Below are 56,220 nucleotides of genomic sequence, written 5' to 3' on the forward strand. Positions count from 1 at the left end.
ACATGATCAGTGAGAAGGGCGCCTGCTGTTCGCGACAGCGCTGACAAAGGCGCGCGGCGCGTTCGAAGAAGGCCGCGCGGTTCGCTGTGCCGGTCAGCGGATCGACCCTCGCCGCTTCCATGTAGCCCTGCACGATACGTTCCTTGCAGATCAGGACCATGCAGAACGCGGAGCCCATCACAAAGAGAGTGGTTTCGAAATGTATGATCCCGAACCAGCTCGTGAGCGCCGGCGGCTGGTTCAGGAGAGGCGAATAGGCGATCGTCTCGATGGTCGCGCCGATATAAACCAGCGCATGGACGGCCAGGAAGCCCATCAGTGGCCAGCGGGCGGCAAGCGCTTCCCTGCGCGAGCGCCAGAGTTCCCAGATCGCGGCAGGTAGATAGATCGACCAGGCGACCAGGGATGCGACAGTGGACCATCTCTGATTGTCGAGACCAAACGGAAACGCGACCATGATCAGCCATGCGGCAAATCCCGCCATCAGGATCAAGGTCGGCGTCGATGCATTGTTGAATTGCCGAGCGCCGCCCCAGAACATGGCAGGCGCGAATGTGGTGATCCCCACCCCCACGGCGGTCAAAATCGGATGTTGCATGAAAAGACCGGCGGCGATCAGCGCTATGCCGGCGGCATTGAAGCTGTTTGCCGCGCCCCACCACAGTAGCGCCTGCGACCGGTTGCTGTAAAACCATGCGCCAAACAGCAGCAGACCGGCAAAACCGGTCGCGATGATCGCGGGGATCATCAATGTGAGGGGATCGAGTTGCATGCCGATGGCCGTATCCCGTTACGCGTGGGAAATCCGCAACATCTTGTAGTGAGGCAAGGTTGCCAAGCCGTTAAGTCCGGGCCTTCAGGCCTCCTAGAGGTTCCAGACCTTGGGCATGGCGTGATCGCCGAGAAACAGCCTGATCACCGGAATCAATTGCTTGCGGAGCAGGTAACTCGATGGCGCTGCGATGCGAACGACAAGTTTGCCTTTGCCATCCTCGCCGATCCGGCTCGCGCCGCCTTCGGTATCCCGAAGCAAGGTCCGCACTGCCGTGACTTTCAGGTCGAGACTTTCGGCATCTTCGGGCGTGACGCTGACGAGCGTCGCGATCGCGCGGTTCTTTCCGAGGCGGGCGGGGCCACCCATGTCGTTTTCCGGGGCGATGACGAAGCGGAGGTCGTCGGCATGGACGAGGTCGCCGTCGCGGCGAATGCGCCAGCGGTCGTGGAAATGGCCCTCATCGACGGTCTCGCCCATCGCTTCGCGGCCGAGGACCAGAATTTCGAGCCCCAGGAAGCACGCATTGCCCGACACGTTCACATCGAGTTCGCGGCGGAAGCGACCGCGATCGAACAGGATCGTCTCCTGCGGCAGCCAGAACAGGCTGGAGCCGTCGCCGAGGCGAATGTTGGCCTGCTGCATCCCGGTTTCGCCGGTCGAACGGTAGATCCGCTCGCAGGCCTGGGTCGTGACGATCGTGTGTGTGTGGGACCCGGCGTCCAGTGACCATTTCAGCGTATCGCCGCCGGTGATGCCGCCGGATGTGTTGATCAGCACGGCTTCCAGGGCATGGCCATGCGTGCGGGGAATGCGGATCTTGGCATTGCCGGACTGGTGCAGCCTGTCGATGCGGCTGCGGCCGCCTGAATGCTTGACCGCGAGTGTGCCGGCGCCGTGGGATCGTTGCATCGTCGCCGGTGCGAAGACCGGCGTATCGGTTGCGTCCAGCATCAGCCGCCGAGGTGCTTTTCGCCGCGCTTTTTCGCAAGCGCGATCTGGTGCTGACGCTCGGCGTAGCGGGCGCGGTCTTCCTCCGAGCGCTGGTCGAAACAGTGCGGGCACGAGACACCTTCGACGAACTTCTCCGATCTCGCCTCTTCGGGTGTCAGGGGATGCCGGCAGGCGCGGCAGAGCGAATAATCACCGGGTTCGAGCCCGTGCCCGACCGCCACACGCTCGTCGAAGACGAAGCAGTCGCCATGCCAGAGGCTTTCCTCCTCGGGCACCTCTTCGAGATATTTCAGGATACCGCCCTTCAGGTGATAGACGTCGTCGAAACCGAGGGATTTGACGAAAGCGGTCGCCTTTTCGCAGCGAATGCCGCCAGTGCAGAACATGGCGACCTTCTTGCCCTTCAGCTCGTTGTCGTGGCGGCGAACCCAGTCAGGAAACTCGCGAAAGGTCTTCGTGCGCGGATCGATGGCCTTCTCGAATGTGCCGATGGCATATTCGTAGTCGTTGCGCGTATCGACCACGACAGTGTCGGGATCGGAAATCAGTTCATTCCAGTCGCGCGGCGCGACATAGGTGCCGACGATCTGTTTCGGGTCCGTGCCCGGCACGCCCATGGTGACGATTTCCTTCTTCAGGCGCACCTTGAGGCGCAGGAAGGGTTCGCTTTCCGCCCAACTCAGTTTGTATTCGAGTTCCGCGAATTCCGGCTGCTCGTGCAGGAACGCGATCAGCCTGTCGATGCCTTCACGTGGGCCGGCCACCGTGCCGTTGATACCTTCCGAGGCAAGCAACAGCGTGCCTTTCAGCCCCGCTTCGAGGCACAGGGCCTCGAGTTCGGGCTTGAAGGCTTCGTAGCGGTCGAATTTCGCGAAGTGATAAAGCGCGGCGACCGTATAGCGCGGGTTTTTGTCCATCGTTTCCGGTTAATGCCGTCGTGGCATGGAGGCAAGGGGGAGACGCCGTCACAGGGCCTCGTCTTCCTTAACGAAACGGGCAATGGAGCGGAAAAGAACCTCAAACGCGCTCTCTTGCTCCAGAATCGTATGGTTCGGACTGTCCAGCATGACGAATTCGGCATTGTTGATGCCGGCAGCCAGTTCGCGGCCCTGATCGAGCGGCTGCACGCCGTCATCGCGCGCATGGATGACGAGTGTCGGCACGGCGATCCGGTCAATCAGGTCTCCGACATCGAATTCATCGACCGCGGCGCGGATCCGTGCAGCATTGTCCGGCGAGGTCGTCAGGCGCTGCAACTCGGTCAATGACGCAATCTGCTCACGCGTACCGGCGGGAATATAGATCGAAGAGAACGCCTGGATGAAGGGAGAGCCGGGCTTGCCCCAACCGTGGCGGATCAGCGTCAGAAGCGCTTCTCCCTGTTCACGTTCTTCCCGGCTCACGCGCAGCATGCGCCCCTTCACATAGCCGCCATGCAGGATCAGGTGACTGACGCGCTCGGGGTGGCGAACGGCATAGGTGACGGCAATCGGCGCCCCCTGTGACGTGCCGTAGAGCGCGAAGCGCCCGAGCCCGGCGCTGTCTGCAACCGCTTCGAGGTCATCGACAAAGCGATCGAGCGAAAACTCGTCAATGTCCCAGTCCGACAAGCCGTTGCCACGCTGGTCATAACGGGTGACCTCGAAATCCTGACCCATTCGATCGAGGAAAGGCCGCCAAACGAGGCTGTTCCAGTCATGTTCGAGATGAGTCAGCCAATGACCCGCGCGAAGGAGCGGATAACCCGACCCGGTGGTCGCGAAAGCGATGCGCGTGCCGTCCGGAGCGCGGCAGAAGCGGATGCGCTGATTTTCGTCGGCGCGGGATGCTGCCGAATGGGGAGCCGGTTCCTCCGTGGTCTCCACCGGTGCGACAAACCGAAATCCGCGCCTCGGGACAGTCTTGATGATGGACTGTTCGCGGCCATTGTCGCCTACGGCGGCGCGCGCCGCGCTGATGCGTGCGCTGATCGCGGAATCGGACACGATGCGCCCGTTCCAGACGACGTTAATCAGATCATCCTGCGTGACAAGCGTGCCGGCGTTGCGGACCAGATGCAGCAATATGTCGAAGACCTGCGGCTCCACCGTCCTGGTGTTTCCGCCGACGACCAGCTCGTGGCTGTCCGGCCGCAGTTCGCAATCGCCAAACCGGTAGTGCATGGCCTGTCAATACCACGGGGGGAAGCGACCGGGCGACCGGAAAGGTGGGGCGAAACCAACAAACAGGAGAATCACAAGACATTGGCAAGGAAACCTTCAAGCGCGGCACGCGGCGGACGGGCAGCATCGAGATATCAGCAATCTAGAGGATCGAGACATGCCAACCCCCTATCTCCATCACGTCCATCGCCGCGCCGATGGATCGGTAGACCGCGAGAGTCATGCGGCGATAGCGACTTCGATCCGTAGGCAGGAAGTCGCGGCTTTCTGGAGCGCAATTGTCCGTGCCATAAGTAGGCTGCTCCCCATGAAGCCGGGTACCCGATCCGGGCGCATCTTTCCGATCAGCGCGCCGCGCGACCAGAAAATCTGATCCACCGGTTCCGCATCGCCCCCATTCTTTCGACCAGTAATCGAAACCCGGGGTGATGCGATGTTTTCAGCTGCGACAATCAAGGAAATCGAATCCGTAGCCCGGGCGCAGGGGATCGAGCCTGCCGCTTTGCTGGCGATTGCGGAGGTAGAATCCGGAGGGCGGGCCTTCGCAAATGTCGGCGGCAGGAAAGAGCCGCTGATCCGTTTCGAAGGGCATTATTTCGACCGGCTGGTGGCTGACGGGAAACGAAACGAAGCGCGGTCGAAGGGATTGGCATCGCCGACGATGGGCGCGGTGAAGAACCCGGCATCGCAGACAGCGCGCTGGCGTCTCCTGGAGGAGGCGATGGCGATCGATCACAAGGCAGCGCTGCAATCCGTTTCCTGGGGGATCGGCCAGGTGATGGGCTCGCACTGGAAAAGCCTCGGTTATGGCTCGGTGGAATCGCTTGTCGACGAGGCCCGGTCTGGCGTCGCGGGACAGGTCCGGCTGATGCTGCGCTTCCTGGAGAAGAACGGATTGATCGGTGTCATCGAAGCGCGGGACTGGGCGGCGTTCGCACGCGCCTATAATGGGCCGCGCTACAAGGTGCATCGCTACGACAGCCGGATCGCTTCGGCTTATGCCCGGCATGCGCGCGATGGTGAGCAAAAGGACAAGGCAAACGGGCTGCGGCGCGGTGACAGGGGCGAGGATGTTGCCGACTTGCAGCGTATGCTGACGGCGGCCGGTCATCCGCTTGCGCCGGACGGACGGTTCGGGCCGGCAACCGCCCGACGGGTCGAGGATTTCCAGGCCGAGATGGGGCTCGTCGTCGATGGCGTCGCCGGACCTCGGACGCTTGCCGCCTTGCGCGCCGCGCTTCCCGGCTCGACGATGTCGGGCAAGGCGGTCTGGCTGACGCGGCTCGTACGGAATATGCTCCCGCTGGTCGCGCGGATTGTCCGGAAACGGTCTGGACCGCGCGTCTAAACCGATTTAAAGGTTGAGCGATAATCAAAGGGGTCAGTTTCATGCCGCAGAATACCGAAGCCCTGCTTCCCATCATGACTGGTCAACCCGTGATACCGGTGATCGTGCTCGACGACGCCGGGGACGCGGTTCCGCTGGCGAAGGCGCTCGTTGCCGGCGGCTTGCCGGCAATCGAGATCACTCTGCGCACCGATGCCGCGCTCGAAAGCATCCGCCGCGTCGCGGCCGAGGTGCCGGAGGCACTCGTCGGTGCGGGGACGATCCTCAATGCGGGACAGTTCGAGGAGGCTGTCGACGCCGGCTCGAAGTTCATCGTCAGCCCGGGCCTGACTCCCGAACTCGTCGATGCGGCGCAGGGCAGTCCGGTTCCGCTTCTGCCTGGCGCGGTGACCTCGAGCGAAATCATGGCAGCGCTGGAGGACGGATACTCGCTGTTGAAGTTCTTTCCCGCCGAACAGGCGGGTGGGGCGGCCTATCTGAAATCCCTTTCCTCGCCTTTCGGCGGCGTCAATTTCTGCCCGACCGGCGGCGTGTCGGCGAAAAACGCTTCCGACTACCTGTCGTTGCCGAATGTGCTGTGCGTCGGCGGGTCCTGGGTCGCGCCCAAGGATGCCGTCGCGGCGGGCGACTGGGATCGCGTCGTCGCCCTGGCAAAGGATGCCGCCACGTTGAAATAGATGTCGGCTTCGGCCAGCCAACAAAAAACCCGGGATGGCGAACATCCCGGGTTTGTTTTTTTGTACTCGGCGAAGCCTAGAGCTTGCCGGCGCGCTGCTGCAGCATCTGGAAGGTGTCGAAGTTGTACTCCGTCAGCTGGAACCAGAGGTAACCTTCGCGGCGGTAAGCCATGTAGGAATCGAAGATTTCCTTGAACGTCGCGTTTTCCGCGGAGAGTTCGGCGTAGGTTTCCGTTGCCGCGTCGAAGCAGGCTTCGAGGATCGGCTGGCTGTAGGGACGCAGCTGCGTTCCGGAAGCCGCGAGTTCCTTGAGCGCCTTCGGGTTCAGCGTGTCGTAACGCGCCATCATCACCGTGTTCGCCAGAGCCGATGCGTTCTTGACGGTCGCCTGGTAATGTTTCGGCAGTTCGTTCCACTTTTCGAGGTTGATGAAATTGTGGACGGCAACGCCGCCTTCCCACCAGCCCGGATAGTAGTAGTAGGGCGCAACCTTGTTGAAGCCGAGCTTCTGGTCGTCATACGGGCCAACGAACTCGGCGCCGTCGATGGCACCCTTTTCAAGGGCCGGGTAGATGTCGCCGCCGGGGATGCCCTGCGGGACGACGCCGACCTTCTCGATGATCTTGCCGCCCATGCCGCCGATGCGGAACTTCAGGCCCTGAAGATCCTCGACCGTGTTGATCTCCTTGCGGAACCAACCGCCCATCTGGGCACCGGTATTGCCGGCCGGGAAGGCGATGGCGTTGTAGCCCTCGTAGAACTTGTTGAGCATGTCGATACCGCCACCCTCATACATCCAGCCATTCGTCATGCGGGCGTTGAGGCCGAACGGGATGCCGGTTCCGATACCGAAGGTCGGATCCTTGCCCCAGAAGTAGTAGGAGCAGTTGTGGGTCATTTCGACGGTTCCGTCGCTGACGGCGTCGAGCGCTTCCAGCGTGCCGACGATTTCACCGGCGGCGAAAACCTGAATGTCGAAATTGCCGTCGGTTGCTTCGCGGACGGCATCGGCGAACACTTCTGCTGCGCCGTAGATGGTGTCCAGCGCCTTCGGGAAACCCGAGGTGAGGCGCCAGGTGACTTTCGGAGTGGACTGCGCGATGGCAGGAGCCGCCAGCGCCGTAGCGGCGGCAGCGCCGGCGCCAACCGCACCGGTTTTCTTGATAAACGAACGACGATCCATAAGATCCTCCCAGATAACTTTCGGACTGAGGTCACGCATAGCGCCCGAACAGGGCAGTTTCACGGCATGACTCGGCGCGTACCTTACAGTTTTACCTTGACCTGTCCAGCGTAAGCGGGGAGGCGAAATTACGCTATTCGTCTATATTTGCCGGCGGGTTTGAAAACTGTCGAAAAGCGCCGGCGGGATGCTTAAATTACAGGCAGAATCATGCCATCGAATCTGCCCGCTCTATCGTTAGACGGGCCGATATCCCAAGGAGCCCCGACCATGCAGCCGATTGTCGCCGTTGTCGCCGACGTTCGTGATTTCGACAACTACTGCTGGCACGCCACGCCGCAGACCTATCTGGAGGCGGCAATCGCTGCGGCGGGCGTCCTGCCGCTGATCGTTCCGGCCTTCGGCGATCGCGTCGATTTTGCGGCGCTGGTCGATCGGGTGGACGGGGTCTTGCTGTCAGGCTCCAAGTCGAATGTGCATCCGCGCAATTACGGGCAGCAGGCGACACCCGATCACGAACCCTATGACGAGGAACGCGACGCGACGGCGCTGCCGCTGATCCGGGCCGCGATCGACGCTGGCGTTCCCCTGTTCGCCATCTGCCGCGGCGTCCAGGAACTCAATGTCGCGCTTGGCGGGTCGATCGCGCACGAGATCCATACCCGCGAGGACAGGGCCGACCATCGCGCGCCGGTGAGCGATGACCAGGATGTGCGGTTCGGTCTCGCGCATGGCATTGCGGTGAAGGCCGACAGCTGTCTTGCGAAGATCGTCGGGTCATCGCAGATCGAGGTGAACTCCCTTCACCGTCAGGCGATAGAGGTCCTGTCGCCGCGTCTCGCGGTGGAGGCGACCGCCGCTGACGGAACCGTGGAAGCGGTCTCGGTGAAGGATGCGAAGGGCTTCGCGGTCGGCGTGCAATGGCATCCCGAATACTGGGCGAAGTCGGACGGGCCCTCCGGTTCGCTTTTCCGCGCTTTCGGCGACGCGGCGCGCGTGCGAGCAGAGGCACGCATCGCCCGTGCATGACTTCTACGGCTGCGGCGACGTTCCGAGCTATTCGATAGACCGACGTCGCGGGCTCAAAACGCCTCGAAGGTGAGCTTCATGTCGTTCGGCGTGACCACGTTCCAGCCATAGCCGTCATTGGCGGAAAGGCGCATCAGGATCTTTCCGGTGTGGTCGGTAATGGAGACCTTGCCGCGTCCGGTATCCTGCCAGGTGCGTGCTGCGGCCACGCGGGGCATGTCGCCGCAATGGCCGGGTTCGAGGCGATGGATGTCGTAGCCCTCGGCGCGGTGCAGCGCGACGATACAGGTGTGGTTGCGGGTATGGTCGACCACCATGAAGCGGTCGGCGCGGGCCAGCGTGTCGATCGATGCGGTCGTCATGCGGTCGACGCCGGGGTCTGCGGCACCGTATCCTGTGGCGAACATGGCGAGCACGCCCATCACGGCTGCTCCGTTGATCCAATGCGTGTATGACTTCATCATTGCCCGTTACTCCCGCGAAACCGCAGGGACTATGGGCCAATCATGGTTAAGGGGGAGCTAATGACCCTTCGGCCTCGTCAATAGCGGCGATGGACCCGGTGCGCCAAGGCGGCCTTCCGGTTCTTGCGCATTTCGCGCAGGAAGACGAAAAGCCCGCTGCCCATGATGAGTACGATGCCGACGGAAACAGCTGATGCCGGGATTTCGCCCCAGATAACCCAACCCCACATGACGGCGAGCGGCAGGCCGACATATTCGAAGGGCGCGATGGTTGCCGCGTCGGCCAGCCGGTAGGCCTGCGAGAGGCAGTAGACAACGATCGCCGAGTTCAGCCCGAGGCCTGCAAACAGCCAGACATCGTGGCCCCGGGGCCAGATCCACGCCCTCATCAAAAAGCGAACGCTCTCGTTGGTCGTTCCTTCGGCGAAGCGGCCATCGCCCGCGACCAGGAAGAACGCCAGCGAAACCAGGATGAAGATCGACTGGACATAGACGCCCATCGCCGACGCCTTCGTGGACACGCCGAGCTTGCGGGTCAGGATCTGGTAGAGGGCGTAGGTGAATGCGGCCAGGACAGGCAGTAAAAGGATCAGGAATCCTGTCTGGCGTTCGCTGCCGCTTTCCCAGGGGCGCATCATGACGGTCACGCCGATGAGGCCGATGGCGACGGCACCGAGGCGATAGGGGCCGACTTTCTCGCCAAGCAACGGTATCGACAGCAGCGTGATCATCAGAGGCGCGACGAAGAACAGGGCGGTCGCCTCCGCGAGCGGCACCACGGCAAGCGCCGTGAAGAAGGCGAGGTTCGACGCGACGATGACCAGGCCGCGCATGATATGCAGGAGCGGTCTTTGGGTGCGAAGGATTGCGATGCCGCCCTCCAGTTGCGCGAGGATCAGCGAAAAGGCGATGCCGATCAGCGAGCGCGTGAACACCATCTGGTGCAGCGGGTATCCCGCCGATAACTGCTTGATAAGCATGTCGTTGACCGAGATCGCCGACACGCCAAGCAGGATGAAGGCGATACCGGCCCCCGGCCGGGCTGCCGGTACCGTTGTTGCAATCTGACTCATGAGAGCCGCTTAACACATGCGGCGGTTGTGCGATATCGGGACTGCGCGTCGGCGTGGGATGGCGATCGGTCAGCCGTTCTTCCGTTTCGCCAGGCTTGCCGACTTTGCTTCCGGCACGGCGGTCAGCGCTTCGCCTTTCGAGAACCAGGAGACAAGATTGTCGACGACGAGATCGGCCATGAGGCGGCGCGTGTGCTGCGACGCGGAGCCGACATGCGGCAACAGGCAGACATTCTTCATGGCGGCGAGTTCCGCCGGTACATGCGGCTCGTCTTCGAAGACGTCGAGGCCGGCGGCGGCGATGACACCGTCGCGCAGGGCCGCGACAAGCGCCGATTCATCGACGACCGTTCCACGGCCGATATTGACGAGCACACCGCTCGGACCGAGTGCCCGAAGGATCGCCGCGTTCACGGTGTGATGGGTTTCCGGCGTGCCCGGAACGACGCAGATCAGCGTATCGACAGCCGATGCGAGACCTTCCAGCGTCTCGTAATAGGGATAATCGACGTCCGCGGCGCGGCTGCGGTTGTGATAGCTGACCGACAGACCGAATGCCTCGACGCGCCGCGCGATTGCCTTGCCGATCCGGCCGAGGCCGTAAATGCCGACTTGTCTGTCGCGCAGCGACAGGCCGGTCAGCGGGTAGTTGCCCTCTTTTTCCCATTTGCCGTCGCGAAGCCATTTTTCGGCGAACCAGAACTCCCGCACCGTGTTGAGCAGCAGCGCCAGCGCGGTGTCGGCGACCTCCTCGTCGAGGACGGTCGGCGTGTGCGTGACGCAAACGCCCTTGTCGATGGCGTGAAGCGAAGATTCCGGATCGTAGCCGACGCCGAAATTGGCGACGATTTCCAGCGGGGGCAGGGCGTCGATCACCGGGATCCAGGACGGGCCAAGCCCGGCGGCGATGCCGCGAATGCCGGCGAGTTTCTCCGTCGGGATCCGCGCCGGATCGGGATCGTCGATCGTCACCGCGTCGAATTCCGCCTCAATGCGCGCGGCGGCGTGAGCGTTGAAATGCGACGGCATCAGAATGCGGATGGATTTGAGGTCTGCAGGCATGTCAGGCGCGTTCCTTAACGGGCGAGGTGGACTGGCGGATATGGAGTTCCGGGCGGATGAGTTCGAGCGTACCAGACTGGTCGCTGACGCCGTCGATCCGGTCGAGCAGGGCGCGCGCGGCGCGGCGGCCAACCTCGGGCTGCCCGTTCCAGACGGTTGTCAGGGCGGGCGTGGCGATAGCGGCCTCTTCCAGATCGTCATAGCCGGTCACGGAAATGTCGGTTCCCGGCGTCAGGCCGGCGCGCGCGATGCCGTTCATCAGGCCGATGGCGACGAGGTCGTTCCAGCAGACGGCGGCCGTCGGCTTGTCGGGCAGAGCCAGGAACTCGCCCGTCGCCTCGAAGCCGGCCTGCTTGGTGCGCGGCCCGGGAATGCGCCATTCCGGCTTGACCGCGAGTTCGGCTTTCTTCATCGCGGTCAGATAGCCTTGGTACCGGTCGCGTCCCGTTGAGGTGTCGTCGGTGCCGCCGATCATCGCGATGCGCTTGTGTCCGAGCGAAATCAGGTGGCGTGTCGCAAGGCCTATCCCGAAGGAATCGTCGCCCCGGAAGACCGGCAGGCTGGCCTTCGGGATGGAGCGCGCGATCAATACGACCGGAAGGCCGTTGCGCAGGACAAGGTCTATATCCTCGATCGGCGTGCCGATGGCCGGGGACATGATGACGCCGTCCGCACCGAGTTGCATCAGCGTGTCGAGGAAATCGCGCTGCTTGTCGACATTGTCGTAGTGATTGGACAGCAGGAAGGTGTGGCGGGAACGGTCGAGTTCCGTTTCGATCGACTTCAGGATCTCGCCGTAGAAAGGGTTCATGATGTCGTGCACGACGACGCCGATGATGCCCGATTTCGAGGTGCGCAGGCTGGCCGCGCGCCGATTGTAGATATAGCCCATCTGGCGCGCATGGGCCTTGATCTTCTCCTTGGTCGCCTCGGCGACCAGCGGACTGTCACGCAAGGCGAGCGACACGGTGGCTGTCGAAACGCCCAATGCCTCACCGATGGTGGAGAGCTTTATTTTTTGCGCCACCGATCCCCCCGAAATTTTTAAACAGTTTAAAATACTTTTAGAATGCGCGCGGTGCAAGCGTGAGGCGCTGCGACAAGACCGCCTTGTGGTCCCGCCGTGGTTAATCGAATCTGAATATCCCCCGTTTTGGCGCGTACCGGAGGCTCCGCGAACGGCCGCGATGGGCCGAGACCTAGGCGTTCGCGGCTTTGTCGCCCGTCTTGGTTTTTTTCTTTCCGCCGCTTTTCTTTTTCGGCTTTTCGGTGCGCGGTTCGCCGAGATTCGCCTCGATCTTCGCAAGCACCTTCGCGAGTTGCTTGCGTTCCTTCTTCTTGATGCCGTCGAAGGCGCGCATTTCGGCGTCGCGGATGGCGCGCTGCATGTGTTCGAGGACGGCGCGGCCCTCCTCCGTCAACCAGACATGGATCTGGCGGGCGTCCTTTTCGGAGGGACGGCGTTCGACGAAGCCCTGCTCGGCGAGACGGGTGACTGTCTTCGTGACGGTGGGCGGCTTGACGCCGAGGGTTGTCGCGAGCTGGCCCAGGGTCTGGCCGTCCTCGATGGAAAGCTGTTCCATGACGCTTTCCTGACCAGCGTAAAGCCCGGTGGATTGCAGCAGGCGGGCCATGTGGGTGCGGCCGACACGGGCGGCGTTCTGGAGGCTCGTCAGGAGCTTGGTGACCTCCTCTGCCTCCTTTTCGATGTAATAGCGATTCATGAACGACTAATAAGCCGACGAAAGAAATCAGGTCAAGCAAGCCGCCGGTTTTCCGGCGATCCTTCGCTAAAGAGGCGGGAAAAAGCGTTGTCCGAAGAGGTAAAAGGCAAGCGGCACCGGCGAGACGGCCAGCGCAACCGCAACGAGGAAGCCCGCCGTCGAAAATAGCCGTGACGACCCGGCGAGGAGCGCGATGCCGCCGCCGCCGCCGATAACCGAATTGCCGGGAATGTTGAGCACCACGGCGAGGGCGACATGGCGGTGACGCAAGAGAAACGGGATCGCCCGGATGGGCGCCTTTTCCATCAGCCGCGCCAGCCTGTCCTGCCGATCCATGGCGTCTATATCGTCGATGAAAAGGGCGACACGTTCGAGATGCAGGAAACGCGCAAGGCGCCCGATGGCCGCGAGCGGAACGAGACGGCCTGCGAGAAAGGCCATCGACAGGCCGACGACCGTGCACAGATAGACCAGCAGCGCGATCGAGGTGCCGTGTATGGCCATGAGCATCATGCCCATCTCGACGCCGGGTACGAAGGGAATGGCGAGCAGGATGCAATAGGCGATGACAAGCGCCGCTGTGCCCCAACGGGCGATCATGCCGCTGTTTTTCAGTTCCGCGCCGAAGATGTCGGCGAAGTAGTTGCCGGCGAGATTCGCAGCGACGAGCAGCACTATCAGCAGGACGATCCGCCGGGCGGTCTTCCATGTGAGCATGGGCGGGCTTTCGGTTTGTCGCCGGACGTGCAGGCAGACTGGCCAACGTCATAGCACGGCAGGCGCGAAAGTGCGCGCCAGGCTATCGCTTCTGCACTTGGCAGACACGCCCGCGATCTTCTAGGAATGAAGCTTCCGGTTTTCAGGTAGTTTCATGACAGTTTCAAAGCCTCTCTGGATCAAGTCGCCGCTCGCGATTCTCGCCGACGGCGACGCGTCCGGCGGGATTGTCGTGTCAGGCGGGAAAATCGTCGAACTTGTACCGGCGGGCAGGTCGCCATCGCTCGAATGCATAGCGTTCGACGCCTCGCGTCATGTCGTGCTGCCGGGGCTGATCAACACGCACCACCATTTCTACCAGACGCTGACGCGGGCGCATCCGGCCGCCATCAACAAGGAACTGTTCGACTGGCTGACGGCGCTCTACCCGATCTGGGCGAGGCTCGGGCCCGAAGGCCTGCGTCTGGCGACACGGCTGGCGCTTACCGAACTCATGCTGTCGGGCGTGACCTGTTCGTCGGATCATCACTACGTCTTTCCCGACGGTCTGGAGGATGCGCTCGACATCCAAGCGGAGGAGGCCACCGCGCTCGGCATGCGCATGGTGCTCAATCGCGGCTCGATGAATCTTTCGAAGAAGGATGGCGGGCTACCGCCGGATTCGGTGGTGCAGGACCACGATACGATCCTCGCCGATTGCGAGCGGGTGATCGGCAAATATCACGACGCCTCCGAAGGCGCGATGCTGCAGGTGGCGCTGGCGCCGTGTTCGCCCTTCTCGGTTACGCGCGAACTGATGCGCGATACGGCGACACTCGCCAACACATGCGGTTGCGCGCTGCATACGCATCTGGGCGAGACGCATGACGAGGACGAATTTTGCGTCTCGATGTTCGGCTGCCGGCCGGTCGATTATCTGGAGGATTGCGGCTGGCTGGGCGACAAGACATGGCTGGCGCATGGCATCCATTTCGGCGATGACGAGATCGTCAGGCTCGGCAAGGCGGGGGTCGGCGTTTCGCATTGCCCGACATCGAACGCGGTGCTGGCGTCGGGGTTCTGCCGGACGCGGGATCTCGAGAGTGCCGGCGTCAAGGTCGGGCTCGGCGTCGATGGCTCCGCCTCGAATGACAGTTCCAACCTGATGGAGGGCGCACGCCATGCGCTGATGCTGAACCGTCTGCGCTACGACGCGACGGTGACCCATCTCGATGTGCTGCGCTGGGCGACAGAGGGGTCGGCCGCCTGTCTCGGCCGCAGCGATATCGGCGCGATTGCCGTCGGCAAGCAGGCCGATCTGGCGATGTTCACGCTGGACGAATTGCGGTTCTCCGGCGCGCATGAGCCGCTGGCGGCGCTGGTTCTGTGCGGTGCGCATCGCGCGGATCGTGTCATGATCAAGGGCGAATGGACTGTCGAGGATGGCGCGCCGGTCGGCGTCGATGTCGAGCGGCTTCGGCACGACCATGGCGCTATCGCCAAGCTCTTCGCGGAGGCCTGATGACGACGGAAGGAGGCGCCAAGCCGAAACGGATCCGCCGGCGAGTCGACAAGCTGCCGGAACGCGCGCCTGCCGAAGCGGCGCAGTGGATCGCGGTGTTGCCGCTGGGTGCGACCGAGCAGCATGGCCCGCATCTTCCCTTCGAGACCGACAGCCTGATCGCGGAGGCCGTCGTCGAGAGGCTGATCGAGCGGCTGCCCGATTCCGCGCCAGTTGTTTTCCTGCCGGTCGAAGAGGTGGGCTATTCGCCCGAGCACATGCATGTGGCGGGCACGAAGTCGCTGGAATGGGACCAGGCGATCCGCCGCTGGGTGCGCATTGGAGAGCAGGCGCATCGTTCGGGCATCCGAAAATTCGTGATGCTGAACGCCCATGGCGGAAATTCGCCGCTGATGACCGTCGTTGCGACCGAACTCAGGGTTCGGTTCGACATGCTCGCGGTGGCGACGAGTTGGACACGGTTCGGCCTGCCCGACGGGATCATGAGCGCCGAGGCGAAGCATCTCGATATCCATGGCGGGCTGATCGAGACGTCCGTCATGCTGGCGACCCATCCGGAGAAGGTCGCCATGGACAGGGCGGGGGATTTCCCGTCACGTCAGGCCGATTTCATGCGGGATTACCACCATCTGCGCGCCTACGGCCCGCACGCCTTCGGCTGGACGATGGAAGACCTCTCGGAAATCGGAGCCGTCGGCAATTCGGGCGGCGCATCGGCGCAGATCGGCGAAAGAATCCTCGATCACGCCGTCGCGGGGCTCCTCCAGCTCCTTAAGGATATCGAGAAGCACCCGGGATTTTGATCAGCCGGCGGGCGTCACCGCGACGACGGTGAAGGTGTGCATCTTGCCGTCATGGCCGGAGATCGAGACGTATTCGCCCTTGTTGAAGCTGTGTTCGCCCAGCCGGAAGCCGGACTCCTCGTCTTCGTCGTCGTCGAAATCGTAGTCGAAGACCCACTGGCCCTTGCGGTGGCGTTCGAGATAACCGAGTTCGGTGCGCTCGCCGTCCCAGAAACGCTCGACCGTGCAGGCTTCGGGATGCTTCTTCCATTCCGCGCCATCGATCTTCATGTCGTCGCCCAGCGGCAAAACGAGATTGTAGCCACGGTTCTTGTTGCCTTCGGGAAAGCCCGGTTCGCGGGCCATTTCGAGGCGGACGGTGTAAAGCGGCATTCTGGTCTCCCGTAACGTTTTCCGAAGTGTCTGGCATTCGGACGGCGATCGCTTTGACACCGATCAAGCGGGCGATCAACCGCTATTTCCTGTCCGGTGCATGACGATTATGCGTCGTAGACCGGTAGCAGGGCGGGTCGCGATTGCCTATATGGCGAATGAAACAGACTTGGCCCAGATGAGGCAATCATGAGCGAACACTCCATTCCCGTTACCGTGCTGACGGGCTATCTCGGCTCCGGCAAAACCACGCTTCTCAACCGGATTCTCTCTGAAGACCATGGCAAGCGTTACGCCGTTATCGTCAATGAGTTCGGCGAGATCGGCATCGACAACGATTTGATCGTGGAATCCGACGAGGAAATCTACGAGATGAACAATGGCTGCGTTTGCTGCACGGTGCGCGGCGATCTCGTGCGCGTGGTCGAGGGGCTTATGCGGCGGCCGGGCCGCTTCGACGCCATCGTCGTGGAAACCACCGGCCTCGCCGATCCGGCGCCCGTGGCGCAGACCTTCTTCATGGATGACGACGTGCGCGAAAAGACCCGGCTCGACGCCGTGGTCGCGCTGGTCGATGCGAAACACCTGCCGCTCAGGCTGAAGGACAGCCGCGAGGCGGAGGACCAGATCGCGTTCGCCGATGTCGTGCTGCTCAACAAGACCGACCTGGTTTCGGAAGACGAATTGCACGCGCTGGAACACACGATCCGCGCCATCAATCCGCATGCGCGCATCCATCGCACGGAACGGTCCAATATCGGGCTGTCCGAAATCCTCGACCGCGGCGCTTTCGATCTGCAGCGCGCGCTCGAAAGCGATCCGCATTTCCTCGATCACGATCATCCGGACCATGCCTGCGGGCCGGATTGCGATCACGACCACGATCATCACCACCACGATCATGATCACGGGCACCATCACCACCACCACGGCGATGGCGAGCACCACCATCACCATGACGGCATCCATGGTACGACGATCCAGTCGGTATCGTTGCGGGGCGGCGAGGTCGATCCGCGCAAGTTCATGCCGTGGATCCAAAAGATCACCCAGCTCGACGGGCCGAATATCCTGCGCCTGAAGGGGATCATCGCGTTTCCGGACGATCCGCAGCGTTATGTCGTCCAGGGTGTGCACATGATCGTCGAGGGCGATCACGAGCGCGCGTGGAAGGAAAGCGAGAAGCGCGAAAGCCGCATCGTCTTCATCGGCCGCGAACTCGACCGCGAAAAACTGGAACGCACATTCGCGGCTTGTGCGGTGTAAGCGAAAGGCCCGGCGTTCACTCGTGCCGGGCGTCTTCTTCCAGCGCGGCAAATATCACGCGTTATCGCCTGACTTGTCCCCCGGCAGCTCGGTATCCTCGTCGAGATGATCGCGCACCCAGAGCATCTTGACGAGCACGAATATGACGACTGTCGCCGGCGCGCCGAGGATCGCGCCGGACAGGCCGAACAGCGACGTAAAGGCGAGAACGGTGAAGATTGTCACCACCGGCGGCAGGCTGACGGTGCGCTTCTGAATGAGCGGAATCAGGAGGATGGCTTCCGCCTGCTGGATCGCGAAGTAGAGAACCGCGACCCAAAGTGCCAGCCAGGGATCCTCCGAGAAGGCCACGGCGATCGCCGGGACGGCGCTTGATATGGGGCCGACATAAGGGATGAATTCCATCAGTCCTGCCAGCACACCGAGACCGAAGGGGCTCGGCACGCCGAGCAAATAGAGCCCGGCCGTGGTGATCACGCCGACGCAGACCATGGCGATCAACTGGCCGATGATCCAGAAACGCAGCGCTGTCGCGAGTTCGGTCATGACTTCGCGGCCCTTCTCGCGACGCTCCGGCGGGATGAGCTTGAGAAAGCCGTTGCGATAGAGCCCGGGATTGGCGGCCAGGAAAACGGCGCCCGAGACAACCAGGAACAGGCCGATCACGCTGGATATGACGATCGACGACGCGCCCGTCAGATTGCTGAACAGCGACCCACTGGAGAGCAGTTGCTCGCCGCGTGCCGACAGCCAATTCTCGATACCGGAGAGACCGAACGTCTTCTCGATGCTGCCAAGAACGTCCGGCATGCGGTCGGCAAGGTTCATCGCCTCCGCCACGAGCCGCGCGCCCATAAGCGCGAAAAAGGCGGAAATAACAAGGATCGATGTCAGGACGACGATCGTCAGCGAGGCGGTGTCGCCGAGCCCGGTCCATTTGCAGACGAAGCGCTTCGCCGAGGCGATGACAAGCGACAGCAGGATCGCTCCGAATACGAGAAACAGGAAGCGCTGAAGGTGCCATGCCGCGAGCACGAGCAGCGCCACCGCGAGGACGACAAGCAGAGGCTTAACGCGATCGGTCCATTGTTCTGTCGGCATGCGGTCTCCAGGCTTGCTTGGCTTTCCGGCGGGGCCCGGTGTGTCCCCGGTCTGAGGGGACAAGTCTTCAAACAAGGCAAAGGTTCCTCTTGACGCGACCGGCCAGAGGGGGGAGTTGTCCTGCGCCCGCCGGCGGATGCGCCGCTGGCCCGCATCTAAACAAGGACTTGCGCATGCCCACAGTCGCCCCCCTCGATCTCGACGGTTATTGCCTTTTTGCCGATTTCATCGACGAGACGCCGGTCTATGCGCTGGCCGACGGAACCGTTCACCGTCTCGATCATGGCCATCAGGCGGTCGAGATGCATGACGGAATCACCTGCGCGACCCGCACACTCGACGGCAAGGCGCTGATCACCGGTGGCGAGGATGGACTCGTTCGCGCGCTCAACGGCGAAGGCGTGGCCGCGGAAATCGGGACGGCGGGCAGGAAATGGATCGCGGCGGTGGCGACAGGCCCCAACGGAGCCGTCGCCTGGGCTGCCGGAAAGACCGCCTGGGCGCGGCTCAATGACGGCGCGGTCAAGGAATTCGCCGAGGAACGTTCCATCGAGGGGCTGGCATTCGCGCCCAAGGGATTGAGGCTTGCGACCGCCCGGTACAATGGCGGAACGCTTCACTGGGTGGCGACATCCGGCAAACCGGTCGATCTGGAGTGGAAAGGCGCGCACACAAGCGTGATGTTCTCGCCGGACGGCAAATATGTCGTCACGACCATGCAGGAAAATGCCCTGCATGGATGGCGGCTGGATGACATGAAGCACATGCGCATGTCGGGCTACCCGGCGAAGGTAAAGAGCTGGTCATGGTCGGCCAAGGGCAAGTGGCTCGCGACCTCGGGCGCGCCGGCAGCCATCGTCTGGCCGTTCTCCGGCAAGGACGGGCCGATGGGCAAGGCGCCGCTCGAACTGGGCACGCGCGGCGACCAGATGGTGACCGCGGTCGCCTGCCATCCGCAGGAGGATATCGTCGCCGTCGGCTATTCGGACGGGATGGTTCTGGCCGTGCGGTTCGAGGATGGCAAGGAGGTGCTGCTGCGCCGCGGCGGCAAGGGTCCGGTCTCGGCGCTTGCCTGGGACAAGGACGGTTACCGCGTCGCCTTCGGCTCCGAAGCCGGCGATTGCGGCGTCATCGATATCAGGGGTTAGAAAGAGCCGGCGGCCGGAGGTAACCGATAACCGCCCTGAGAACCCGCTCGCGGATCCGGCCGATATCCGTCTCGCCGGCCTGCGCAGCACTGTTGACGATCGCCCGGCAGATGGCCACGACATCGCGTGCCGTCGCCACATCGGCACGTGGATCGAGCCGGCGCACGATGTCACCAATCGCCGTTTCGATTGCGGCCGCCAGCGCGATTTCCTCGTCATCCAGCGCCAGCTCCGTTTCGGCGCGTTCGAGTTCCATCGCCATGGCGGGGCGCGCGAATTGGTGGCGCAGGGCGGCATCGACAAGGGCGCCGACGGCGGCAAGCGGATCGTCGCCGTCATCGGAACAGGCCTTGATGCCGTCGAGCAGCGCCGCCCGCTCGCGGCGCAGCAACTGGGCGATCACCGAGCGCTTGTCGGGGAAATACTGGTAGAGCGAGCCGATGCTCACACCGGCGCGCTCCGCGATACGGTTGGTCGTGAGTGCCGATGCGCCATCCTCCTCCAGAATGCGAGCCGCCGCCTCGACGATGGCCGCCTCGGTGGCGCGGGCGCGGGCCTGACGGGCCTGTTTTCTGGGCTGATGCGGCTTGGTCACCGGCGATTCCGATATGCGAGTTGAGAATGTGAGCAATTACTCACATTCTTCGTTTGTACTCAACCGGAGACCCTTGATGAAACTGACCGTGTTCATGCTGCTCCACGCTCTGCCCGAATGGCTCTCGCTTGAGCGGGCGGAGCGGAACGCCATCGCCGAACAGGCGCTGGCCCATGCCTTTTCCGACGAGGCAGTACGCCTCCGCTTCTTCGACGCCGAGAGTTTCGACGCGGAGGTGAGCGATGTCGCCATGATCGAAGCGGAGACGCCGGAAGCGCATTACTTCGCCATGGAGCGGCTGCGCGACACGCCGCTTCTGGCAAGGCCCTATTTTCGGGTGGTGCGTATCATACCGGCTTACGAGGAGGGATATCGTCAGTTCGAGGCCGCCGCGTGAAAAAGACGACCGAAATCGCCGCTTTCCCGGCGGAGAGCAGCGGGGTGGCTGCGCGGGGGATGTGCAAATCCCTTCCAACCCTGGTTCGAATCCGGGGCGAGGCCTCCATTCCAAGGTCAGGTCGAAGCGGCCTTAGTATGTGCTACGACGATCTGGACAGGGTATATTTGGCCAGCAACTCCGAGATCATCGGATCGGTGTGATCTTTCACGGGGGCATCGCTCTTGTCGCGATGCCGGTAAAATTCTCCGGCATCGAATGCCTCATAGACTTCGTAGAACGGATAAGGCACCTGATCCCCGGCGCTCTCGGCTAAGCCGTCGAGCACCGAATTCCAAAGCTCGTTCATGATGCTGTCGCACACCGTGTAGCTCAATTCACCGCTCTGGTACTTCCACGCCAGGTTAATGCTGATCTCGTTGTAAAAGGCCCAATTGCTCAGAGAGCCGGCCCAACGCACAATGTCGTCTTTCCGTATCTTCGAAGAATGATCCGCGCGAAACCTTTCGACAAATTCCGACAACGCATCCTGTGTCATCTGCTGGCTCGCATTTTCCGGGTGTGACCTATCAAAGGCACTCAACTGTATGCAGCGGATCGCTGCAGTATAAAAGGCGGCGCGGGAGCTTCCTCCCGCGCTTGGTCCGCGCCGCCATCGGCCCCCGCCGATAACTCCTGATTATGCCACGAGGCGCAGCTTGCTCGGTTTCGAGACCTTTTCGCCGGAGGCGACGACCATGCCGGCGGCGCCATCAAGGAAGCCCTCGACCAGTTCGATTGCCAGGAAACGGTCGCGCTCGACCGGTCCCGGCAGGGCCAGCGTGCCGGTCTTTTCCGCCGAAAAACCGAAACGCGCATAGTAGGGCGCATCGCCAACCAGCAGCACCGCGCCGTGGCCGAGGCGGGCTGCCTCCGAAAGCGCATGGCGCATCAGAAGCGAACCGGTGCCGGTACCCTTCGCGTCCGGATCGACGGCGAGCGGCCCCAGCATCAACGCGGAAACCGAGTGGCCATCGGCGTCGATGCCCGCGGAAACGTTCCACAGCCGCACGGTGCCGATCACGTTGGCCGCGTTGTCGCGCGCCACGAAAGCAAGCCCTTCGGCCGGCTTGCGGCCGGCGCGAAGTTTCTGCGAGGTCTTCTTTTTCCAGTTGGGCGACATTGCGCGCGCCAGCACGGCGTCGCGGGTTGCGACGTCGGCCGCGGATTCGAGCGCAATGGTGACGGCGTCGCCGTCATGAACCAGCGAGTTCATTGTCGTATTCCCGAAAGCGCGTGCGGTCAGATGACGTAGGAGCGCAACGGCTCGAAGCCGTTGAACGCGACGGCCGAATAGGTCGTCGTGTAGGCTCCAGTGCCTTCGATCAGAACCTCGTCGCCGATGGTCAGGGACAGCGGCAGCGGATAGGGCGTCTTTTCGTAGAGCACGTCGGCGGAGTCGCAGGTCGGTCCGGCCAGAACGCAGGGCTCCGCGGCATCGCCGTCACGCGGGGTGACGATGTTGTAGCGGATGGCTTCGTCCATGGTTTCGGCGAGGCCGCCGAACTTGCCGATGTCGAGATAGACCCAGCGCACGTTGTCGTTGTCGGACTTCTTCGACACCAGTACGACTTCCGACTTGATGACGCCCGCATTGCCGACCATGCCGCGGCCCGGCTCGATGATCGTTTCCGGGATACGGTTGCCGAAATGCTTGCGCAGCGCGTCGAAGATCGCCTGGCCGTAGGCCTTCGCCGTGGGCACGTCCTTGAGGTAACGGGTCGGGAAACCGCCGCCCATATTGACCATCTTCAGGGTGATGCCCTTTTCCGACATGCGCTCGAACACCCAGCGAGCGTCTGCCAGCGCCTTGTCCCATGCGGCGAGGTGGGTCATCTGCGAGCCGACATGGAAAGAGACGCCATAGGCGGTGAGGCCGAGGCGCGCGGCGTGTGCGAGGACATCGACGGCCATTTTCGGTGCGCAGCCGAATTTGCGCGACAGCGGCCACTCGGCGCCTTCGCCGTCGGTGAGGACGCGGCAGAAAACCTGCGCACCCGGTGCGGAACGGGCGATCTTCTCGACTTCCTCGACGCAGTCGACGGCGAAAAGACGGATGCCGAGTTCGTGGGCGCGCGCGATGTCGCGTTCCTTCTTGATGGTGTTGCCGAAGGAGATGCGTTCAGCGGTCGCACCGGCGTCGAGCGCCATCTCGATTTCGGCCACGGACGCCGTGTCGAAAGAGGAGTTGAGCGATGCGAGGAGCTTCAGGATCTCGGGCGCGGGATTGGCCTTGACGGCGTAGAAGATGCGGCTGTCCGGCAGCGCCTTGGTGAAGGCGCAATAGTTGTCGCGCACGACGTCGAGATCGACGACGAGGCAAGGGGAAGCGGGGCGGCGGGTGGCGAGGAAGTCATGGATGCGTGCGGTCGTCATGGCACTGTTCCTTCGGCGTATCCGGGCAGCGGGGGCTGCGACAACGGGTGCGGTCCCGGCATGGACAGGCGCGAATGCACCGGTCCTTTCGGAACCACGCGAAAAATCTCAGACCGGCTTGCCGGTCTTGATTGCCATTGATTGGTGGGAACGCCCGACCGCACGTTTGGCAAGGATGGTTGTGTCTCTCGCTATTCCGGCGTGTGGACCGCCGGACGAGTGATAGACCCGACCGTCGTTGCTTCAAGATGTCCTCGCTTGTCCGGTTGGCCGGGAAGCGACCGGAGGGGTTAGCTCCGGGTACCTTGCCGTGCCCCTCACCAATTCGAGGGGTCGGCGGACACCCACAGGCACGTGCGACTTTGGGTGAGGCGGATTTAATGCGAGATCATTTGCATTTCAATGAAGAAATCGGGCTTGCCGAATCTTTTTTTGCGTGCAGTTTCTGTAAACGAAAATCGCGTTCGGGTTCGAAGCCATTTGACGGTGCCAATACCCGACCCGACCCAGGAGTAGCCTTCATGGATACCTTGACGCGTATGCGCGCCTTCATCGCCGTCGTGGAAAACGAGGGCTTTTCCGCGGCCGCCCGCAAGATTGGACGGTCGAAGGCGCTGTTGTCGAAATATGTCCGCGAACTGGAGGACGAACTCGGCGCACTCCTGCTCAATCGGACTACGCGCCAGTTCTCGCTGACCGAACTCGGACATACCTATTACATCCGCGCCGTGGAGATCGTGCGCGAGATCGACACGTTGCAGGACATGGTGCGCGACAGCCGGGAAGGCGTGCGCGGCCGAATCAAGATTGCGGCGCCGCGCTCTTTCGCCGATTCGTCACTCGACCAGGCGCTGATCGATTTCGCCGCCGCCAATCCGGAAATCGGGCTCGACATTCAACTCGACGACCGTTTCGTCGATCTTGTCGAAGAAGGCTTCGACCTGGCGATTCGCGTAACCGCACTCGAGGATTCCGCGATGATTGCGCGGCGTCTTGCGCCATTTCGCCTGAAGATCGTCGCAACGCCGGAAACGATCGCCAAATACGGCGCGCCCGAAAAGCCGGAAGATCTTTCCACGCGCCCCTGTATCGTCGATACCAATGCGCGACGACGCAACAACTGGATACTCAAGGACAGTGACGGGCGCGTCGCCGGCGTTACGGTCACGGGACCGATCGAGGTCAACAGTCCTCTTTCCACCCGCGCCGCCGCGCTTTCGAATCTCGGTTTCGCGCTGTGTCCGGATTTTATCGTGAAGGACGATCTGGCCAGCGGCGCGGTCGTGGAAGTCCTGCCGGGATCGACATCGGAAGAGGCGGGAATTTACGCGGTCTATCCGCATCGGCGCTATCTTCCAGGCAAGGTGCGCGCATTGGTCGACTATCTTGCCGAGTGGTTCAAGGATTACGGTGCGGCGGCGACATAATCCCGCCGGGTTTTTGCGCTCTCGCTTTCGGGGATTTCAGGAGACATGCAGCCAGCCATGCAACGGACTTTTCTATCAGTGCTCGCCTGCGTCACCGGATGCCTGGGCGGCGCGACACATGCTTTCGCGCATCCGCATGTTTTCGCCGAGGCGCGGCTCGAGGTCGAAGTGGCGCCGGACGGGCATGTCAACGCCTTGCGGCATATCTGGCGCTTCGACGAACTGTTCTCCTCCACGGTCCTGCTCGAATTCGATGCCGATACGGACAATCGGCTGGACCCGCCGGAACTGGAAGAGGTGGCCTCCGTGGTCGCCGATTCGCTGGCCGATTTCGACTATTTCCAGTCCATCACCGTCGGCAGCAACAATATCAATGTGGAGCCGGTGAAGGACATGAAGGCGCTGTTCGAGGACGGCCAGTTGATCATGTTCTTCACGGCGGTGCCGGCCGAACGCATCGAAATAAGCTCGTCGCCGAGCTTCGGTGTGTTCGATCCGACTTTCTACACCGCTATCGATTTCTACGACGAGAACAACATGGTGTTGCAGGGCGCGCCCGCCAATTGCAGCCACAAGATGGTCGTGCCCGATCCCGATGAAGCGATCGCGCAGAACCAGGCAACGCTGACCGATGCGTTCTTCAACGATCCGACCGACATGTCCAAACTCCTGGCGACCCGGATGGAGGTGACCTGCAAATGAGACGGGTGACGGGACCGCGAATCGCAATCGGAACCGCGCTTGCGGCCCTCCTGATCGCATCGGCGGCACATGCCCAGTCGTCGCTCGGGATCGGGGCAAGCGAAGCCGTCGTTCAGCCAACAGGCGGACTCTTTGGCGGCTTTTTCCTCTGGATCAACGAGATGCAGCGGAGCTTCTATCGCGAAATGACAGATGCGCTGAAGGCGATGCGCGAGGACGGCAACGCGGCCTGGCTGCTTGTCGGCCTGTCTTTTGCATACGGCATTTTTCACGCGGCCGGGCCGGGTCACGGCAAGGCGGTGATTTCCTCCTACATGCTGGCGAACGAGACGCTATTGAGGCGCGGCGTTTTGCTCTCCTTCCTGTCGGCGATCCTGCAGGCGATTTCCGCGGTCGTGCTCGTGGGCACCGCCTATCTGGTCTTGCGTGGAACGGCGGTTTCCATGACGGACGCGACATGGTTCATGGAAACGGCAAGCTATGCGCTGATCGCCGTTTTCGGCTTCTGGCTTTTGATGACAAAGCTGCGTCGGCGCAAGGCGCCGGCATCCCTTTCGTCGGCTGCCGTTCAAGCCGCCGATCACCATAATCATGGCCATGCGCACCATCATCATGATCACCACGACCATCATCACCATGGCGACGGCGAAATCTGCGAGACTTGCGGTCATTCGCATGCGCCCGATCCGAAGATGCTGGCGGGTCCGATGAACTGGCGGTCCGCCTGGGCGGCCGTTGCGGCTGTCGGATTGCGTCCGTGTTCCGGCGCGCTGATCGTCCTGACATTCGCCCTGCTGAACGGTCTCGTGGTCGGCGGAATTCTCTCCGTCTTCGCCATGGCGGTGGGGACAGCGATCACGGTTTCGGCGTTGGCGACATTGGCGGTCACCGCGAAGAACGCGGCGCTGCGTGTTTCCGGCTCGGGTGCCATGTCGAACCGGCTGCATCGCGGAATAGAAATCGGCGGCGCGGCGCTGGTGATGGTGCTCGGCCTGATCCTTCTCGGCGGAGCGCTGGCCGCCTAGGCTAAAGCGAGCCGCCCAACTCGTCTTCCACATGCACCCTGATGATGTCGTCGAAGGTCGTTTCGGCTGTGAAGCCGAGGTCACGTGCGCGCTTCGCGTCGAACCGCTGCGGCCAGAAATCGACGATGGCCCGGGTCTCGGGGTCCGGTTCATCGCGGATCAGGGTCACGGCCTTGTCACCGGCAACACGGCGCAATGCCTCTATCTGTTCTCCGATGGAAACCGCAACGCCGGGAAGCGTCACATTGCGGCGTGCGCCGAGACGCTCGGAGGAGAGCCCCGCGGCATGCAAGAGGAAGCCGACGGCCGAACGCGGGCTGGCATGCGTATGCACCACGTCACGCGAAACCGGCAACACCGCAGGCTTTCCGGCCAGGGGTTCGCGGATGATGGAGGAAAAGAAGCCGGATGCCGCAAGGTTCGGCTTGCCGGGGCGCACGCAGATGGTCGGCAGGCGAAGCCCGATGCCATCCAGGAAGCCACGCCGCGAGTAATCGCCCAGCAGCAATTCGCCGATCAGTTTCTGCGCGCCGTAGGAGGTCAGCGGAACCTGTTGGAAGTCGTCGCCGATCGCGTCGGGAAATGGCGCGCCGAAGACCGCGATCGAGGAGGCATAGACGACGCGCGGGTAATAGTCTTCGCGCAGCCGGATCGCGTCGAACAGGGCGCGCGCGCCGTCGAGATTGGCGCGGTAACCCTTGTCGAAATCGCGTTCCGCTTCTCCCGACACGACGCCCGCGAGATGGAAGACCACGTCCGCTTCGCGCGCGGCCAATGCCTCAGTGACGCCAGGATTAGCCAGATCGCTGGTCTCGGCCGTCACGGCAAAATCCGCCGGCGGAACATCGACCGGCACGATGTCCTGGAGATGAAGGCCGCTGATTTGCCGGCCCGTGAGCTTGCCGTCTGCAATGAGGCGGGCGGTCAGCTTGCGGCCGATCATGCCTGCCGCGCCGGTGATGACGATCCTCACCTTATTCGCCCTTGCGCCGCATGCGGCCACGCAGCCAGAGGCCGACGAATGGCAGCACGAGCACGCCGACGACTATGGCGCCCGCAAGGATTCGATTTTCGCCACCGACCGCCTGCATGATGTTCGGCAGGAAGAAAATGAGCAGCGCGAAGCCTATGAAGATTGCCGCCGCTGTGGCCAGCGTCTTGCTGTCGTATTGGTTCTTGTTCTCGGACATCAGAGCGTCCATCCCCCATCGATCGGAATCGCCGTTCCGGTGGTAAAGGCCGCGGAATCGCTTGCCAGATAAACCGCCAGCGCGGCGACCTCCTCGACCCGTCCGACGCGACCTATCGGCTGGCGATCGACGAACATCTGCAGTGCCTTGTCGGCTCCGCCGACGCTCTTGCCGAGTTCATCGACACGTTCGTGCCAGGACGGGGATTCGATCGTGCCGGGGCAGATCGCGTTGCAGCGGATGTTCTGACGGATGAAATCCTGTGCAACTGATTTCGTCAGGCCAATGACTGCCGCCTTGGTCGCGCCATAGACATAGCGGTTCGGGGCGCTCTTGAGCGAGGATGCGCCGGACGACATGTTGACAATCGACCCCGACGTGCCGTTCGCGGCAGCGCGGGTCAGCATCTCCGGCAGGAAGGAGCGGATCATGCGATGCATGGATTTCACATTGAGATCGAAGGAGAAATCCCAGTCGCTCTCCTCGCAGTCGAGCACCGTCCCGTGATGGACGAAGCCGGCGACGTTGGCCAGGATATCGATTCCGCCGACCGCCGCCGCATAGGCGTTCACGGCGTCGGTGTCGGTGACGTCCAGCCGCGCCTTGGAGGCATCGAGCCCGTCAAGCTTGCCGAGATCGAGATCGGACGCATGGACCGTCGCGCCCTCGGCGGCGAACGCCTCCGCGATGGCGCGCCCGATACCCTGGCCGGCCGCCGTGACCACCGCGATCTTCCCCTGCAACTGTCCTGACATGCGATACTCCACTGTGTCCTGAATGCTCAACTCACTCGCGCGACCATGTGGATGACCGTACGCGAGCCGAGATCCTCCTCGCGCTCGATCTCGAAGCCCAGCCGCCGATACCAGTCGAGCGCGGGATTGAGCGCGTGTGTCTTCAACCGGATTTCCGGCGCCGTCAATGCATGCGCGCGATTGAAGACGCCGGCCATCATGGCACGGCCATAGCCCATGCCGGCAACGGCCGGCGTGGTGGCGATCGATTCCAGGTAGAGGTCACCCTTTTGGCGGCGGAGGATCAGCACGCCGGCGGGCTTGTCGTCTCGACTGCACATCCACACCTCGCAATTGGCGAAGATTTCGCCATAGTCCCAACCGAGCGGCATGGGGTCGTCGCCGGTGCGGTCGCGCGTTCGCGCGTAGGATGCGGCCTGGATTTCCTCGATCTGCCCCCGTTTTTCGAAGCCGATGCGTTCGAGGCGGATGCCGTTGGCGACCAGCGTGCGGGCGGTGAGTGTCGACAAGGCGGTGCGCTGCCGGCCCGAGGCATCGAAATTTTCAGCTGCGAGCCATGTCTCGAAGGCGGCCCTTGCCTGCGGCCATTCCCCGTCGAGCAGAGAGTACCACGCGGTGTCGCGGTTCTCGCCCTTGACGACGCCCGCCTGGCGGAAGAGCCCCTCATGCGTCATGGCGAAGCGCTCCGCCGCGCGTTTCGAGGGCTCGTTGCGGTCGTTGCATTTCCATTCGAAGCGACGATAGCCGAGATCGTCGAAAATATGCCGTGCGAACAGATAAAACGCCTCGGTTGAGGCAGGGGTTCGCGCCATGATGGACGACCAGAGAATATGGCCTATCTCGATGACCCCGTTGGCCTGGTCGATGCGCAGAAAAGTCTGGCGGCCGGCGACCTTGCCGGAATGCTTGTCGATCACGACGTAATAAAGTGGATCGGTGCTCTTTTCGGCCTTGTCGAGCCAGGTCTGAAAGGCCTCTCGGCTTTCGGGCGGATATTCGGGCAGCCACCGGAAACGGGCATCGGCGTCCTGCATGGTGGAGGCGGCATAAAGGCCGTCTCCGTGCCTTTGCGACGACAGGCGCTCAAGGCGCACGAAGCGGCCTTCCATGACTTCCGCATTGGGCACTGGACGTGGCGTCCAGGTCGAAAGGTCTTGCATCGAATTCGTCCTCACCGGTCCGGAATTGCGTTTCCCTACCCGAAATGCAAGAGAGCTTCATTCCGCAAATTGTAGGGGAAGCAATATGCTGCACACCGTCGCCGCCTATAACCGTATCGGAGAGGAAAATGCTTTCGCGGTGCTGGCGCGCGCGACGCAGCTTGCGGCGGAAGGCCGCGATATCATCAATCTCGGCATCGGGCAGCCGGATTTCAAAACGCCGGATCATATTGTCGAAGCCGCGGTGAAGGCGCTGCGCGACGGCCATCACGGCTACACGCCCGCCAATGGAATTCTCGAGACGCGTGAGGCAGTGGTCCGCCGTACGCTGGCGACGACCGGCATCGAGGTTTCGCCCGACAGCGTGATGATCATGCCGGGCGGAAAGCCGACCATGTATGCGGCGATCACCCTATTTGGCGAGCCGGGCGCGGAGATCCTCTATCCCGATCCCGGTTTCCCGATCTATCGCTCGATGATCGAGTTTACTGGCGCCACACCGGTTCCCGTGCCGATCCGCGAGGAAAACGGCTTCGCCTTCTCGGCGGAGGAAACACTTGGTCTCATCACGGACAAGACGCGGCTGCTGATTCTCAACTCGCCGGCCAATCCGACCGGCGGCGTGACGCCAAAATCGGAGATCGACGCGCTGGTGAAGGGGCTTGCCGCCTTCCCGGACGTGGCGATCATGTCGGACGAGATCTACGACGTGATGACCTATGACGGCGAGACGCACACGTCGTTGCTGACCTATCCGGAAATTCGCGACCGGCTGATCGTCCTCAACGGATGGTCCAAGACCTGGGCGATGACCGGCTGGAGGCTCGGCTGGTCGATCTGGCCGGACGGGCTGATCGACAAGGTGCGCAAACTGGCCGTGAATTGCTGGTCCTGCGTCAACGCGCCCTCGCAATTCGCCGGCATCGCGGCGATCGACGGACCGCAGGACGCGGTGAAAACAATGATGCAGGCTTTCGATGCACGCCGGCATATCGTCGTCGAGAAGATGAACGCGCTTCCGGGCATCAGCTGCGCAACGCCGAAAGGCGCTTTCTATGCCTTCCCGAATGTCTCCGAGACCGGACGGAAGGCGAAACCACTCGCTTCGGCACTGCTTGAGGAAGCCGGTGTGGCGCTGATCGGCGGTCCTGATTTCGGAATTCTCGGCGAGGGCTACATCCGTCTGTCCTTCGCGAATTCCGCCGAGAACATCGAGCGTGCGATCGAACGGATCGGAGACTTTCTCGCCGGCTGATCCGCTCTGCCGATTTGCCGTCTTTTCGGTGTCAAGATAGATTGTCGCCGACGATTCGCGCAGGCGGAGAAGACGGCATGGCGACACGGCGTTCCGGCAAATCCTATCACCATGGCGATCTGCGCGCGGCGCTGATCGCGGCGGCCGAGACGGAACTGATCGAAAAGGGCGTCGATGCCTTTTCATTGCGCGGCGCGGCGCGGCGGGCGGGCGTCAGCCATGCGGCGCCGGCCCATCACTTCAAAGACGCCAACGCGCTGCTCGACGCGCTGGCCGCATCCGGGTTCGAGCGGCTGACCGCAGCCATGCGCGCCGAACAGGTGGCATCGGAAGCGGACAAGACAGCGCAGCTGGTGGCGGCGGGCATCGGCTATGTGCGCTTTGCCGAGACCAATCGCGAACTGCTACAGCTGATGTTCGGCATGTCACGCCGCACCGGCGACGATCCCGATCTTGCCCGTCATTCGGAAGCGGCGTTTTCGGTGTTGGTCAATGGTGTGGGCAATGTGCGCGGACGGCAGGCTTTCGCGAGCGAGGAGGGGTGGCGCGACGTGGCCGCATGCTGGTCGATGGTTCACGGCTACGCGCAATTGGCGATCGCCGGCAAGATGGAGTTCGTCACCGGTCTCGCATTCGACGAGCAGCGTAGCTTGATCGAGGATCTGATGCGGCGGGCGATGTCCGAACGGGGCGCCTGACAACAAAGCGGGCGACCTTTTGGGAAAGATCGCCCGGCTTCTTCAGACCGCAGAGGGAGGAGCTGACGGTCTTAAATGCCACCACTGTTTCATGCTGGCACGAATCAGTTACCCAAAGGTTAACAAATTTATGACCGCAAGCAATTCTGCTTGGCACAAAAACAGGCTGTATTGCTTTTTTAGGCACTGGATTTTGATCGCCGCAGCAATGTCGGGGCAAGTTTCGCCACTACTTTAGCGCGAACGCAGTCTGCACTGGTAAAAATGCTAGTTAACTTTACGTCATCCGGCGCACAAAGGCGCCGGATGAACCGTGAGTACTATCGCGTGATGATTTCGGGGCCCATCAACGCGTAGGGCAGTGCGGTCGAGAAGATCGGAATATAGGTCACCATGACCAGGAACACGAGCAGCACTGCGACGAAGGGCGCCGCCGCGCGCACCACCTGAATAAGGCTCATGCCCGTTATTCCCGATGTGACGAACAGGTTGAGACCGATCGGCGGCGTGATCATACCGATCTCCATGTTCACCACCATGATGATACCCAGATGGATCGGATCGACGCCCAACTCCATTGCGATGGGGAACACCACCGGTGCGACGATCAGCAACAGGCCCGAGGGCTCCATGAACTGGCCGCCCAGCAGAAGCAGCAGGTTGACCGCGATCAGGAAGGTGAACCAGGTGAAGCCGGCATCCACCATCAGGCCGGTGATGGCCTGGGGAATGCGCTCGGCCGTCAGCACATGGGCGAAGAGCAGCGCATTCACGATGATGAACATCAGCATGATGATCGTCTTCGACGAGTCGATCATCACCTTACGCGTGTCCGCGTGGAAGAACGCGCCAAAAAAGTGCCGGGCGATCAGGCCCAAATTGCGCCCCCAGACCGGCAGGCCGGCGACCACGAAGCGTGGGATGTTGGCCGGGTTGGAGGCCGGATCGCGCCAGACCGAATAGGCGATGAGGACGGCAAGCGACAGCGCCAGTCCCACCCATGCGCGTCCCGAGGCGGTAACGTTCTCCCAGTCGGCGGTGACGAAGAAGGACAGCACCATCCAGACGAAGAAGAAGGCCAGCGCGTAGACCGTCGCCGAAAAGCCGACATGCGCCGGCGTGCCGCGGCTTTCCGTGTCGCCAAGCCAGCGGCGGCCCGCCATCGGGCCCATGTCGCGATAGACGAAAACCGCGATGACAAACGCATAGATGGCGGCGACCGCGGCGGCCTCGGTCGGCGTGAACACGCCGCCATAAATGCCGCCGATGATGATGACGATCAGGAACAGGCCCCAGCCGGCTTCCTTGCCGCCATTGAGAATTTCGCCGACGCCCTTCCATTCCTCCGCGGGCAGATTGCGCCGGCGGGCGATCACATAGATCGCGCCCATCAGCATCAGGCCGGCGAGAATGCCGGGTACCACGCCGGCGAGGAACATGCGGCCAACCGAGACATTGGTTGCCGCTGCGTAGACGACCATCACGATGGACGGCGGAATGAGGATGCCGAGCGTGCCGGCATTGGCGATCACGCCGGCCGCGAACTCCTTGGTATATCCGACCTGGCGCATGCCGGCGATGGCGATCGTTCCGATGGCGACGACGGTCGCCGGCGAAGAACCGGACAGGGCGGCGAACATCATGCAGGCAAGAACCGAAGCCATGGCGAGGCCGCCCCGGAAATGACCGACCGAGGCGATCGAGAACCGGATGATGCGTTTGGCGACGCCGCCCGTCGACATGAAGGCGGACGCCAGGACGAAGAAGGGAATGGCAAGCAGCGTGTAGTTCTGCGATGCGGTGAAAAGCTGCTGCGCAACCGACGACATAGAGTCATTCGAGAAGAAGGCGATGACGATGATCGACGACAGGCCGAGGGAGACCGCGACGGGAACGCCGAGGAACAGCAGGCCGAGCACGAGAGCAAAAAGGATACCGGTTTCCATAGCGCTCAGTCCTTCAAAACGTCACGGTTTTCGGCCACGAGGTCTTCCGCCTCATGGCCGGCAATGATCAATTCGCGCTCGCCGCGCGCGATGGCGACAGTCGCCTGAAGGCTGCGGAACGCGAGAAGGGCAAGCCCGATGGGCAGCATGAGATAGGCCACCCACCGCTGCACCCGTTCCTGGAGGCCGAATGTTTCCTGCATCCAGACGGGGTAGCGAAGGTCGTCGAGGCCGATGCCGGTGCCGTACATCAGCGTCCAGTAGCCAAGCGCGCCGGACTGGCGATAGCTGGTGATCTCCTTGCCGCCGAAGAACGACAGCCAGCCGGCATGGAGGAGCATCATCGCATAGAGCAGGCAGCAGATCGCTCCGAACAGGGCGGCGGCGTGAAACAGCGGTTTGGGGAAGGTCCGGATGAGGGCATCGACGCCGAGATGCATGCCCTGCTTGACGCCGTATGACATGCCGAAAAGGATCAGCCAGGCGAACAGGATGCGGGTGAGTTCCAGTGCGCCGCCCCAGCCACTGTTGAAGCCGTAACGCGCGACGACCTGGGTAAATGAGATGATGGTGATCGCTGCCAGAAGGAACGCGATGATGCTCTCCTCGAGCGTGTTTACCGCTTCAGGATATTTACGTTCAGCCAGAAACAGAATCGCGACGAGAATCACGAGCAAGACGGAAGGCCACAAGACAGCCATCGCTTCATTCCCCTCAAACAATGTGCGCCTTCATGGCGCTTTCCCCGGAAAAATGAGGGACCGGCGGTGAAACGCCGGTCCCGTTGTCAGCGGATCAGGAGCCGTTGGATGCAACGGCGGCGTCGATCAGGTCCTTGCCGATGTCGCCTTGGAACTGCTCCCAGACGGGCTTCATGGTGGAGACCCACTCGGCACGCTGTTCCGGGGACAGTTCGCGAACGGTTGCGCCGGCATCGATGATGTTCTGCCGGTTGGCGGCTTCCTTCTCGGCAACCTGCGCGTTGGCGGTGCGGGTCACGTCATCCACGATGGCGACGAACTGCTCGCGCACGTCGTCGTCGAGACCGTTCAGCCAGTCGGTCGAGGTGACGAGCAGGTAGGCGAGCAGCTGGTGATTGGTTTCCGTGATGCCGTCCTGCACCTCGAAGAACTTCTGGGTGTAGATGTTGGACCAGGAATTTTCCTGACCATCGACGACGCCCGTCTGAAGCGCGCCGTAGACTTCCTTGAAAGCCAGTTTCTGCGCCGACGCGCCCATCGCCTCGATCATGGCGACGGCCACATCCGAGGTCTGCACGCGGAACTTCAGACCGTTCGCGTCCGAGGGAACGAGCAGCGGCTTGTTTGCGGAGAACTGCTTCAGGCCCGAAGACCAGTAGCCCAGACCGGTGTAGCCGTTCGGCTCGGTGACCTTGAGTAGGTCGCGACCGGCATCGGAGTCGGCGAAGGCGGCCACGGCGCTGAGGGACGAGAACAGGAACGGAAGGTCGAAGAGCCGGTATTTCTTGGTATAGGCCTCGAACTTGGAAAGCGACGGAGCGGCAAGCTGGACGTCTCCGAGCAGCAGCGCTTCCATGACCTTGTCATCGTCATAGAGCGTCGAGTTCGCGAAGACTTCCATGCAGGCCTTGCCGTCCATTTCCTCGTTGACGCGTTCCGCGAGCATCGTCGCGGCATCGCCCTTCGGGTGGCCGGTCGCCGCGACGACGTGGCTGAACTTGATGACCATTTCGCCGTCGTCGCACTGGGCCAGAGCCTGTGTTGCGGTCAACGAGATGGCGAGCGCCGAAACAGCGCCGAGAAGCTTTTTCATGAGATTTACCTCCACTGCGGGGACCATTCCCCGGTCTCACGTCACAGGAAGGCGACCATGGCCGGCGTTTGCGGCGTTGGCTGTTCTCCTCCCTGAAAAGGCGTCGAAACCTTTCGCCGCTAAACATTGCACGCGGCGTGCCAACTGCAACAGAAGCCAAATTCCCGGGAGTTTCGGGCTTTCATCCGTTCATGATGTGTAGAATTCTACCCATCGCGGCCGCGCTGTGTATCGTAATCTATACATACCGCGCGGTGGGCTGGTGGTTATCAGCGGCGTTTTCCTGCAAGCGCGAAAAATCCCTGGCCCGATATGATTCACTCGTCCTGCAGGTCGAGTTTGCGGGTGAGCCCCACATTGCGCTCCCAGAAACGGGAATCGCGATAAACGACAGAGATGATCGAAAGGCAGTCGTTCATCCGGGCTGTAGCCGGGCGGCATTGCATCGCCTTGACGGATCTCACAATGGACGATGGATGCAATCCTGGTCAGTCATCGTCAGCGTCCGCGCCTCCGATGCCGTGCTTCTGCATCTTGTCGTACAGGCCTTTCCGCGAGATGCCGAGCGCCGCATAGACATCCTTGAGCTTGCCGCCCGCCTTGCGGATTTCCCGCTCGATCATTGCGCGTTCAAATGCGGCCATGCGTTCGGAAAGCGGACCTTCGAAATCCTCGGCGGAGGATGTGCCGCCTCCGTTGAAGCCGTTCCAGAGGCCCAGAACCCAGCGGTCGGCGATGTTGCGCAATTCGCGCACATTGCCCGGCCACGAATGGTCGAGAAGTTCCCGTTCGAGGACGGGATTGAAGTCGGGGATTTCGCGGCGATAACGCGCGCGCGCCTGACGGGCGAGATGTTCGAAAAGGAGCGGTATGTCTTCGCGGCGGTCGCGAAGCGGCGGAATCGAAAGCGAGACCACGTTCAGGCGGTAGAAGAGGTCGGCCCTGAAACGTCCGGCGTCGGCCTCGCGGCCGAGGTCGGATTTCGTGGCTGCGACGAAGCGGACATCGAGCGCGATCGACTTGTTGGAGCCGAGACGCTCGATGGATCGATCCTCGATGGCGCGCAGCAGTTTCGCCTGCAGGTCGAGCGGCATGGATTCGATCTCGTCGAGAAATACGGTCCCGCTATTCGCATGTTCGAGCTTGCCGATGCGCTGGCGCGCCGCCCCCGTAAAGGCGCCGGCCTCATGGCCGAACAATTCGCTTTCGAAGATGTCGGGTGGCAGGGCGGCGCAATTGAGGGCGACGAAGGGTCCGGAGGCGCGCGCGGAAAAGTCGTGCAGGGCGCGGGCGACGACTTCCTTGCCGGCGCCCGTTTCGCCGAGAACGACCACGTCGGCATCGGTGCCCGCGATCAGATCGATTTCGCTGCGAAGCGTCGCGATTGCCGGCGAGCGTCCGACGATGCGTTCGGCGATGCCCGATCCGGAATCGAGCTCCGAGCGCAACATGCGGTTTTCCAGAACGAGGCGGCGCTTTTCCAGCGCCCGGCGGCTGACCGCGCCAAGGTCCTGTACCCGGAAGGGTTTGGGTATGAAATCATAGGCGCCTTCGCGCATGGCATCCACGGCGATCTGGATGTCGCCATGGCCTGTCACGAGGATCACGGGGATCGCCGGATCGATCTCGAGCACCTCTGCCATGAACTGCATCCCGTCCATGCCGGGCATGCGAATGTCGCTGATGACCGCGCCGGCGAAGTCGCGGCCGATCGCATCAAGCGCATCGGCGGGGCGTTTAAAATCGGTGACAGCCAGATCGTCGAGTTCGAGACCCTGGCGCAGTGCATGGCGCAGGTCGTCATCGTCGTCGACAAGCAATATGTCCGGTTTTTGGCTTTTGCCGTTCATTCGCGCCTGATCCTCATTCGGCCGCTTCCGCCTGCCGCTCGGTTGCGGGAATGTCGATGACAAAGCAAGCGCCATGGCCTTCATCGCGCTGTTCGATGCGCACCGAGCCTCTGAGATCCCGCACTACGCTGTCGACGATGGAGAGGCCGAGACCGAGGCCGGATCCGACGGGCTTGGTCGTGAAGAAGGGTTCGAACACCTTTTCGCGCACTTCCGGATCGATACCCGGTCCGTTGTCGGCAATCTTGATCTGGACCCGATCCCCGTCGCTGCGTGCACTGATTTCGATGCGGGACCCGGCAGGCGCCGCGGCATCGTCGCCGGCCATGGCATCGACGGCGTTTCCGACGAGGTTGACCACGATCTGGGAAAGACGGACCCGACCGGTATGGGCGGTTACGCCGGGTTCGATATCGGTGACAACCGATACGCCGGCCTTCTTCGCCTTCTGGCCAACAAGGATGAGCGCTTCCGAGATGATCGTTTCCACCGGGACCGTATCGAGTGTCGTTCCGGGCTTGCGGGAGAATGTCAGCAATGTCTTCGACAGCGCATTCATGCGATCGACCATCTGGCCGATGCGCGCAAGCACGTCCGGCACGGCCGTATATTTGCCGCGCTTGATCATCTTCTCTGCGTTTGCCGCATAGGTTTTGATCGCGGCCAGCGGCTGGTTGTACTCGTGGCTGAGTGTTGCCGACATCTGGCCGATCACGGCGAGCTTCGCCGCATGTACGAGTTCGTCCTGCGTTTCGCGGAGCTGTTTCTCCGTTTGCCGGCGGGCATCGTTTTCCTGCCGCAATGCCAGGTTGACTTCGGACAGTTCGGCCGTGCGATCGCGCACGAGCCTTTCCAGCCGCATGCTCTGCGCCTTTTCGCGGCGCGCGCGCGCGCTGGCGGCTTCCTGCCGGATCGCGAAGAAGAGTGCCAACATGCCGGCGAGGATCACCGCGAGGGCCGCGATCCAGGCCGCGTTGCGCCGCGCCGTCACGACCGGGCTGGCATCGACCAGCGCATGCATGGTCCAGCCGAGGATCGGGATGGTCCGCGCCGCTTCGACGAACAGGCGGTTTCCGGTTTCCGGGATGCGGATGAAATCGCCGGACGTGTACGACAGCGGTTCAACGTCCGGCATTGCAATCGATGCCGTCCAGAGACGTGCTGCCCATTGCGGTCGGTTCGAGAGGAATACGAATTCGCGTCCGTCGGTGACGAAGATCGGATGGCTCGACAGCGACCAGTTTGCCTCGATGGCGCCAAAAGGCACCAGCACCAGGACCATGCCGATGTTTTCGTCCGGATTCTCCAGTCCGGCGATGTGGGACGCGAAGGCGTAGGCGCGAGAGCCGTCGGCGAGCCGCAGTGCCGCGCGGCCGAGACGCCGTTGGGCGACCGTTTCGGCGAGGCCCGATCTTACCACCGTGTCCGTTTCCACGAGGCCGCTTGCCGATGCGAGAACATTGCCCCGGTTGTCGGCTATGGCGATATCCCGCGCTCCGGAGGCCGCCGAGGTGCTCTTCAGCAGGACATCCAGCCTGTCCGGATCGGCTGCGGTGCCGTCCGTCAGATAGTCGCGCACATCATCGCGCCGGCTCAGCAAGGGCGGGATCAGGCGGTATTTTTCCATGACACCGCCCAGAGCCTCGATCTGAAGCGCGAGACTTTCCTCCGCAGTGGCGCTCAGCGCCGTCCGGGCGCGGGTTCCCGCCCAGTCGCGGGCCAGCCAGACCGCGAGCGCAAGACACAGCACCGTGATGCCGATCACCATGCGGGTGATCAGACGGTAGCGTTTCCTGAGTTGTGCGCCGCTCGTTGTCGCCATGGTACATTATGTACCGGTCAGTCGTGTTCCTGCACAAGTCGCCGATCGAACGAGATCGACTTGATCATCGCATAGACCGACATGCCGGGGCGCAGGCGCAGGTCGTCGACCGTCTTGCGGGTGATGCGGGATTTCAGCACCTGCAGCCCGACCATGCCGCGTATCTCGGCAAAGGCGTCGTCGCCGGAAACGACTTCCTCGATGACCATGGGCAATTGGTTGCGTACCGAGATATCGGAACGCGGCGTCAGGGAAATCGCCACGTCTCGCGCGTGGACCCGCAGGCGCAGTGCCGTTCCCGGTTGGGGCAAGTCCTCCCGGTCGGGCGGGCCGAGCAGGAACACGGTATAGCCTTCGAGGTCCACCTGCATCAGCCCGTACTCTGCCTCGTAACGGCGGAAGATGCCGCGCAACAGGACGCTGGCCTGATGGCTGCCAAGATAGGCGCCGAGATCGGAGCGCGCGAACAACGCCGCCGTATCCCCTGATACCACCACCTTGCCTTGCGACATGATCACCAGCGTATCGGCGAGGCGGGCGATCTCGTCGATCTCGTGGCTGACATAGAGAATGGGAATTCGGGTGCGCGAGCGGATACGCTCCAGATAGGGCATGATGCGCTCGCGCCGGGCGAAGTCCAGCGAGGCGAGCGGTTCGTCCATCAACAGGATCTGCGGATCGGACATCAGCGCGCGGGCGATCGCGACCCGCTTGCGTTCGCCACCCGACAGGGTCGCCGGGCGGCGGTCGAGAAGTTCTTCTATGCCGAGTAGCGCGATGATCCCGTCGAACTGCTCCTGCCCCGGCCGGGCATTGCCGCGCGCGCCGTAGGCGATGTTGCGGCGAACGGTCATGTGCGGGAAAAGACGGTCGTCCTGGAAGACGAACCCGACACGGCGCTTGCGTGCGGCGACGCGGATACGCTTTTCGGTATCCTCCACGACCTGGCCGCCAAATTCGACATGCGCCCGCTCGGGCCGCATGAGGCCGGCGACCGTGCGCAGCAATGTCGATTTGCCGGCGCCGGACTGGCCGAATATCGCGGTGATTCCCTGGCCGGCCCGGAAATCCGCCTCGAGCGCGAAGTCGCCCGCCTTCACCGCGATGTCGATGCGCAGGTCAGTCACGGCTCGACGCGCCTCCGGCTGCAAGACGCGACGACACCCATTCCGATGCGACGATGGCCCCGATGGCGAGTAGCACCGAAATACCGATCAGGCGCAGGGCCGCCATGTCGCCTGTCGGGCTTTGAAGGAAGGAATAGATCGCGAGAGACAGGGTCTGGGTCTGGCCCGGTATGTTGGAAACGAAGGTGATGGTCGCACCGAATTCACCGAGCGCCTTGGCGAAACCGAGAATGACACCGGCAAGGATACCGGGCAGGGAAAGGGGGAGAACGACCGTGGCGAGAACGCGCAGACGTCCGGCTCCCAGCGTTTTGGCGGCCTCCTCCAGTCCCGGATCGATCGCTTCGAGGGACAGGCGGATCGGGCGGACAAGGAGGGGAAAAGCCATGATCGCTGCAGCCAGGGCAGCACCGGTCCAGCGAAAGGCGAATTCGAGACCCAGGACCTCGCGCGAAAGCCAGCCGAGCGGTCCGTTGGCGCCGAAGGATACAAGAAGAACGTAGCCGGTGACGACCGGCGGGAGCACGAGCGGCAGAGTGGTAATCGCCTGCAGCAGGCTTCGGCCGCGAAACCGCCAACGGGCAAGCGCCCAGGCGACGAAGAATGCCAGCGGCAGCGCCGCGGCCATGGCGGTGGCGGCGACCTTCAGCGAAAGCAGGATGATCTGAAGCTCGCCCCCGGTCAGCATGTCATCCCTGTCCGCCGTAACCGCCGGCGAGGAAGCCGTATTTCGCTAGCACCTCCTGCCCGGGTTTGCCGTTCAGACGATCGAGGAAGGCTTTGCCGAGATTGCCACCGCCAGACAGAAGCACCGCTTCATAGGCGATCTCGGGGTGGCTCGCGGGATCGAAGCGATAGGCGATCTTGAGGTCCGGTTCCATTCGGGCATCGGTCGCATAGACGATTGCAGCGCCGACATCACCGCGCGCGGCCATGGCGAGCGCGACGCGGACATTCTCCGTGAAAGCCGCGTTCGATGAGACGTCGGCCCATATCCCGAGTGACTCGAGAGCCGCCTTTCCGTAGATGCCGGCGGGCACATGGCCGGGATCGGCCATGGCGAAGCGGGACGAAAGCAAATCCGCGATGTCGGCGCTATCCGTGGATTTCGAAACAGCGACAAGGCCGTTGCGAGCAATGATTGCGGGTTCGCTCGCGATCCTTTCGGGCGCGTTTTCCGCAAGCCACGTCACCCAGTCGCGGTTCGCGGAGATGTATAGGCCGGCCGGTGCGCCTTCGGCGATCTGGCGGGCCAGCGTCGAGGAGCCGGCGACCGAGACAGTAACCGCACATCCCGTGTCGTCCTGGAAGGCTTCCGTGAACTCGTTGATCGCGTCGGTCATCGACGCGGCCGCGAAGACGATCAGCGGAGCGTCGCCGCAATCGATATCGGCGGCGTTCGCCGGCGCGGCGGTCAGTGTCACCAGGGTGAGCAGGAATGCTGCGCCAAGGCGCAATCGGATCAAGGCGTTCAAGATGAATTTCTCCGAAATGTTTTCAGAAACATATCGGGATTCACTATGCTGTCAATCGCGTTGTTCATCGGACCCCGGCACCGTCGACAGCATGGATTTGAGTGTCTCCACCTCCGGCGCGACGGCATCTTCCGCGGCTTTGGTCATTCGGCGATAGGCCGCAAGCACGGCATCGCCGGTCGCGGTCAGTGTCGCGCCACCGCGTGCGCTTCCGCCGCGTGCCGTTTCGACGACCGGTTCGCGGAAAGCGCTGTTCATGGCTTCGACCAGCGACCAGGCACGCTTGTAGCTCATCTGCATGGCACGGCCGGCGGCGGCGATGGAGCCGGTTTCGCGAATGCCCTCGAGCAGGTCGGCCTTTCCGGGGCCGATCGCGATTTCGGCGTCAAGCGCGATGCGCAGATGCAGCGGTCGGCTTGGCGTGTGTGGCATGTCTCGATTGCCTCCGTCCGCGCCGTTCGGCGGCGCGGCGCCAGACTAGCATCGCGGGCCGCCGTAACAGAAGCGGAAACGGGTCAGGCGGTTGCGCCCTCGATGGTCGCCTCGACATGGTCGATCAGTGCGTCGGGAAGACCGAGGCGTCCCGCGAGCAGGTCGAGATAGCCGCGTTCGGCGCGGCTGTCCGGGCGGATCGTCAGGCGCGACGCGGTGTAGAGTTCCACCTTCTGGGCGTCGGTTTTCGCGGCGGCGAGAATGGTGTCGAGGTCAAGCGGGCTTGAGAGTTCGCGGTTGATGAATTCGGCGGCGTCGTGATCGAGGCCCGACATGGCCAGGCGACCTGCGATCTGTTCGCGTTCGTCATCGTCGATATGGCCGTCCGCGCGCGCGGCGGCGATCATCGCACGAATGAGCGCGAGCGCGAACTCGTCCTCGCCCTGCGGCGCGATGCCGGGATCGAAGGCCGTCTCGGAGGGCGGGGGCAAGAGAACTTCTCCTTCAGCGACGTCTTGCCGGCCCTGATCGGGGCTCTTGCCGTCCTGATAGTTCTGGTAGGCCTTGTAGGCGAGCCCCGCGACCGCGGCCAGACCGCCGAGCTTGAGTGCCGAACCGGTGATCGAGCGGCCGGTGGAGGTTCCGAGCAGGACGGCGGCGATTGCACCGGTCGCGAGCGGATTGTCCTTTGCGAGTTGGCCTGCCTGTCCGGCCTTTTCGCGAACGGAGGAATCGGTGCCGGGAACCCGGCTTTCCAAGAGATCGGTCAGAAGTTTCTTTGCGTCGAACATCGGGTGCTCCTCATGCCAGCGTCGCGCTCCGATCGCCTGTGTATCGGGCCTCGCTCCACTTGGTGTCGGCGGTCGGCAAATACAACTGCGCGATGATGGCATTGAGCGCCTCCGCGCGCTGCGCGGAGGTACCGAAAGCGGAGACGCTTACTGTGTCGAGGATCCGTCCGTCCCTGCGGGGGCAGTGTCGATCGCAGGCGGCGATCCGTCGAGGTTGAGCCCGCCCGGCAGGCCCGGGAGGCCCGTTGACGGCGCAGGCTCGCCGGATTGGCCGCCAAGTCCGGGCGGAGGACCCGACAGTCCCATGGACGGCGCGCTCCCGCCGGACTGGTCGCCGAGGCCCGAGGGCGGGGCGCCGTCGAGATTGAGACCGCCGGGCAGTCCCGGGAGGCCGCCGGAAGGCTGTCCGTTGCCATTCTGGCCCGGCAATCCCGGCAGGCTGGGGAGTCCGCTCGGCGCCTGTGGCGCTCCCATGCCTGGCAACTGGATCTGGACGTCGTCGAGGTTCATCGGCGCGACGTCATCCTTGTAGTGGGTAACGAGGCGCGGATAAAAGATCACGATCAGGATGGCGATGAACTGGATCACGATATAGGGCAGCACGCCCTTGTAGATCTGCGTCGTCTTCACGCCCTCGACCTTATGGCCCGTCACCTCGTCCTTCCACGGCCGTGTCGGGGCGATGGAGCGCAGATAGAACAGCGCGAATCCGAAGGGCGGCGTCAGGAACGACGTCTGAAGGTTGATGCCGAGAATGATACCGAGCCAGATCAGGTCGATGCCGAGCGCTTCGGCCGGACCGACCAGCAGCGGCACGACGATGAAGGCGATCTCGAAGAAATCGAGGAAACAGCCGAGAATGAAGACGATAATCGTCACGAAAACGAGGAACCCGTGTTCACCGCCCGGCAGCGCGAGCAGCAATTCCTCGATCCAGAGATGGCCGTTGATGCCGTAGAAGGTCAGGCCGAAGACGCGGGCGCCAATCAGGATGAACATCACGAAAGATGTCAGCTTGGTGGTCGAATCGAGCGCTTCCTTCAGCGTCTTGAAGCTAAGACGGCGTTTGATCACGGAGAGGACGAGCGCGCCGGTCGCGCCCATCGCGCCGCCTTCGGTCGGTGTCGCGATTCCCAGGAAGATCGTGCCAAGCACCAGGAAGATCAGCGCCAGCGGTGGAATCAGCACGATGATCACCTGCTCGGCGAGGCGGGATATGATGCCGAGCTTCATGTAGCGGTTGATCAGGCTGAAACCCAAAGCCGCCGCCGTCGCGATCGTCGCCGACCAGACGAAGCGGGTTTCGTAGCGCAGTCCGTCAAAGACAAAGTTATAGAGCAGATAGTGGATGCCGACCGTCACCGCGATCATGACCAGCAGCGATGTGACGCCGCCGCCGAGTGTCCTGAATTCCACCGGAAGCGCTGGCGCGGTTTTCGGCCGGACCAGCGTGACGAAAAAGATGTAGGCGCAATACATGGCGATGATCATGATCGCGGGCAGCAGCGCGCCGACATACATGTCGCCGACAGACCGGCCGAGCTGGTCGGACATGACGATCAGCACCAGCGATGGCGGCACGATTTGCGCCAGTGTGCCCGATGCGGCGATGGTGCCGGTGGCAAGCGACCGGTCGTAACCGTAACGCATCATGATCGGCAGAGAGATCAGGCCCATGGCGATGACGGAGGCCGCGACGACACCGGTGGTCGCGCCGAGCAGGGCGCCGACGATAATCACCGCATAGGCGAGGCCGCCGCGCACCGGACCGAACAACTGCCCGATCGTGTCGAGCAGATCCTCGGCCATGCGCGATCGCTCGAGAATGAGCCCCATGAAGGTAAAGAAGGGGATCGCCAGCAACGTGTCGTTGCGCATGACGTCGAATATGCGGTTCGCGTTGGCCTGCAGCAGGTTCGGGAACAGGCGAATCTGGTCCGGCGCGAAGACCGAGAGTTCGACACCGAGAAAGAAGAATATCAGGCCGCCGGCGGCGAGCGTGAAGGCGACGGGGTAGCCGAGCAGAAGAAGCGCCATCACGGAGGTGAACATGATCGGCGCGAGATTGTGAGCGATGATCTCGATCATACCTTCCTCCTTTCATCCAGATCGGCGGCGGATTCGAGCTCCTCGACCGTCGGCGGCAGGTCATGTTTCTCGTTAGGCTCGTCGATCAGCCCCTGGATCACGGCGATGCGCTTGATGATTTCCGAGAAAGCCTGTGCGGTCAGCAGTGCGAAACCGAAGAAGACCATGGATTTGGCGGGCCAGAGCACGAGGCCGCCGGCATTCACCGAGACTTCGCCCGAGGCCATGGATTTCAGCATGAACGGCCAGCCCAGCCAGATCATGATCAGGCAGAAGGGCAAGAGGAAGAAGATGTGGCCGAGCAGGTCGATCCAGTCGCGAACCTTCTTGGAGAAGTTCGACATCACGATGTCGATGCGCACATGCTCGTTGCGCTGCAACGTGTAGGCGGCGGCGAGCATGAACACCGTGCCGTACAGATACCATTGCAGTTCGAGCCAGGCGTTCGACGACGTGTCGAACACCTTGCGGATCGTGGCATTGCCCGCGCTCACGAGCACGGCAACGAGGATCAGCCATGATACCGACCGGCCGATAAAGCCGGTCACCGCGTCGATGGCGCGCGACAGTTTCAACAGTGGAGCCATCTTTCTCCCCGGAAGCGGCCCGGCGGGCATGTTGCACCGCCAATTTTCGCAGTTGTTGTGCACGACTTTCCCGGCACATACAATCGCCGGGAGGTCGAAGCGGAACGGCGATTGCTAGCATTCGCGGCTGCAATCCTCAATTCGGTGGTCAGTTTTCCTTACCAGCAATTGGTATGACGTGCGGCTTCCGGCTCGTGGCCGGAAATCCTGTCGTTTCGCAGCCGAAGCCCGTATTCACGGATCGGATACGGGGTCGTTGGGGGCGACGTCTGGTGCCGGGACGCCCAGGCCGTTATTCGCCTTGTTGCGTGCCCAAGTGTCCCGGGGACCGATTGTTTCGCGCGAACCGTCTGAAATCAAACGATCTTTCGCTTCCGCATCGCACAACCGAAATGATTTGACGAGCGTCCTGCAACACCCAACACTGTCGCCATGACGGACCCCCTTCCGCAGCGGAGATAGGCATGGATCTCAAACCGGTCACGCTCGGCGACAAGTATGACCTGTCTTGCGACCGGATATTCGTGACAGGCACGCAGGCGATCGTACGCATGCTGCTGATGCAGCGCGAACGCGATCGTCGCGCCGGTCTCGATACGGCTGGTTTCGTTTCCGGTTATCGCGGATCGCCGATCGGAGCGCTCGACCAGCAATTATGGGCCGCGGGCGGCATGCTGAAAGACGCCGGCATCGAATTCCAGCCGGGCCTGAACGAGGAACTGGCGGCAACGGCGTGCTGGGGCACCCAACAGGCCGAACTCGGCGGCAAGGGGTGCCATGACGGGGTCTTCGCGCTCTGGTACGGGAAGGGGCCGGGCGTCGACCGGACGGGCGACGTCTTTCGCCACGCCAACCTTGCCGGATCTTCGCCGCATGGCGGCGTGCTGGCTCTGATGGGTGACGACCACACGGCCGAATCCTCGACCAACGCGCACCAGTCCGAATTCGCCTTCGTCGACACGCTGATCCCGATCTTCAATCCCGCCGGAGTGCAGGAGATCGTCGATTACGGTCTTCATGCCTATGCGCTGAGCCGTTTCGCGGGGACGTGGGCGGCGATGAAATGCGTCAAGGACAACATCGAATCGACGGCGTCGGTCGAAGCCGGGCTGGACCGCATCCAGCCGCAGATCCCGAATTTCGAAATGCCGCCGGGCGGGCTCAACATTCGCCCGCTCGAACTCGATTTCATCGGCCAGGAGGAGCGCCTTCATCGCTACAAGCGCGAGGCGGCGGTCGCCTACAATCGCGCCAACAAGATCGACCATGTCGTCTGGCAGGGCGGGCGCAGTCCGAAGCTCGGGCTGGTTGCCGCCGGCAAGAACTATCTCGACCTGCGCGAGGCGCTCGCCGATCTCGGTATCGATGAAGTGGCGGCCGCCAATCTCGGGATAAGGCTGTACAAGGTCGGCATGCCGTGGCCACTCGATCCGGACGATTTGAAGCGGTTCGCCGATGGCCTGCAGACGATCCTCGTGGTGGAAGAAAAGCGCGGCCTGATCGAAGTGCAGATCAAGGAGGAGCTCTATCCGCTCGCCAACCGGCCATTGGTGGTCGGCAAGCGCGACGAGGACAATGCGGAGCTCTTCCCCGTGATGGGCGCGCTCGATCCCAACGATATCGCGGTCGCGGTCGGCGAGCGGGTGCTGTCGGTCTGCGGTCCGAACGAGGAGGTCGCCGCGCGCGTCCGTCATATCAGGTCGCTGCAAAGCGCTTTCGCCGATACGCGGGATGTCGCGGCGCGCATGCCGACCTTCTGCCCGGGATGTCCCCACAATACGTCGACGCGTGTGCCGGAGGGCGCGCGCGCCTCGGCGGGGATCGGCTGCCACTTCATGGCGCTCTGGATGGAGCGCGACACGGAAGGCTTCACCCAGATGGGCGGCGAGGGCGCCAACTGGGTCGGCGAGGCGGCATTCTCCAAACGCGACCACATTTTCCAGAATATCGGCGACGGCACCTATAATCACTCCGGGTCGCTGGCGATCCGTTTCGCGCTCTCCTCGAAGGCGAACATCACCTACAAGATCCTTTTCAACGACGCAGTGGCGATGACTGGCGGCCAGCATGTGGAAGGTGACCTCACCGTCGATGAAATCGCGCGGCAGGTTCGCGCAGAGGGCGTCAAGCGCATCGCCGTCGTGAGCGACGAGCCAGAGAAATATGCCGGGCATGCCGAATTTCCCGGCGGAACGTCGATCCACCACCGTTCGGAACTCGATACCGTGCAGCGCGAATTGCAGACCGTGCCAGGCGTCTCGGTGCTGATCTACGACCAGACCTGCGCCGCGGAGAAACGCCGTCGGCGCAAGCGCGGCACGTTTCCCGATCCGGACAAACGTGTGCTGATCAACGAGCTCGTCTGCGAGGGATGCGGCGATTGCGGAGTGCAGTCCAATTGTGTGGCGATCCAACCGGTGGAGACGGAATTCGGCCGCAAGCGCCGCATCGACCAGTCTGGCTGCAACAAGGATTTCTCCTGCCTGAACGGCTTTTGCCCGTCTTTCGTCACGGTGCATGGCGGCGAACTGCGCAAGCCGGAACCGGTAAAGCAGAGTGCCGATCCCCTGGAAGGCGTGCCGGCTGCATCGGCATTCGTCTTCAACGATGCGCATCCGGAATGGTCGGCGATCATCAACGGGATCGGCGGAACGGGCGTGGTGACGATCGGCGCGATCCTCGGCATGGCGGCGCATCTCGAAGACAAGGGCGTCGGCATAATCGACATGGCGGGCCTTGCGCAAAAAGGCGGCGCGGTCTTCTCGCACATGCGCATCGCGCCGACCCCGGAAGCCGTTTCGACGATCCGCGTGTCGCCCGGCAAGGCCGATCTTGTCCTCGGCTGCGATATCGTCGTTACAGGCAACCGCAAGGTGCTCGGTGCCATCCGCAAGGGCGAGACCCGTGTGGTCGTCAACAAGGCGGAGGTCATGCCGGGCGATTTCGCGCGGCACAGGGAATATGAACTGCCGACCGGCCGACTGGTCGCCGCGATCACCGAGACCGCGGGGGAGGAGTGCGTCGATTTCGTCGATGCCGGGAAGGCGGCGGAGGCGCTGTTCGCCAATTCGATCGCCGCCAACATGTTCATGCTGGGTTTTGCGGCACAAAAGGGTGCGCTGCCGGTGTCTTGCGACGCGATCGAACAGGCGGTCAGGCTGAATGGACAGGCCGCCGAGATGAATATTGCCGCTTTTCGCTGGGGGCGTCGCGCGGCGCACGACCCGGAGGCGGTCACGCGGCTTGTCGCGGAACGCGGACGCGGAGCCGGGCGCAAACGTGCGGATACGCTCGATGAGATCATATCGACGCGTGCCGGTTTTCTCGCCGTTTACCATAACAAGGCGTATTCCGACCGGTATCGCGCGCGCATCTCGGCCGTTTCCGACCGCGAGCAAGCCATTGCGGGGAAACCTGGCGCCCTTACGGAAACCGCCGCGCGCCAGCTGTTCAAGCTGATGGCGATCAAGGATGAATTCGAGGTCGCGAGACTGTATTCCGGGCCGGAGTTCCGACGTCAGCTGGAGGGTGAATTCCAGAGTTGGCGCAAGCTCGAATTCCATCTCGCTCCGCCGATCCTCGGTGAGCGCGATGCACGTGGCGTGCCGAAGAAGAGAGTGTTCGGACCACGGATGATGGCCATGTTCTCCATCCTTAGCCGTTTGAAATCGTTACGCTTTTCGCCGTTCAATATCTTCGCGCACCATCCGGAGCGGCGGCGTGATTTCGAGACGCTCGATATCTATGAACGCGACCTCGATCGTATCGCAGCGATGGCTGATCGTGACAATCTGTCCGAGGTCGCTGCCTTCGCGACATGGCCGGCGGACATCGCGGGATACGGTCATGTCCGCATGCGCAGCATCGACGAGGCGATGGCGCGTCGCGCCGAATTCAACCAGCCTCTCAAGGCCAAGATCTGAACCCCGCCGCCGCCGAGTGAGGCAATCAAGGCCGGCTTTTCGGGACCGGTCTCATTTCGAGACGCCTAAACGCTTCCTTAAGCGCGTACTGCTACGGTCCGCGCAAGATCAAAGGGGACGTGTCGAGGCGGAATTGAAGCAGACCACGTCAAAAGAAGTTACGGCCGAGGTGTACACGTCTTTCGTGGACACCTTCTTCGCGGATTCCCGCTCAATCGTGGTGGGGGCCGGGTTGCAGGTCGTCATTGTCGGTTCGGCATGGCTCGATACCGGCCACCCGGTCTATATCGTTCTGATTATTGCCATGCTGGCCACCGCCTTCCTGCGGTTGCGCCAGGCTGAAGCCTATCATCGCGACCGTGCGAACCGGCCACCCATGGATATCGACGCGCAGGTGCGCTGGGCCACCGTCTGGGAAAACCGGTACATGTGGCTCACGGGCGCGGCGACGACCCAGATCGGGCTCTATGCCTTCGCGGCGCTGCAGGTCGCCTCAAGCGAATATTCGATCATCTCGTCGATGATCATGGTCTTCGGAACGTTCCCTACGGTCGTCGGGCGAATCTACGGATCCGACCGTCTTGCCGCCGTTATCGTGGTCACGTTGATGGCGCCGACCGCGTTCGGCACGGTTCTGCGCGGTGATGCGGCGCATATCCTCATCGCGTTCCTGCTGATCCCCTATCTCCTGCTGGTCCGCACATTGGTGCATGACGTGCGCGCGGCGGTTCTCGACGCGATCCAGGGTCGCTGGAAAAACCAGGAAATCGCCGAGCGTTTCGACATCGCGCTCAATAACATGTCGCACGGATTGATCATGTTCGACGGCGATCTGCGCGTTCTGGTGGCCAACAAGACCGCGCGGACGCTGTTCGAAATCCCGGAGCATATCGACCTCGAAGGCCGGTATTTCGATGCCATTCTGCGCTACGGCCGTGCGCGCAAGGTCTTGTCCTCCCGTCAGGTCGAGAGATTGCGGCGCCAGTTGATGCCGATGATCCTGGAAGGCGGAGCCAACAAGCGTTTCGTGCTCAATGACGGACGCCACGTCGAGTTCAAGTCCAATCCACGCGCCTTTTCCGGGGCGGTTTTGACGTTCGAGGATATCACCGAGCGCATCAACGCGGAAAAGCAGATGGTCAACATGGCGCGCTACGACGCCCTGACCGGACTGCCGAATCGCAGCTATTTCGCGACCCTCATCGCCGAACGGCTGAAGCAGAAGGCGACAAACGGCGACTGCATGCTGGTCATGCTCGATGTCGACGATTTCAAGCACGTCAACGACACGCTCGGCCACTCGCAGGGCGACGCGCTGCTGCGCGCGGTGGCCAACAGGCTGAAGGATTTCCACCTCCGCGACATTCTGATTTCGCGCCAGGGCGGTGACGAGTTCATGATCTTCATTCCCGATCGTCCGCGCGACGAGCCTCCGGGACAGATCGCCGAACTCCTGCGCTCGACCCTGACCGGCGTCTACACGCTGAGCGGCGAACAGGTGCATGTGACCGTGAGTGTCGGTCTCGCCGCATCCGATCGTACATCGTTCGACCTGACCCGAATGATGGTGAAGGCCGACCTCGCGCTCTATCGTTCCAAGGCGCAGGGCAAGGGCGTCTGGTCGGTGTTCGAGGAGTCGATGGACGCGGAGTACAAGCGTCGCCAGATGGTGAAGAACGAACTGGCGAAGGCGCTCGATAGTGACAGTCTTGCCGTGCGCTATCAGCCGATCGTCGATGCAAAGACCGGAAAGATCGTGGCGTGCGAGGCGCTGTCGCGCTGGAACCATCCCGAACTTGGCGATGTCTCGCCGGCCGAATATATCCCGCTGGCCGAAGAAATGGGCATGATCGGCAAGGTGAGCCGTTCGGTCCTGAACCGGGCGACGCTCGATTGCGCGACCTGGCCCGAGGAAGTGAACATCTCGGTCAACCTGTCGGCGATCGATTTCCGCCGGTCCCGCCTGCTCGACGAGATCGACCATGCGATCCGCCAGTCGGGCATCTCGCCGCGACGACTCGAGATCGAAGTGACGGAATCCGCGGTGATCGCCAACGAAACGGAAATGCTGACGGTGCTTCGGCAAATCCGCGAGCGGGGCATCAAGGTGTCGCTCGACGACTTCGGTACCGGCTATTCATCGCTGAGCTACCTGCACAAGCTGCCGCTCGACAAGGTCAAGATCGACCGCTCCTTCGTCGAGGGGATCGAAAGCGGCCAGACGCCCATCGCACTGCTTCGCGGTGTCGCGAACCTTTGCCGTACGCTTGACCTTCAGGTCACCATCGAAGGCGTGTCGTCCGACGATCAGCTCAACCTCGTTCTCGCGACCGAGGGTGTGAGCCGCATCCAGGGCTTCGCCCTTGGGCCGGCATTGCCGTCGCAATCCATTCTTGAACTGGCGCGCCGCACGCTGTTGCCCGTATCGCCGGTGCGCCTCGTGCCCAAGAAGCCCGCCGCGGCTTCCTGACCACGGACCGCGTAAGTCGCGGACAACCCCCCAAGAAATTGCCCCCGAAAGACTGGCATCCGGTCTCGAAAGTTTATTTCAATTTTAACCATATTTCGAATTAAACATGGTTAACAGACACTTAACGAGATGTTGCTATTTACAACTTTAAGGATCGGCTTACCCTGTCCGTGCAGTTGGGGACAGGACATGAATGTATCGGTAGGACATATCGGAAAGCGTCATGGCGAAGACAGTCTGAACGACCGTATCTTCGACGTCATGGAGCATATCGAGTACCGGCGGATCGTTACGCCGGAGGACTTCGAGGAGATCGGCGACCTTCGGGCCAATGCGTTCGATGCGCGGGTCGTATACAGCAAGAAACTGGGAAATTCGGCGGTCGACGAGATGGATCGCGCGAAGAACGCCTATGTTTTCGGCATGTACTACGATGGCACACTCGTTTCGACGGTGCGCATGCATGTGGTGTCGCGCGAAAACCCGGACTCCTTTTCCGTTCGGATGTTTCCGAACACGATGAAGCCGCTGATCGAGCAGGGAATGAGCTTCATCGATCCGACGCGTTTTGCGATCGATGAGGAAGTGTCTCACGAAATCCCAGGTCTGCCGATACTGACGCTGCGGATCCCGTTCATGGCGACGGTGCACTTCAACGCGAATGCCTGCCTGGCGCTCGTCAAGGAAGCCCACGCGCCCTTCTATCGCCGCGTGTTCCGGTCGACGCAGCTTGCCGGTCCGGCGAAGTTCGATGAATTCGCGGTGCCGCTCGTTCTGTTCGCAGGGGCTCGGCAGTACGAAAAGGACATCTGCCGGCGCTACCCGATGTTCAATTCGACCGCCGCGGAACGCCGCATGATGTTCGACAAGAAGGTCAATGCGGTCCCGCCGCTGACAATCCTGCCGACAGCGAAATATGTCGCGAAAGCGGCGTGATGCCGCAATAGGCCCAACAGGGCATTGAAGTCGCGATAGGTTTTCGGTAATCGCAATCCATTGTGAATTTGCCGAGCGGAGCGAAAGCCATGGCCGACAACCATCCCTCTGGTCCTGCCGAAACCGGGGCCGAAATGGACTACGCAGAACACGAGCGCACCTTTGCCATGTTCATCAACATGAGCAAGTGGATCGTGATCTTCTGCGTTGCCCTGCTGATCGCCATGGCATTCGGGTTTTTCGCCGGTGGCGGCCTCTTCGGCGGAACCGTCGTTTTCATCGTTCTGATGATCATCGGCTATTTTCTTTCCTGACCGACCGTCGCCCTCGACGCAGGAACAGGATCGTCATCTTCTCGCCTCCGGCTCTGTCGGGGGCGAAGTCGTATGCGGACGGACGTTCGTGCCGACGAACGCGGCCATGTAATCGGAGAGACGTGATCGCTTGAGGGGCGATGAGGCCGACCGGCGGGTCAGCCTCCGACGCGGGCGAGACCGTTGCGCGCCGGCTCGTACTGGCCGTCGAGTTGCAGCGCGCGCTTGTAGGATTTCTGCGCCTTGGCCATGTCGCCTTGCTTTTCGTAGACCAGTGCCTGGTTGGCCCAGCTCTCGGCAAGGCGGTCGTCCAGGCGAAGCGCGTAGTTGAAATCGTCGAAGGCGTTGTCGAGTTGGCCCAGCGCCACATAGGACAGGCCGCGCCCATTATAGGGTTCCGGTGAACTCGGTTGCAGCGATATGGCCGTCGAGAAGTCGTCGATCGCAAAATCGTGCTGGCCACGGGTCTGGTAGATCAGGCCGCGGCGGTGGTAGGCGCGCGGGTCCGTGGTGTCGAGCTGGATCGCCTTCTGAAAATCATTGAAGGCCTCCGAGACGCGGCCGGCGCGGCGATAGAGTTCGCCGCGTCCGATATAGGCCGTATCGTAGCGCGGATTGATCCGGATGGCGGCATTGTAGTCTTCGGCCGCGCGGCCGAGATCGCCGGTGAAGCGATGGATGAGGGCGCGGTTCGCATAGGCTTCGAAGAAGCGCGGATTGAGTTCTATCGCGCGGTCGAAGTCGCGCAGCGCTTCCTGGTAGCGCCCGGCGCGTCCGAATGCCGAACCGCGTACATTGTAGCCGCTCGGGTCATTGGGATTGGCGCGAATCACATTGGTCAGCGACGAGATATTTTCCTGGCTGCCCTGTTCGGCTTCGATGTTCGAGGCGAACTGGGTATCGACGCCACTGGTCTCGCAGCCTGTCAGCGTGAGCGTCAGTGTGAAAAGGGCAATGGCAAACGCGGGTCGCCGGCCTTCCGGCCGACCGGTTCCGTTTGCGAGATATGCGATCCGCTCCTCGCCTCCGGTCTTTGCCATATGCCTGTATCCCTCACCATCCGTCGCCGCCGATGAAAAAAGGCGGCGCGCTCGTTTTAAGCAACGCCACCTTTTCAAATTAAAAAGAGACGAAATCGCGACGTAACGCGTTATCGACCGCGTGCGCCAATCAAACCTTCGCGCTGAGCGCGCTTGCGGGCCAGCTTGCGCGTCCGGCGCACGGCTTCGGCCTTTTCGCGGGCGCGCTTCTCCGAGGGCTTTTCATAGTGCCCGCGCATCTTCATCTCGCGAAAAATGCCTTCGCGCTGCATTTTCTTCTTCAGCGCGCGGAGCGCCTGGTCAACATTGTTGTCGCGTACGAGAACTTGCACGTGGATCCCAACTTTCCAAAGGGGTTGATAGCTATGTCGGGATACAACAATCCCGTCCGCGACGCATCCGCCGCAGATTCCGGGCCGCCATTAGCAGAAACGCCCGATGATGTCCAGAGTATTGCCGCTGTGGCGCGAAGTTTTGCGAAGCGGAACAGGTCTCGGCCAGTTCACGGATTTGTGAAACCGGTGGAAAGTCCCTTTCTTTTCCCGCTCTATCAGAATCGGGTATGACCCTACGTAAGGGTGGCGTCTCCATGACGCGCCGTATGCGATTTCGCTCGGTGGCCGTTTCTCAGGAAAGGGTTGCCCGGAAGGCACGGGATACGCCCCATTCCCGTGCCTTCCATTTTTCAACGGGTCCTTTTCGTGCGCCATGGCGAGTCGCAAAAAGGGCAGAGTGTCGTCGTATCGGACGATATTGCTACATCCAGCGGCGCGGGGCCAGGGGCCGAAACGCCTTTCTGGACGACCTGACGGGGTGATTTGCGATGCGGAAATATTCCGGATTTGCCTTGGTGCGCGAAGCCATGCGCGCTCACAAGGGATGGGACCGGCAGTGGGCCTCGCCGGAACCCAAACCCGAATATGACGTGATCATCATCGGTGCCGGCGGGCATGGTCTGGCGACCGCCTATTACCTCGCGAAAGAACATGGCATCACCAATGTGGCCGTACTCGAGAAGGGCTGGCTCGGCGGTGGAAACACCGGGCGAAACACCACGATCATCCGGTCGAACTACCTCTATGACGAATCCGCCGGGCTTTACGATCATGCGGTGAAGCTGTGGGAGAACCTCTCGCAGGATCTCAACTACAACGTCATGTACTCGCCGCGCGGCGTGATGATGCTGGCGCACAACGTGCACGATGTGCAGGTGTTCAAGCGGCATATCCATGCCAACCGGCTCAACGGTGTCGACAATGAATGGCTGACGCCGGAAGCGGCGAAGGAATATTGCCCGCCGCTCAACATTTCGTCGACGGCGCGCTACCCGGTCATGGGCGCGGCGCTGCAGCGCCGTGGCGGAACGGCGCGTCACGACGCGGTCGCCTGGGGCTATGCCCGAGCGGCTTCCGATCGCGGCGTGCATATCATCCAGAATTGCGAAGTCACCGGTGTCCGGCGTGGCGCGGACGGCGCGGTGACCGGGGTGGAGACCTCGCGCGGGTTCATCGGGGCGAAGAAGGTCGGGGTGGTCGCCGCCGGCAATACTTCGGTGATCATGCAGATGGCGGATGTGCGCATGCCGCTGGAGAGCTTCCCGCTGCAGGCGCTGGTCTCCGAGCCGGTCAAACCGTGCTTTCCGTGTGTCGTGATGTCGAACACGGTGCATGCCTACATCTCCCAGTCCGACAAGGGCGAACTGGTGATCGGTGCCGGCACCGACCAGTACACCTCCTATTCGCAGACAGGAGGCCTGCACATCATCCAACACACATTGGATGCGATCTGTGAAATGTTCCCGATGTTCACCCGCATGCGCATGCTGCGTTCCTGGGGCGGTATCGTGGATGTGACGCCGGACCGCTCGCCGATTATCGCCAAGACGCCGGTCTCCGGGCTCTACGTCAATTGCGGATGGGGAACGGGCGGCTTCAAGGCGACGCCGGGCTCCGGCCATGTTTTTGCCCACACCATCGCCAACGATAACCCGCACCCGATCAATGCGGGCTACACGATGGAGCGGTTCAAGACCGGTCGCCTGATCGACGAGGCCGCCGCCGCGGCCGTGGCGCATTGATGGCGGGCGGGCTGTTGACCATGTGGGGACGCCATGCTGATGGGGCTCATCATACGCCTCGCCGTCGCGGCGATGCCGACGCTTGCGCCGGCAGATACGCCGCAGCTGACCCATTGCATCGGTTCGATCGAGGTCCTTCGGATCGTACGGAGCGAAGAGCGCGTGTGGCCGTTTGCCGACGAGGGCGGCGTGCTGGTCTGCGACGACCAGTCTGGCAGGCCGCGCGTGACATATGCCCCGGAAGGAGTGTTCGGTGCACACGCGTTGATTTCCGACAACCCGTTGAGCCATTTCATGATGCTGATGCGTCATCGAGACTACATCACGCGGGGCTTGTCGCCGGAGGAATTCGCGTACGGAATGAACTGGTGGGGCCATGTCGGCAGACAGCTTTGCGAGCGCAAACGCGCTGTCACCATTCGCCCCTGCTTCAAGTAAGGATAGCCGCATGCTTTTGATCCATTGCCCCTATTGCGGCGAGGAGCGGCCGGAGCTCGAGTTTCGCCATGCCGGCGAGGCGCATATCGCGCGGCCAGAGAACATCGCGGAGATATCCGACGAGGACTTCGCGCA

At 62.4% G+C, this 56,220-nt stretch carries 55 protein-coding genes (2 of these 55 running past the window's edge); 20 read left to right on the forward strand and 35 right to left on the reverse strand.

Going from position 1 to position 56,220, the window contains the following annotated elements; translation table 11 throughout:
* The 4 genes from LC343_RS16310 to LC343_RS16325 form a co-directional block, all read right to left on the reverse strand.
* Positions 1-772, reverse strand: partial view of a GGDEF domain-containing protein gene (locus LC343_RS16310; protein ID WP_223478222.1) — the 5' portion only. The gene continues 419 nt to the left of window position 1, outside the view; the window shows 772 of its 1,191 coding nt (coding positions 1-772); the start codon lies at positions 770-772; its stop codon lies beyond the left edge, outside the window.
* 93 nt (positions 773-865) lie between these two features.
* The gene (locus tag LC343_RS16315; RefSeq protein WP_223478223.1) at positions 866-1,726 is read right to left on the reverse strand and encodes an urease accessory protein UreD; all 861 of its coding nucleotides are present in this window, start codon (positions 1,724-1,726) and stop codon (positions 866-868) included.
* Complete coding sequence (gene trhO, locus LC343_RS16320) at positions 1,726-2,643, reverse strand: oxygen-dependent tRNA uridine(34) hydroxylase TrhO (protein WP_223478224.1); 918 nt, start codon at positions 2,641-2,643, stop codon at positions 1,726-1,728. The genes LC343_RS16315 and trhO overlap by 1 nt, the downstream gene beginning before the upstream one ends.
* Positions 2,644-2,691: 48 nt before the next feature.
* Positions 2,692-3,888: an alpha/beta hydrolase gene (locus LC343_RS16325; protein WP_223478225.1), complete on the reverse strand. Its 1,197-nt coding sequence runs from the start codon at positions 3,886-3,888 to the stop codon at positions 2,692-2,694.
* A 433-nt stretch (positions 3,889-4,321) separates the two neighbouring features.
* Between LC343_RS16325 and LC343_RS16330 the strand changes: the two genes are divergently transcribed.
* Positions 4,322-5,236: an N-acetylmuramidase domain-containing protein gene (locus LC343_RS16330; protein ID WP_223478226.1), complete on the forward strand. Its 915-nt coding sequence runs from the start codon at positions 4,322-4,324 to the stop codon at positions 5,234-5,236.
* Between the two features lie 41 nt (positions 5,237-5,277).
* Positions 5,278-5,913 carry a 2-dehydro-3-deoxy-phosphogluconate aldolase gene (locus LC343_RS16335; RefSeq protein WP_223478227.1) on the forward strand — a complete coding sequence of 212 codons (636 nt, stop codon included), beginning with the start codon at positions 5,278-5,280 and terminating at the stop codon, positions 5,911-5,913.
* Between the two features lie 76 nt (positions 5,914-5,989).
* Here the strand turns inward: LC343_RS16335 and LC343_RS16340 are convergent, their stop codons facing one another.
* Positions 5,990-7,096 carry a TRAP transporter substrate-binding protein gene (locus LC343_RS16340; protein ID WP_223478228.1) on the reverse strand — a complete coding sequence of 369 codons (1,107 nt, stop codon included), beginning with the start codon at positions 7,094-7,096 and terminating at the stop codon, positions 5,990-5,992.
* 270 nt (positions 7,097-7,366) lie between these two features.
* On the opposite strand from LC343_RS16340, the gene LC343_RS16345 reads away from it, so the two are divergent.
* Entirely contained in the window at positions 7,367-8,125 is a 759-nt protein-coding gene (locus tag LC343_RS16345) for a gamma-glutamyl-gamma-aminobutyrate hydrolase family protein (protein ID WP_223478229.1), read from the forward strand.
* 53 nt (positions 8,126-8,178) lie between these two features.
* On the opposite strand, the gene LC343_RS16350 is transcribed toward LC343_RS16345, so the two are convergent.
* The 6 genes from LC343_RS16350 to LC343_RS16375 form a co-directional block, all read right to left on the reverse strand.
* On the reverse strand, positions 8,179-8,589 hold the full coding sequence (locus tag LC343_RS16350) for a hypothetical protein (protein ID WP_223478230.1): 411 nt from the start codon (positions 8,587-8,589) through the stop codon (positions 8,179-8,181).
* 77 nt (positions 8,590-8,666) lie between these two features.
* The gene (locus LC343_RS16355) at positions 8,667-9,662 is read right to left on the reverse strand and encodes a DMT family transporter (RefSeq protein WP_223478231.1); all 996 of its coding nucleotides are present in this window, start codon (positions 9,660-9,662) and stop codon (positions 8,667-8,669) included.
* 69 nt (positions 9,663-9,731) lie between these two features.
* Complete coding sequence (locus tag LC343_RS16360; protein ID WP_223478232.1) at positions 9,732-10,724, reverse strand: 2-hydroxyacid dehydrogenase; 993 nt, start codon at positions 10,722-10,724, stop codon at positions 9,732-9,734.
* A 1-nt stretch (position 10,725) separates the two neighbouring features.
* Positions 10,726-11,751: a LacI family DNA-binding transcriptional regulator gene (locus LC343_RS16365; protein WP_223478233.1), complete on the reverse strand. Its 1,026-nt coding sequence runs from the start codon at positions 11,749-11,751 to the stop codon at positions 10,726-10,728.
* Positions 11,752-11,923: 172 nt separating this feature from the next.
* A complete protein-coding gene (locus tag LC343_RS16370) occupies positions 11,924-12,448 on the reverse strand; it encodes a MarR family winged helix-turn-helix transcriptional regulator (RefSeq protein ID WP_223478234.1) in 525 nt (174 codons plus the stop codon).
* A gap of 66 nt (positions 12,449-12,514) precedes the next feature.
* Positions 12,515-13,165 carry a hypothetical protein gene (locus tag LC343_RS16375; protein ID WP_223478235.1) on the reverse strand — a complete coding sequence of 217 codons (651 nt, stop codon included), beginning with the start codon at positions 13,163-13,165 and terminating at the stop codon, positions 12,515-12,517.
* 154 nt (positions 13,166-13,319) lie between these two features.
* Between LC343_RS16375 and LC343_RS16380 the strand changes: the two genes are divergently transcribed.
* Positions 13,320-14,666, forward strand: coding sequence for an 8-oxoguanine deaminase (locus LC343_RS16380; protein WP_223478236.1), 1,347 nt, complete (start codon positions 13,320-13,322; stop codon positions 14,664-14,666).
* Positions 14,666-15,469, forward strand: a complete 804-nt coding sequence (locus tag LC343_RS16385) for a creatininase family protein (RefSeq protein WP_223478237.1) — start codon at positions 14,666-14,668, stop codon at positions 15,467-15,469. Before LC343_RS16380 ends, LC343_RS16385 begins: the two co-directional genes overlap by 1 nt.
* On the opposite strand, the gene LC343_RS16390 is transcribed toward LC343_RS16385, so the two are convergent.
* Entirely contained in the window at positions 15,470-15,841 is a 372-nt protein-coding gene (locus tag LC343_RS16390; protein WP_223478238.1) for a hypothetical protein, read from the reverse strand.
* Between the two features lie 189 nt (positions 15,842-16,030).
* Between LC343_RS16390 and LC343_RS16395 the strand changes: the two genes are divergently transcribed.
* Entirely contained in the window at positions 16,031-17,107 is a 1,077-nt protein-coding gene (locus LC343_RS16395) for a CobW family GTP-binding protein (protein ID WP_223478239.1), read from the forward strand.
* Between the two features lie 54 nt (positions 17,108-17,161).
* Here LC343_RS16395 and LC343_RS16400 read toward each other — a convergent pair whose 3' ends face one another.
* A complete protein-coding gene (locus LC343_RS16400) occupies positions 17,162-18,208 on the reverse strand; it encodes an AI-2E family transporter (RefSeq protein ID WP_223478240.1) in 1,047 nt (348 codons plus the stop codon).
* Positions 18,209-18,381: 173 nt separating this feature from the next.
* Here LC343_RS16400 and LC343_RS16405 point away from each other — a divergent pair, with 173 nt between their 5' ends.
* Positions 18,382-19,356, forward strand: a complete 975-nt coding sequence (locus tag LC343_RS16405) for a WD40 repeat domain-containing protein (protein ID WP_223478241.1) — start codon at positions 18,382-18,384, stop codon at positions 19,354-19,356.
* On the opposite strand, the gene LC343_RS16410 is transcribed toward LC343_RS16405, so the two are convergent.
* The gene (locus LC343_RS16410) at positions 19,346-19,951 is read right to left on the reverse strand and encodes a TetR/AcrR family transcriptional regulator (protein ID WP_223478242.1); all 606 of its coding nucleotides are present in this window, start codon (positions 19,949-19,951) and stop codon (positions 19,346-19,348) included. The two genes, LC343_RS16405 and LC343_RS16410, sit on opposite strands and share 11 nt — an antisense overlap.
* Positions 19,952-20,027: 76 nt before the next feature.
* Between LC343_RS16410 and LC343_RS16415 the strand changes: the two genes are divergently transcribed.
* On the forward strand, positions 20,028-20,348 hold the full coding sequence (locus LC343_RS16415; protein ID WP_223478243.1) for a darcynin family protein: 321 nt from the start codon (positions 20,028-20,030) through the stop codon (positions 20,346-20,348).
* A 142-nt stretch (positions 20,349-20,490) separates the two neighbouring features.
* Here the strand turns inward: LC343_RS16415 and LC343_RS16420 are convergent, their stop codons facing one another.
* The 3 genes from LC343_RS16420 to odc2 form a co-directional block, all read right to left on the reverse strand.
* Positions 20,491-20,886, reverse strand: coding sequence for a hypothetical protein (locus LC343_RS16420; RefSeq protein WP_223478244.1), 396 nt, complete (start codon positions 20,884-20,886; stop codon positions 20,491-20,493).
* Positions 20,887-21,027: 141 nt separating this feature from the next.
* Entirely contained in the window at positions 21,028-21,603 is a 576-nt protein-coding gene (locus LC343_RS16425; RefSeq protein WP_223478245.1) for a GNAT family N-acetyltransferase, read from the reverse strand.
* A gap of 26 nt (positions 21,604-21,629) precedes the next feature.
* The gene (gene odc2 / locus LC343_RS16430; RefSeq protein ID WP_223478246.1) at positions 21,630-22,763 is read right to left on the reverse strand and encodes an ornithine/lysine decarboxylase; all 1,134 of its coding nucleotides are present in this window, start codon (positions 22,761-22,763) and stop codon (positions 21,630-21,632) included.
* A 521-nt stretch (positions 22,764-23,284) separates the two neighbouring features.
* Here odc2 and LC343_RS16435 point away from each other — a divergent pair.
* From LC343_RS16435 to LC343_RS16445, 3 genes are read left to right on the forward strand one after another with little or no spacing between them, the layout of a single operon-like run.
* A complete protein-coding gene (locus tag LC343_RS16435; RefSeq protein ID WP_223478247.1) occupies positions 23,285-24,190 on the forward strand; it encodes a LysR family transcriptional regulator in 906 nt (301 codons plus the stop codon).
* Between the two features lie 57 nt (positions 24,191-24,247).
* The gene (locus tag LC343_RS16440; protein ID WP_223478248.1) at positions 24,248-24,892 is read left to right on the forward strand and encodes a DUF1007 family protein; all 645 of its coding nucleotides are present in this window, start codon (positions 24,248-24,250) and stop codon (positions 24,890-24,892) included.
* The gene (locus tag LC343_RS16445; protein WP_223478249.1) at positions 24,889-25,917 is read left to right on the forward strand and encodes a nickel/cobalt transporter; all 1,029 of its coding nucleotides are present in this window, start codon (positions 24,889-24,891) and stop codon (positions 25,915-25,917) included. Before LC343_RS16440 ends, LC343_RS16445 begins: the two co-directional genes overlap by 4 nt.
* 1 nt (position 25,918) lies before the next feature.
* Here LC343_RS16445 and denD read toward each other — a convergent pair whose 3' ends face one another.
* From denD to LC343_RS25270, 4 genes are read right to left on the reverse strand one after another with little or no spacing between them, the layout of a single operon-like run.
* Positions 25,919-26,890, reverse strand: a complete 972-nt coding sequence (gene denD / locus LC343_RS16450; RefSeq protein ID WP_223478250.1) for a D-erythronate dehydrogenase — start codon at positions 26,888-26,890, stop codon at positions 25,919-25,921.
* A gap of 1 nt (position 26,891) precedes the next feature.
* Positions 26,892-27,107, reverse strand: a complete 216-nt coding sequence (locus LC343_RS16455) for a hypothetical protein (protein WP_223478251.1) — start codon at positions 27,105-27,107, stop codon at positions 26,892-26,894.
* Positions 27,107-27,862, reverse strand: a complete 756-nt coding sequence (locus LC343_RS16460) for an SDR family oxidoreductase (RefSeq protein ID WP_223478252.1) — start codon at positions 27,860-27,862, stop codon at positions 27,107-27,109. The genes LC343_RS16455 and LC343_RS16460 overlap by 1 nt, the downstream gene beginning before the upstream one ends.
* Positions 27,863-27,888: 26 nt before the next feature.
* On the reverse strand, positions 27,889-29,022 hold the full coding sequence (locus LC343_RS25270) for a GNAT family N-acetyltransferase (RefSeq protein ID WP_338018595.1): 1,134 nt from the start codon (positions 29,020-29,022) through the stop codon (positions 27,889-27,891).
* An 85-nt stretch (positions 29,023-29,107) separates the two neighbouring features.
* Between LC343_RS25270 and LC343_RS16475 the strand changes: the two genes are divergently transcribed.
* Entirely contained in the window at positions 29,108-30,277 is a 1,170-nt protein-coding gene (locus LC343_RS16475; protein ID WP_223478253.1) for a pyridoxal phosphate-dependent aminotransferase, read from the forward strand.
* A 77-nt stretch (positions 30,278-30,354) separates the two neighbouring features.
* Entirely contained in the window at positions 30,355-30,975 is a 621-nt protein-coding gene (locus LC343_RS16480) for a TetR/AcrR family transcriptional regulator (protein ID WP_223478254.1), read from the forward strand.
* A gap of 320 nt (positions 30,976-31,295) precedes the next feature.
* On the opposite strand, the gene LC343_RS16485 is transcribed toward LC343_RS16480, so the two are convergent.
* The 12 genes from LC343_RS16485 to LC343_RS16540 all read right to left on the reverse strand — a co-directional run bounded on the left by LC343_RS16485 (position 31,296) and on the right by LC343_RS16540 (position 44,887).
* A complete protein-coding gene (locus LC343_RS16485; protein WP_223478255.1) occupies positions 31,296-32,921 on the reverse strand; it encodes a TRAP transporter large permease in 1,626 nt (541 codons plus the stop codon).
* Positions 32,922-32,926: 5 nt separating this feature from the next.
* Complete coding sequence (locus tag LC343_RS16490; RefSeq protein ID WP_223478256.1) at positions 32,927-33,622, reverse strand: TRAP transporter small permease; 696 nt, start codon at positions 33,620-33,622, stop codon at positions 32,927-32,929.
* A 94-nt stretch (positions 33,623-33,716) separates the two neighbouring features.
* Positions 33,717-34,715, reverse strand: a complete 999-nt coding sequence (locus LC343_RS16495) for a DctP family TRAP transporter solute-binding subunit (protein ID WP_223478257.1) — start codon at positions 34,713-34,715, stop codon at positions 33,717-33,719.
* Positions 34,716-35,203: 488 nt separating this feature from the next.
* A complete protein-coding gene (locus tag LC343_RS16500) occupies positions 35,204-36,565 on the reverse strand; it encodes a sigma-54-dependent transcriptional regulator (RefSeq protein ID WP_223478258.1) in 1,362 nt (453 codons plus the stop codon).
* A gap of 13 nt (positions 36,566-36,578) precedes the next feature.
* The gene (locus tag LC343_RS16505) at positions 36,579-38,387 is read right to left on the reverse strand and encodes a sensor histidine kinase (protein WP_223478259.1); all 1,809 of its coding nucleotides are present in this window, start codon (positions 38,385-38,387) and stop codon (positions 36,579-36,581) included.
* A gap of 17 nt (positions 38,388-38,404) precedes the next feature.
* Positions 38,405-39,514 (reverse strand): molybdenum ABC transporter ATP-binding protein, encoded by a 1,110-nt coding sequence (gene modC, locus LC343_RS16510; protein WP_223478260.1) that lies wholly within the window; start codon positions 39,512-39,514, stop codon positions 38,405-38,407.
* The gene (gene modB / locus LC343_RS16515; protein WP_223478261.1) at positions 39,507-40,202 is read right to left on the reverse strand and encodes a molybdate ABC transporter permease subunit; all 696 of its coding nucleotides are present in this window, start codon (positions 40,200-40,202) and stop codon (positions 39,507-39,509) included. The genes modC and modB overlap by 8 nt, the downstream gene beginning before the upstream one ends.
* Position 40,203: 1 nt before the next feature.
* On the reverse strand, positions 40,204-40,989 hold the full coding sequence (modA, locus tag LC343_RS16520) for a molybdate ABC transporter substrate-binding protein (protein ID WP_223478262.1): 786 nt from the start codon (positions 40,987-40,989) through the stop codon (positions 40,204-40,206).
* A 51-nt stretch (positions 40,990-41,040) separates the two neighbouring features.
* Positions 41,041-41,421: a winged helix-turn-helix domain-containing protein gene (locus LC343_RS16525; protein ID WP_223478263.1), complete on the reverse strand. Its 381-nt coding sequence runs from the start codon at positions 41,419-41,421 to the stop codon at positions 41,041-41,043.
* A gap of 83 nt (positions 41,422-41,504) precedes the next feature.
* Positions 41,505-42,212, reverse strand: coding sequence for a tellurite resistance TerB family protein (locus LC343_RS16530; protein WP_223478264.1), 708 nt, complete (start codon positions 42,210-42,212; stop codon positions 41,505-41,507).
* Between the two features lie 147 nt (positions 42,213-42,359).
* On the reverse strand, positions 42,360-44,300 hold the full coding sequence (locus tag LC343_RS16535) for a TRAP transporter large permease subunit (protein WP_223478265.1): 1,941 nt from the start codon (positions 44,298-44,300) through the stop codon (positions 42,360-42,362).
* Positions 44,297-44,887, reverse strand: coding sequence for a TRAP transporter small permease subunit (locus LC343_RS16540; protein ID WP_223478266.1), 591 nt, complete (start codon positions 44,885-44,887; stop codon positions 44,297-44,299). Before LC343_RS16540 ends, LC343_RS16535 begins: the two co-directional genes overlap by 4 nt.
* Positions 44,888-45,351: 464 nt before the next feature.
* On the opposite strand from LC343_RS16540, the gene LC343_RS16545 reads away from it, so the two are divergent.
* From LC343_RS16545 to LC343_RS16560, 4 genes are all read left to right on the forward strand, one after another.
* Positions 45,352-48,810: an indolepyruvate ferredoxin oxidoreductase family protein gene (locus LC343_RS16545; RefSeq protein ID WP_223478267.1), complete on the forward strand. Its 3,459-nt coding sequence runs from the start codon at positions 45,352-45,354 to the stop codon at positions 48,808-48,810.
* A gap of 133 nt (positions 48,811-48,943) precedes the next feature.
* Entirely contained in the window at positions 48,944-51,280 is a 2,337-nt protein-coding gene (locus tag LC343_RS16550) for a putative bifunctional diguanylate cyclase/phosphodiesterase (protein WP_223478268.1), read from the forward strand.
* Positions 51,281-51,469: 189 nt separating this feature from the next.
* Positions 51,470-52,216, forward strand: a complete 747-nt coding sequence (locus tag LC343_RS16555) for an N-acyl amino acid synthase FeeM domain-containing protein (RefSeq protein ID WP_223478269.1) — start codon at positions 51,470-51,472, stop codon at positions 52,214-52,216.
* An 89-nt stretch (positions 52,217-52,305) separates the two neighbouring features.
* The gene (locus LC343_RS16560; RefSeq protein ID WP_223478270.1) at positions 52,306-52,530 is read left to right on the forward strand and encodes an aa3-type cytochrome c oxidase subunit IV; all 225 of its coding nucleotides are present in this window, start codon (positions 52,306-52,308) and stop codon (positions 52,528-52,530) included.
* A 158-nt stretch (positions 52,531-52,688) separates the two neighbouring features.
* On the opposite strand, the gene LC343_RS16565 is transcribed toward LC343_RS16560, so the two are convergent.
* Positions 52,689-53,570, reverse strand: a complete 882-nt coding sequence (locus tag LC343_RS16565; protein WP_223478271.1) for a tetratricopeptide repeat protein — start codon at positions 53,568-53,570, stop codon at positions 52,689-52,691.
* A 110-nt stretch (positions 53,571-53,680) separates the two neighbouring features.
* Positions 53,681-53,902: a 30S ribosomal protein S21 gene (rpsU, locus tag LC343_RS16570; protein ID WP_223478272.1), complete on the reverse strand. Its 222-nt coding sequence runs from the start codon at positions 53,900-53,902 to the stop codon at positions 53,681-53,683.
* A gap of 491 nt (positions 53,903-54,393) precedes the next feature.
* On the opposite strand from rpsU, the gene LC343_RS16575 reads away from it, so the two are divergent.
* The 3 genes in view from LC343_RS16575 to LC343_RS16585 are tightly spaced (at most 39 nt apart) and all read left to right on the forward strand, a layout consistent with a single transcriptional unit that may run on beyond the window.
* Positions 54,394-55,647: a sarcosine oxidase subunit beta gene (locus LC343_RS16575; protein WP_223478273.1), complete on the forward strand. Its 1,254-nt coding sequence runs from the start codon at positions 54,394-54,396 to the stop codon at positions 55,645-55,647.
* A 39-nt stretch (positions 55,648-55,686) separates the two neighbouring features.
* Entirely contained in the window at positions 55,687-56,085 is a 399-nt protein-coding gene (locus tag LC343_RS16580; RefSeq protein ID WP_223478274.1) for a hypothetical protein, read from the forward strand.
* A 10-nt stretch (positions 56,086-56,095) separates the two neighbouring features.
* Positions 56,096-56,220, forward strand: the 5' end (the start) of a protein-coding gene (locus LC343_RS16585; protein ID WP_223478275.1) for a sarcosine oxidase subunit delta. It continues 208 nt past the right edge of the window; 125 of the gene's 333 nt are visible here — the first part of the coding sequence; its start codon is at positions 56,096-56,098; its stop codon lies beyond the right edge, outside the window.

Source organism: Oricola indica (genome assembly GCF_019966595.1).
Taxonomy (GTDB): domain Bacteria; phylum Pseudomonadota; class Alphaproteobacteria; order Rhizobiales; family Rhizobiaceae; genus Oricola; species Oricola indica.

What these genes read in the sequence shown, in the direction of transcription:
- LC343_RS16315 (WP_223478223.1), bottom strand. Translation starts at nt 1,726, where the DNA reads ATGCTGGACGCAACCGATACGCCGGTCTTCGCACCGGCGACGATGCAA.
- trhO (WP_223478224.1), bottom strand. Translation starts at nt 2,643, where the DNA reads ATGGACAAAAACCCGCGCTATACGGTCGCCGCGCTTTATCACTTCGCG.
- LC343_RS16325 (WP_223478225.1), bottom strand. Translation starts at nt 3,888, where the DNA reads ATGCACTACCGGTTTGGCGATTGCGAACTGCGGCCGGACAGCCACGAG.
- LC343_RS16330 (WP_223478226.1), top strand. Translation starts at nt 4,322, where the DNA reads ATGTTTTCAGCTGCGACAATCAAGGAAATCGAATCCGTAGCCCGGGCG.
- LC343_RS16335 (WP_223478227.1), top strand. Translation starts at nt 5,278, where the DNA reads ATGCCGCAGAATACCGAAGCCCTGCTTCCCATCATGACTGGTCAACCC.
- LC343_RS16340 (WP_223478228.1), bottom strand. Translation starts at nt 7,096, where the DNA reads ATGGATCGTCGTTCGTTTATCAAGAAAACCGGTGCGGTTGGCGCCGGC.
- LC343_RS16345 (WP_223478229.1), top strand. Translation starts at nt 7,367, where the DNA reads ATGCAGCCGATTGTCGCCGTTGTCGCCGACGTTCGTGATTTCGACAAC.
- LC343_RS16350 (WP_223478230.1), bottom strand. Translation starts at nt 8,589, where the DNA reads ATGATGAAGTCATACACGCATTGGATCAACGGAGCAGCCGTGATGGGC.
- LC343_RS16355 (WP_223478231.1), bottom strand. Translation starts at nt 9,662, where the DNA reads ATGAGTCAGATTGCAACAACGGTACCGGCAGCCCGGCCGGGGGCCGGT.
- LC343_RS16360 (WP_223478232.1), bottom strand. Translation starts at nt 10,724, where the DNA reads ATGCCTGCAGACCTCAAATCCATCCGCATTCTGATGCCGTCGCATTTC.
- LC343_RS16370 (WP_223478234.1), bottom strand. Translation starts at nt 12,448, where the DNA reads ATGAATCGCTATTACATCGAAAAGGAGGCAGAGGAGGTCACCAAGCTC.
- LC343_RS16375 (WP_223478235.1), bottom strand. Translation starts at nt 13,165, where the DNA reads ATGCTCACATGGAAGACCGCCCGGCGGATCGTCCTGCTGATAGTGCTG.
- LC343_RS16380 (WP_223478236.1), top strand. Translation starts at nt 13,320, where the DNA reads ATGACAGTTTCAAAGCCTCTCTGGATCAAGTCGCCGCTCGCGATTCTC.
- LC343_RS16385 (WP_223478237.1), top strand. Translation starts at nt 14,666, where the DNA reads ATGACGACGGAAGGAGGCGCCAAGCCGAAACGGATCCGCCGGCGAGTC.
- LC343_RS16390 (WP_223478238.1), bottom strand. Translation starts at nt 15,841, where the DNA reads ATGCCGCTTTACACCGTCCGCCTCGAAATGGCCCGCGAACCGGGCTTT.
- LC343_RS16395 (WP_223478239.1), top strand. Translation starts at nt 16,031, where the DNA reads ATGAGCGAACACTCCATTCCCGTTACCGTGCTGACGGGCTATCTCGGC.
- LC343_RS16400 (WP_223478240.1), bottom strand. Translation starts at nt 18,208, where the DNA reads ATGCCGACAGAACAATGGACCGATCGCGTTAAGCCTCTGCTTGTCGTC.
- LC343_RS16405 (WP_223478241.1), top strand. Translation starts at nt 18,382, where the DNA reads ATGCCCACAGTCGCCCCCCTCGATCTCGACGGTTATTGCCTTTTTGCC.
- LC343_RS16415 (WP_223478243.1), top strand. Translation starts at nt 20,028, where the DNA reads ATGAAACTGACCGTGTTCATGCTGCTCCACGCTCTGCCCGAATGGCTC.
- LC343_RS16420 (WP_223478244.1), bottom strand. Translation starts at nt 20,886, where the DNA reads ATGACACAGGATGCGTTGTCGGAATTTGTCGAAAGGTTTCGCGCGGAT.
- LC343_RS16425 (WP_223478245.1), bottom strand. Translation starts at nt 21,603, where the DNA reads ATGAACTCGCTGGTTCATGACGGCGACGCCGTCACCATTGCGCTCGAA.
- odc2 (WP_223478246.1), bottom strand. Translation starts at nt 22,763, where the DNA reads ATGACGACCGCACGCATCCATGACTTCCTCGCCACCCGCCGCCCCGCT.
- LC343_RS16435 (WP_223478247.1), top strand. Translation starts at nt 23,285, where the DNA reads ATGGATACCTTGACGCGTATGCGCGCCTTCATCGCCGTCGTGGAAAAC.
- LC343_RS16440 (WP_223478248.1), top strand. Translation starts at nt 24,248, where the DNA reads ATGCAACGGACTTTTCTATCAGTGCTCGCCTGCGTCACCGGATGCCTG.
- LC343_RS16445 (WP_223478249.1), top strand. Translation starts at nt 24,889, where the DNA reads ATGAGACGGGTGACGGGACCGCGAATCGCAATCGGAACCGCGCTTGCG.
- LC343_RS16455 (WP_223478251.1), bottom strand. Translation starts at nt 27,107, where the DNA reads ATGTCCGAGAACAAGAACCAATACGACAGCAAGACGCTGGCCACAGCG.
- LC343_RS16460 (WP_223478252.1), bottom strand. Translation starts at nt 27,862, where the DNA reads ATGTCAGGACAGTTGCAGGGGAAGATCGCGGTGGTCACGGCGGCCGGC.
- LC343_RS25270 (WP_338018595.1), bottom strand. Translation starts at nt 29,022, where the DNA reads ATGCAAGACCTTTCGACCTGGACGCCACGTCCAGTGCCCAATGCGGAA.
- LC343_RS16475 (WP_223478253.1), top strand. Translation starts at nt 29,108, where the DNA reads ATGCTGCACACCGTCGCCGCCTATAACCGTATCGGAGAGGAAAATGCT.
- LC343_RS16480 (WP_223478254.1), top strand. Translation starts at nt 30,355, where the DNA reads ATGGCGACACGGCGTTCCGGCAAATCCTATCACCATGGCGATCTGCGC.
- LC343_RS16485 (WP_223478255.1), bottom strand. Translation starts at nt 32,921, where the DNA reads ATGGAAACCGGTATCCTTTTTGCTCTCGTGCTCGGCCTGCTGTTCCTC.
- LC343_RS16490 (WP_223478256.1), bottom strand. Translation starts at nt 33,622, where the DNA reads ATGGCTGTCTTGTGGCCTTCCGTCTTGCTCGTGATTCTCGTCGCGATT.
- LC343_RS16495 (WP_223478257.1), bottom strand. Translation starts at nt 34,715, where the DNA reads ATGAAAAAGCTTCTCGGCGCTGTTTCGGCGCTCGCCATCTCGTTGACC.
- LC343_RS16500 (WP_223478258.1), bottom strand. Translation starts at nt 36,565, where the DNA reads ATGAACGGCAAAAGCCAAAAACCGGACATATTGCTTGTCGACGACGAT.
- LC343_RS16505 (WP_223478259.1), bottom strand. Translation starts at nt 38,387, where the DNA reads ATGGCGACAACGAGCGGCGCACAACTCAGGAAACGCTACCGTCTGATC.
- modB (WP_223478261.1), bottom strand. Translation starts at nt 40,202, where the DNA reads ATGCTGACCGGGGGCGAGCTTCAGATCATCCTGCTTTCGCTGAAGGTC.
- LC343_RS16525 (WP_223478263.1), bottom strand. Translation starts at nt 41,421, where the DNA reads ATGCCACACACGCCAAGCCGACCGCTGCATCTGCGCATCGCGCTTGAC.
- LC343_RS16530 (WP_223478264.1), bottom strand. Translation starts at nt 42,212, where the DNA reads ATGTTCGACGCAAAGAAACTTCTGACCGATCTCTTGGAAAGCCGGGTT.
- LC343_RS16535 (WP_223478265.1), bottom strand. Translation starts at nt 44,300, where the DNA reads ATGATCGAGATCATCGCTCACAATCTCGCGCCGATCATGTTCACCTCC.
- LC343_RS16540 (WP_223478266.1), bottom strand. Translation starts at nt 44,887, where the DNA reads ATGGCTCCACTGTTGAAACTGTCGCGCGCCATCGACGCGGTGACCGGC.
- LC343_RS16545 (WP_223478267.1), top strand. Translation starts at nt 45,352, where the DNA reads ATGGATCTCAAACCGGTCACGCTCGGCGACAAGTATGACCTGTCTTGC.
- LC343_RS16555 (WP_223478269.1), top strand. Translation starts at nt 51,470, where the DNA reads ATGAATGTATCGGTAGGACATATCGGAAAGCGTCATGGCGAAGACAGT.
- LC343_RS16560 (WP_223478270.1), top strand. Translation starts at nt 52,306, where the DNA reads ATGGCCGACAACCATCCCTCTGGTCCTGCCGAAACCGGGGCCGAAATG.
- LC343_RS16565 (WP_223478271.1), bottom strand. Translation starts at nt 53,570, where the DNA reads ATGGCAAAGACCGGAGGCGAGGAGCGGATCGCATATCTCGCAAACGGA.
- LC343_RS16575 (WP_223478273.1), top strand. Translation starts at nt 54,394, where the DNA reads ATGCGGAAATATTCCGGATTTGCCTTGGTGCGCGAAGCCATGCGCGCT.
- LC343_RS16580 (WP_223478274.1), top strand. Translation starts at nt 55,687, where the DNA reads ATGGGGCTCATCATACGCCTCGCCGTCGCGGCGATGCCGACGCTTGCG.